The organism is Pseudomonas sp. S3_E10, from assembly GCF_054667615.1.
This window is the reverse complement of record NZ_CP162743.1, coordinates 2397850-2455520: the sequence shown is the minus strand read 5'-3', so window position 1 is coordinate 2455520 and position 57671 is coordinate 2397850. Positions and strand designations below refer to the sequence as shown.

Genomic DNA, 57671 nt, shown 5'->3' with positions numbered 1-57671 from the left:
AGCACCGCCGGCATCACTGCCGAACAGACTTGGTCCGACTACCTGGCCCAGCGAAAGGCGATCACCAAGGACCTGGCGGCGCCGCGTGTTCTGGTCGTGCCGCAACTGCACGGCAATGACCTGGGCGTGTTGGCTGGGCGTCTGGCCAATGCTGCGGTCAGCATCGCTGACAGTCCCATGCGTGTGGCCAGCGGCGCCGTTTTGGGCTTGGGCAGCGTGCCCAAGGACAAAGACGGCGTGCCGCTGCCATCGGCCATCCGCGCGGAGCTTGATAAAGCCCGTTTCTCGGTCTCGCAGACCTACCCCGACTACCCGGGCGTGTTCTGGGGCGACGGCAACATGCTCGATGCGCCGGCGAGCGACTTCCAAGTGGTCGAGTACCTGCGTTTGGCCGACAAGGCCGCTCGCCAGGTGCGCCCGCTCTTGATCCTGCGCGTTGCCGATCGGCGTTTGAACAACACGCCCAACAGCATGGCGGCTGCCATCAGCGCCTTCATGAAGCCGCTGCGCGTGATGGCCAAGTCCACGACCTTCGCCGGCCAGGTGTTCCCGGGCGAGATCGAGTCCCCGAAAGACGGCGACATCCAGCTGGTGTGGCACACCAAAACCAAGGTTGAGGTGTACATCAAGATCAAGCCCCTCAATTGCCCGAAAGACCTCACGGCGAACATCGCCCTGGACCTTTCCAACGACGATTCGGAGTAATCCCGTATGTCCCGTATTGGCGGTAAAAACTTCGACATCAACCTGGGCGACCTACAGATCCATGTCGAAAGCTGCACCCTGGATATCACCGACAACACTGCCGTGGCGCAATCCCGGGGCGTGCCCAACGGGCACGTCGACGGCGATGTGTCGTGCAGCGGTGAATTCGAATTCGACACCAGCAACTTCAACCTGCTGATCGAGGCCGCCCGCACTGCCGGCAGCTTTCGCCAGTTGGAGCCCTTCGACTCGGTGTTCTTTGCCAAGGCCGGCGATGAAGAGCTGCGTATCGAGGCCTTTGGCTGCAAGTTGAAGGTTTCCAGCCTGCTGAGCGTCGACCCGAAGGGCGGCGAGAAGTCCAAGCACAAGGTGCCGTTTGACGTCACCAGCCCGGACTTCATCCGCGTCAACGGCGTGCCGTACCTGGCTGCGGCCGAGATCGAGGGGCTGCGCTGATGGGCGATTGGCTCGACGACGCAAAGAAGATCGAGGAGTTGGAGCGCGAGCGGTCGATTCAGGCCCAGCTCGCCCGACCACGCCCTTCGGGGCCCAGCCTAATCGACTGCATGGACTGCGACTACGAAATACCTGCAGCGCGCCGAGCGTTGGAAGGTATTACCCGTTGCGTCCCGTGCCAAACCATTTTTGAGAAAGGGGTTCTGCGATGAGCGCGGATCAGGTCGCCCAGGACACTGCCATTGCTTTGGCCAAGGCGTCGCCCGCAATCGGTGTGGCCGCTACAGGTGTAACGGGAACCGTCGATTGGTCGGCGGTCGCTTACATGCTGACCGCGCTCTACATGGTGCTGCAGATCCTTCTGCTGGTTCCCAAGTATCGCCAGATGCTGCATGACTGGAAGGGCAAGTCGTGAACCTGCGTATCAAGATCGCCACCGGTGTCCTGGTGCTGGCCAGTGCGCCTTTGCTCGCCTTTCTGGGCAAGTGGGAAGGCGAGGGTGAGAACATCGTCTATGCGGATCGCTTGGCCCGTGGCCTGCCGACCGTGTGCAAGGGCATCACCCGTTACACCAGCCCGTATCCGCTGGTCGTCGGTGACTACTGGTCGCCGGCGCGCTGCGCCGAGGTGGAGCAGCTGGTGGTCGAGAAAGGCCAACTGGCCCTGGCTGACTGCCTGACCAATCCGGCGATCGGGCAGAAGACCTTCGACGCGCTGAGCAGCCATGGCCACAACTTTGGTACGGCCAGCACCTGCGCCAGTCGCGCGGTGGGCCTGATCAATGCCGGCCAGATCCCCGAAGGCTGCAAGGCACTCGCTTGGGGCCCCGACGGCAAGAGCCCGGTGTGGTCGTCGGTCACTGACGCCCAGGGCCGCAAGCGCTTTGTACCGGGCCTTCACGCTCGCCGGCGCGCCGAAGCGGCCATGTGCGCGGAGGGCTTGTGATGCTGCGCGAGATCCTGTTTCCCCTGGTGCTGTGCCTGGTGGCGTTTGTCGCCTTCGACATCCTGGAAGGGCAACGCGACACCGCCCGCCTGGAGCGTGACAACGCCCTGTTTGAAGTGGCGGGGTTGCGCGAAGCCGCCCGTATCAGCGGCGAGATGTTGGCCGACCGTGACGCGATCGATCTTAAACGAACCCTGGAGCTGGACCATGAACGCGCTTCAAACCTTGAGCTGCGCTGGGCTGTTGACGATGGCCGTCAGCGGCTGCGCATCAACGCCATCTGCAGCGCCGCCGGCACCGAAAAAGCCAGCGCCGGCGGCGTGGTTGATGCAAACACCGCCGAACTCGCAACAGACGCTCGACCGGATTATTTCACCCTCAGAGATCAACTCGCCCTCAGTAAGCAAATGATCTTGGGCCTGCAGGACTACGTACACCAGGTGTGCCTGCGCTGACCTGAAACACCCCTTAAACCAACCATCGAAACGGACACAAACATGAGCCAGATCCAATCCCGCGAAATCACCCTGGAAGTCGGCGACAAGGAATTCACCTTCACCCTGACGCCTCAGGACGTGACCAAGTACTTCAACGCCATGACCGCCAACAACAAGGTCGCGCCGTCCTTCAACCTGCTGAGCAGCACCGTGTTGCCTGCTGAAAAGGCCGTGCTGCGTGAACTGCTGGCCAACCCGGTGATGACCATGCAAGTCGCCGGCGCGCTGCTCGAGGAGTACGCACCTGACGTCGAGATCATCGTAAAAAAGCCCTTGAGCACGCTGACCGCCTGACCGAGGACGGCCTGGGCCAGTTGCTGGCCCTGACCAACCGTTGGCTACCTGGTGCCGAGCCCAGTATCGAAAACATGGGCACGGCCAAGTGGCTGGATGATGAATATTGGAAACGCATGGGCTTCGCCGTGGCAAACGGCATAGCCCATGCGTTGAACGGATAGGAACCACATGGCCGATCGTAGCGCCCGCCTGGACTTCATCCTGGCTCTGACCGACAAGGTCACCGCGCCCCTGGGCAAGGTGAAGATGGGCTTTTCCGAGCTGACCGAGCAAAGCGAAAAGAACATTAAGACCATGGGCATGGGTTTGGCCGGTGTGACGGGCGCTTTTGTCGGCATCAACGAATCACTGCAGCCCGCGCTGGAGATGAACCGCGCCCTGGGCGAGGTTAAATCCCTGGGTGTGGCCGAAGATGCGCTGACGGCTTTGAATCAGAAGGCCCTGGATTTCTCGGTGAACTATGGCGAGAACGCCCGGGATTTTGTCGCGTCGGCCTACAGCATCGAAGGCGCGATCAAGGGCCTGACGGGCAGCCAGCTGGCCACCTTCACCAACACCAGCAACCTGTTGGCCAAGGCCACCAAATCCGACGCCGAGACCATGGGCGCCTACGTGGGCACCATGTACAACCTGTTCAAGGGCCAGGCCGACGCCATGGGCAAAGGCGAATGGGTTGAAAAACTCGGCGGGCAGACCGCCCTGGCGGTGCAGCTGTTCCGCACCGACGGCGCCCAGCTCAAGGACGCTTTCAAGGAAGTGGGCTCGATCGCCACGGCCGCCGGCGTCGATATCGCCGAGCAGTTCGCGGTAATTGGCTCGCTGAGCAGCACCATGGAAGGCGGCGACGCCGGCGGGCGCTACAAGGCGTTCTTCGAAAACCTGGGCGCCGCGTCCGAGAAAATGGGCGTGAAGTTCACCGACTCCAACGGCAAAGCGCTGCCCATGCTGCAGATCATGGACAAGCTGCAGGGCAAGCTGGGGGATCTTACCAGCGCGTCGGCCAGCGCCAAGCTGATGGAGGCGTTTGGCGGAGAGGGCGCCCAGGTGATCAGCTCCCTGGCCAAGGACACCGACCGCCTGCGCAACGGTATGGACAAGCTCGGCAAGGTTCGCGGCCTGGAAGATGCGCAGAACATGGCCATGGCCATGGTTGATCCGTGGCAGCAATTCGCGGCGGCGGTCGAGGCGCTGCGCATTGCCTTCGGTCAGGCGCTGATCCCGATCCTGACGCCGCTGATGGCCAAGCTATCCGGTATCGCCGGCACCATGACCCGCTGGACGCAGATGTTCCCCAACATCACCCGGGTGATAGGCATTGTCACGCTGACGATCTTGGCGCTGATTGCGGCCATGTCCCTGCTGACCTTCGCTGTCGGCGCCGGTCGCATGGTCTGGCTGGCCATGGTCACCGTCTGGAAAGTGGTGCAGCTGATGGGGTTGCGCACCGCTGCCGTGTTCGTGCTGCAGAAGCTGATCATGCTGACCTATATCACTGTGGTGTACGGCCTGACGGCCGCCCTCGGCGTGGTTCGCGGCGTGATGCTGATGTGGCAGGGCGCGATCTGGTTGGTCAACGCGGCGCTGCTGGCCAATCCGGTCGCCTGGATTGTGATCGGCGTCCTGGCGCTGGTCGCGGCGGTGATCGCGGCCGTTGTTTACTGGGACGAATGGACGGCAGCGCTGATGAACAGCGAGGCGTTCAAGTGGGTCAGCGACCAACTGACCGCGCTGTCGGAGTGGTTCGCCTCAATGGGCGGCTGGTCCGGGATGGCTAAGGCCGCCTGGGACGGCATCGTCGCGATCTTCCATACGGCGATCAACGGCCTGATCGAGATGCTCAACAAGATCCCCGGCGTCGACATTGAAACCCGCTTTGGTGCCATGCCCGAGGTGCCCGGTACGGATATCGGCGTCAACACCATGGACCACGCGGCAGTGGCGCAGCGCGCCCAGCAGACCATCAATGCGGCCATTCCAAGCCTGTCGCCGGCGCGGCCCAACGCGGTGCCCCAGGGCGGGCTGCTGACCAGCATCCAGAACAACAGCAGTAGCCAGAACAAGGGCACGCACGTGGAAAACATGAACATCCACACCGCCAAGCCCATGACCCCGCTGGAGCTGGAAAACATGATGGCCATGTCGGTGGGCGGATGAGCGAGTACATCGATCTGCTGATTGCCGGCAATGACCTGGTGCTGGACCCGTCGCGTCAGCCGCTGCTGATTGATGACCGGGCCAGCATCGCCCAGGACATCGCCCACATGATCCGCGACAGCGGCTTGCTGGTCACCCTGGTGGCCGAGCGCGATCGGCTCAAGCAACGCGACTGTATCCAGCAACTGGAGCTGCTGGTGGAGGCCGACGAACGCCTGGTACCGGGCACCGCACTTATCACCCAGCTGCAGCCAGGCCAGTACCTGGTCACGGCGACAACCCTGAAATTCGGCAATATCGAGGTGGCTTTGTGAGTGACGTAGATTTCAAGCAGGCGCTGGCCGACGCCGGCATTCCCACGACCGAGGCAGGGCTCCTGCAGGCGTGGGAAAAGGAAGTGGCCGCCCAGGGCAGCAAACTGAGCAACACCAGCGCGTATTCGCCGTTCTGGCGCGTGGTGCGCGCCCTGGTGACCAAGCCGGTCCTGTGGATCCTGGATTTTTTCGTGGCCACGGTGCTGCCGAACTTTTTCGTCAAGACTGCTGCAGATGCCTGGCTCGATATGCTGGCTTGGGCGGTCAACGTCGAACGCAAGGGCGCGACCAAAGCCAAGGGCTTTTTGCTGTTCACCCGTGAAGCCCCCGGCGGCGCACTGGAAGTACCCGCCGGAACACTGGTGCAGTCCGCATCAATCAACGGCCATATCTACCAGGTGGTGACCACCGCCGTGGGTATCTTCGCCGATGGCCTGATGCAGTTGCAGATCCCGGTCGAGGCGGTCGACACCGGCGCCGGTTTCAACCTGGCCCCGGGTTACTACGCGATCCTGCCGGTTCCGGTACCGGGCATTGCCCAGGTGGTGAACAGCGACGGTTGGTTGACCACACCAGGTGCAGATCCCGAGCCCAACGACGAACTGCGTTTGCGCACCCGAAACCAGTTTTCGGCGGTCAATCAGTGGCACACCGACGCGGTGTACCGCGCCATGATCTCGGCCTTCCCAGGCGTGCGCCCTGATGGCGTGTACTTTGAACACGGCGCGCCACGTGGTCCGGGCAGTGCCAATGCCTACGTGCTGTTCGAAGCGGACGTGCCGGCGGCGACGTACCTGGCGCAAATCAACGCGCATATTCGCGACCAGGGCAACCATGGCCACGGCGACGATTTGCTGGTGATGGTCATTCCTGAAACCCAGCACGCCGTGAAGTTGGAGATCTGGCCGCGTTCGACGCTGACCACCGAACAGCGCGAAACGCTCAAGGACAACGCGGCGCTGTTCGTGCGTGCCGCGTTCCGTGAAAGCACCGCCACGGACTTCCAGCCGACGCTGACCTACCCCCAGTCGCGGTTTTCATTCAGCCGCCTGGGCGAAGAACTCCACCAGCAGTTCGCCGGCATCGAGTCATTGCGCTTTGCCACGGCCGACATCATCAGCGAGCTGAACATTCCCCGTATCCAGACCCTGGAGGTGGTGCTGCATGATTAAGATCGATCTGCCGTTCTGGCTTGATGGCACCGAGCTGGCCAAGCTCAAAGCGGCCGCCCAGTCGTGGTGGGAGCGCGTCGAGGGCTGGTTGCGTTGGCCGCTGCTGCAGATGGACGCGGACACCTGCCATATCACCGTACTGGACCTGCTGGCCTGGCAGCGCGATATCACCCGCTTCAAGGGCGAACCCGAGGGCTTGTATCGCCTGCGGGTCAAGTTCGCCTTCATCAACGCCGTGGACGCCGGCAGCACCGCCGGTATGAAACGCATCCTGGAGCGCCTGGGCGTCGGCTACGTCGAGATCGAGGAGCGCCAGGCCGGTCGCGACTGGGACGTGGTGCTGCTGCGTTTCTCTGACTCCCAGCTGTCGCAGAACCCCGAGCTGCTGCGCGTGCTGATCCAGCAATACGGCCGCACCTGCCGGCGTTATGACTTTTCCACCATTACACCGGTACCGATGCAAATCGCCCTGGTCCACTTTCACGACGATCAGCAAACGCTGGTCGCCAGCCTTTAGGAGCCCTCATGGGAGCCGTTATTACCCTTGCAGGTGAAAGCCTGATCGCGCAAAAACAAGCCGCCAACGCGGGTCTGAAAGTCAGTCGATTCATTTTTGCCAACGTGCCCGGGTTGAACCCCGCCGCACCCGTGGACCGCGCCGCGCCCAAGCCTGTCGCGGGGCAGATCGTCTACACGCACCAGATCCCGGCCGAGCATGCCGGCTACGTAAACCCCAATCAGGTGGTGTACAGCGCGCAGATCGGCTCTGACGTTGGTGACTGGGACTTCAACTGGATCGGACTGGAGACCATCGACGGTGTGCTGTTTGCGGTGGCGTATGTGCCCGTACAGCAAAAGCGCCGCAATATCCCGCCCCAGCAGATCGGCAATAACCTGACACGCAACTTCCTGGTGGTGTTCGATGGTGCGCAGTCGTTGACCGGGATCACGATCGACGCCAAGACCTGGCAGCACGATTTCACCGTACGTCTGGCCGGCATTGATGAGCGCGCCCGTAAAGCCAATCGGGACCTGTACGGGCGCCGTGCGTGTTTGAACACTGGTCTGCAATTGGAGAAGGTGGGGAATAGCTATCAACTCAAGCCTGGCGTTGCCTACGTTGAGGGGCTACGCGTAGAACTTACGGCACCAATGCCGGTTCCGGCTCCCACCAGTTTTCCCATGTACCTCTGGCTCGATGTCAGCTTGCAACGGCAACTTAGCGATGTGGCTGTAACGCTGAAGACGGCCCATATGTTTCCCAGCCGACCGGATTATGTAGACGGCAACGGCATCACTCACTACTCCGTTCTCGCGGCCGAGTTTCAGGACGCCAATACCCTGATTGATCGTCGTTTTACGGTCGAAACAAGTGGCGCCCTGGTCATGGACTTTGCCCTGAGAACGGGCGACTACGCGAGCTTGCGCGCCCGTGCGACCACCAAAGACGACGTGGGCTTGGGGAACGTCCCGAACGCCATCAGTGATGACCAGGACTCCAACAGCAGTGTGATCCTGGCCACGACCAAAGCAGTGAAGGCCGCGACCGCGCTGATCTGGACGGGCATCGCCAACATCGTGTCAGGCGCTACCGTAGTCGGAAAGTCTGCTAAGTGGGCAATCGCCCGCAAGATCACACTGGGCGGCGCGATGACGGGCAACGTCACGCTTGATGGCTCAGCCGATGTAACGCTGACGGTCGCAGCAATTCAAGCCACTGAAGCTGTCGCCGGTGGTGCGAAAGTGGCGACTCAGACCCAAACCAATGAGGGCGCTGACGATACGGCCTATATCACCCCGAAGAAGTTGCGCTGGGGCTTTGCCATCAGCTTGGCCGTCAATGGCTACATTGCCTTCCCAAGTTGGTTGGGTGGCTTAGTCATTCAGTGGGGGAACGCATTCATCAGTGTCAACGGGACGAACTACCTGTTCCCGATTGCTTTCCCGACCGCCGCTTTCGTTCTCAATTTCAGCACCGGTGAAAACTCCACCAGTTCGGTCGAGGTGATGAACATTACCCCTGGTTCGCTAACCAGAACGGGGTTTACCGGTAACGCGACCACAGCAGCCAACTATCACTACATTGCGATCGGCAACTGAGGACACGGCACATGAACAGCTATTTTTACAGTCCTTCGCTTCATACTTTTTTGATAGCGGGACTCCATAAGAACCGTCCCGCTGACTGCGTTCCGCTCAGTGATGCGGAGCATACGGCGCTGATGATGCACCAGTCCCAGGGACTCGAAATTACGTTCGATCGCGAGCTGATGAAGCCTGTTTCTCGCGAATTAGCGCCGCCCACGGAAACTGAGCGTTTGACGGCGATGCACTTGGAGAAAACAGCCCAGGTCAATTTGGCGTGCGAAGCGGCAATCACGGGTGGTTTTTGGTCGTCAGCCCTGGGTGAGCCGTTCCAATACGCCAGTCAGTTAGACGATCAGTTGAACCTCACCGGTGTGATTCAGACGGGCATGGACAGCCTCTATGCCTGCCGTGATCAATTGGGTACCAAGCTGTTCCGTCCGCACACGGCGGAGCAGTTGCGCCATGTAGGCAGCGATTTCAGCGGTTTCAAGCAGCAGCTGCTGCAGAAGGCAAACGGGCTCAAGCAAGCACTTGACCAGGCACTGGCGGATAGCGATCTGGCCAGCCTGCAGTTGGTTTCCTGGGAGGACGCGCAGTGACGTCCTGGGCGCCAGTGACCATGCGCTGGCCAGAGCAGTCCACACAGTGGATGGGGCAACTGTCAGCGGCCCAGGACCTGGCCAGCGGCGAGCTGGCCAACACTGCGAAACGCCTGGCGGATTTGGACGGCATGACCAGTACCAACCCGGGGCCTGTAGGCGATGCGGCCCAGGGCGCGATCGAGGCTGGCCGCGCAGCATTGGCCGGACAGATGGGCGAAGCGCCGGCGTGTCTGGCCGTGACACCGTTTCAAAGCGGGATAGGGCAAGGGCGGGGCCACCAGCGGTTTCTGTCTGCGCCGAACTTGCTGCAGCAGCTGGCCGCCAAACTGGTCGACGCCAGCGACAACGGCCGGCCGGGTGGACCTCAGTACGCGCTGTCGCTGATGTTCCTGGGCACGCGCCTGGATCAATTCGCCGAGACCTTGGCGCGTTTCAATGCGCTGCTGCCAATTCCTGACCTGGTGCGTGCTGAACGTCGGGCGCGCAACCTGTCGCGGCTGGAGACTGAGAAGTGGGAGATCCCCAGCGCTGGGCCTTTGCCGCGTTGGTCTGCGCTGCCCCTGGAGCGCTGCACGCTGGTCAAAGCGGCCAAGCAATCCATGGCCGGCCAGATCGCCGTCCTGGAGAGCTACGCGGCAGACAGCTCGCCCATGGGGGACCTGGCGGCATTGGCCGGCCGCAAGGCTGCGCAGCAGCAGGACCGCAACAAACAGCTTAACGACCTGAAAGCCTTGCTGGCCGGCGGGAATGCCGATCACAACATGCGCGCGCGCATCCTGGGGCCAGGCGATAACAACGAGCTGCGCCGTGCGTTGCTGCAAGGTGACGCACCAGGTCATGAGTGGGTGCTGTGCGCCGGCGTGCTGTTGGTGGGTTCGCTGGACGGTTTGAGCTTTGTTCGGGAGCTGGTGGGCCTATGACGCTATTACTCGACGGCCAACAGATCCTGGGCAAACACCTGAAGATCACGGCCAACCTGCGTATCGAGAGCGACGATCTGTCGGGGCAGACCAGCAACAGCCAGACCGCGCACAAAGGCTTTAAGCCCAAAACCCTGACGGTCGCCCTGATGATTCCGTTTGTTGACCAGGTGCAGCTGCGCAACCTTATGCGCTTGGCCGAGGCCACGGCCGGCGGTGGCCAGCTCAAGATGTACCGCATCGTCAACGACACCGCCGCCGCGTTCGGCATTCGTGAAGTGCAGTTCTCTGATGGAGTGAGCGCCCGGGAAGACGACTCGCTGAACGCCTGGCTGGTGCAGTTCACCCTGTCAGAGAAACTGTCCAACCCTGAGCGGGTGGAGAACCGCCGCGCCGGCAACGGCGTCACGTCGCAATCCGGCCCGGGTACGGCAGTCGACGGCGCGGCTGGTGGTAACGGCACCGGCGCGCCTGGGGAACTGAGCGGCTTTGAACGGACTTTGAAAAAGGTTGACGACTGGCTGGGCCCCACCCCATGAAGCTGCATAAGGTACTGACGATTGGCGGCGCGCCTTATCCGCTGATCAAGGACGAAGTCCGGCTGGAGATCAAAAGCCCCGGCCGGGCGACTTTCACCATCCAGGCCGGCGCGCCGGTCAAAGGCCTGGTGACGCTCGATGTCGGCTACAACGACAGCCCGTTGCAGCGCCATTTCATTGGCTTTGTTGAGCGCTCGACCCCGGTCAACAGCGTGCAGCAGATCCTGGTCTGCCGCGAACTGGCGGCGATCCTGTCGCAGCCTATGCCGTTGAACCTACGCCACGTCGACCTGGAGGGCGTGCTGGCCGAGGTCAGCGGCAAGACCGGCCTGCGCTTTCGCGTGCCTGACAAGGCCTACGCCAAGGTCAAAGCCCCGTTTTTCTACTGCCTGGCTGCTGGCTACCTAGCGATGGATAGCCTGGCCAGCGTATTCAGCATCCCCGACTTTATCTGGCAGCAGCAGGGCGATGGTGAAGTGTTTGTGGGCAGTTGGGCCGACAGTTTCTTCGGGATCCGCCCGCCGCTGCAGCTGCCGGTCGAACTGTTCGACGGCTATCAGGGCAACCAGAGCGCAATGATCGCGGCCCTTCCGGGACTACGACCAGGTGCAACCATCAACCAGGGCGAGAGGATCACCAGCGTGACCCTTGCCGGCAATCAAATGGCGATCAAATGGACGACGCAATCCGTCGCAGCGTAGAGCGGCAATTCCCCGAACTCACCGGCGGCTATCACTTGCCACGCTTTGGCCGAGTGGTGGCCGTGCCCGATGCGCCGGCCGCACCTGGTCTGTGCGACGACTTCCGGCCGCGCTTCGGCGTCGACGTAGAAGTGCTGCTGCCTGACGGTGAGCCAGATCCCGCGCTGCCGATCCTGACCGGCCTGCCGCTGCCTGCACCGATGGGTGGGCAAGAGGCGGGCATGTTCGGCTTTCCGGAAGAGGGCACCACCGTGGTGGTCAGCTTTGCCTACGGCCTGCCGCATAAGCCCTTTATCACGCAGATCCTGCCGCACGGCCTGAGCCTGCCCCGTGTGCCGAAGGGTGACCAGGTGTGGCAGCACAGCGAAGCCTGCCAGCAGCGCGTCGACGCCGATGGCAACTGGCTGCGCCAAACCGACGGCAAGATCCTGGACAAGGCGATCGAGCGGGAAGTGGAGGCAATGCAGAACACGGAGAGCTTCCAGAGCCACACCAGGACGGTGGACGATCATTCAACCGAGTCAGTGGGTGGGATCAAGAAGATCGAAGCGCTGGGGGCGCTAAAGCTGCTGTCGGGCGGATCCGCGAGCCTGGCGGCGGTGGATGATCTGCACCAGGCAACCGGGCGCGACTTGAACCTAGTGGTGGGGCAGAAGTTCAACGCTATGGTTGGTGGCGATATGCATGAGAAAATTCAGGGGCTTCGCAAAAGTATGGCGGGTTCAAGTCAGCAGATGCAGGCACCAAAGAGTTGGATCGGATCTGGAAACGTGAACCTGTTTAAAGTGGTGTGCGACACGCTTGACCTTCTGCAGGAGATGAATACGCAGCTTGCCGCGCACACTCATGGGACAACGCCGGTACCGAACAACGCCACAGCTTTTAGTAGCGAGGCAGCTCGGGCAGGAGTATTAGCTGCTGCGCTCAAAGTAGTAACGCTTTAAAAGTACCAACGAACACCTGCGATAATTAGCAGTGTCAAACCGATAAGCGCCCCGTAAAACAAAGGGCGGCCGATCCAGGGGTGAGTGAGAGCCATCACTCCTATACTGGTTTTCGGCTTGTTGACGTCCCAGTCAGACTCAATAATTTCCCCTTTTTCAATGAAGGGCTTCCAATATGTTTCTATGTGGTTGTTTTTATTCTCAAAAAAATCACTGTGACCGTAGTCAAAGTATCGGTCTCTTATATGAGGGCTTTGAAATCCTTTGCGCCCGGAACTTCCATATCCGAAACTTGTGAAAGTAGCCATGACTGGGTAAAAGTCTCGAGTCCCTACGTCATTGATTATAGAGTTTGGTTGCATGCCGCGAGTGTAATGTCCCCAGTTATAGTTAGTAGGGACAATACTGCCGCATAATATAATTCGTTCGAGTCGGATGTCAGGGCACTTCGGTAAAATCTGACTCAGTATATAGCTGCCAAAACTGTGAGCGATGACCATTAATTTTGCCATTGGCTCCATCGCTCGAGCATCGCGAAAATCTTGCATTATCTTATTTATAGGTGTGCTTCTGACAGGAGAGGCAAGTTGCAAGGGCGAAACGAAGTTGTAACCTAGAGGAGTTACATTAGTGTTTTTCAACTTACCTATTTCTGTCTTGACGTGCTGATGCCATGCGCCATCAGTTTGAATGCCATGTATGCATAAAACAACAACAGCGTCTGGGCTATCTTGAACTCCCGAGATTTTGGCATCGAGCATGCCGTCGAAAAGCTCTAGATGCTCCTCAGGGATTTCCTGCCGTATTAGTTTTAGCTGACTAATTCTTTTTTCTGGAATAGTATTTTGCCAGGTTTCTTCAAGTAGCTTAAAAACTCTAACCGCATTCATTAGTCACCAATACGTATGAGGACTCAATATTGTCGTATGAAACCTCAACATCTATGTCGCGTACAGGATCTCTCACGACTGCAGGTAAGTCGGCGTACGAGGGAAACGTCAGGCCGCTTCCAGAAGGAAAGCGAACTAAAATTTGCCTCCGGAAAATTCTCCCCTCAATCAAAATTGAAGTAAGTCTTGCGAGACGCGATGAGCTACCGGCTTGCATAATTTCAAACATTCTGGACGGATCTAATCTTATTCTAAGGACAGCATCACCCCTCCGGGATTCAAAATCACCCAGATATTCTTCCATCCTACGTAGTGCCTCCGCATCTTGCGGATGGCTACTAATTAAGGGCGATAACTTTTCCGCGAACATAAGAGTATTCCTCTGCGGAGCATGCGACAGGTATAGCAAACTCGTTAACATCGCCACTGATCACTAGGTGAATTTCACGCTGGGGATCGGTATTAGGTATCTTAACGTATACGTTCGTTCCCGTCACATGGCCGTCACCGGCTAGGAAGCTGTCAAGTGCTGCCATTGACCCATCATCAGACGAAAGGTTGTCGTCTTGAGACGACGAAGAGATCTGCATGACGGCACCGAGATCATTCTTCGCTGTTGAGTTGCTATAGCGAATCTCGTTAGCAAGTTTGGCCCGATCTGTCTGTATCTTTGTTTTCGCGTTATTAAGTGAAATCCAAGTGAATCCGTCATGGGGTATAAAAAAGCGAATTTTCGAAAGGAGTTCTTTAACTAAATTTGTATATTTTGTTTGTGTGTCCTGAGAAGCAATTCGCAACTCAAGCAAACCTTCGTGATTTAACGTTGCAATGTTAACGACACGTTTTTCAGTGAAACTATAGTTTTTAGTGATAACGCCGGCAGCACGATCAATGACTTCGGAATTAAAAGTTCTAATCATCCGCTTCTCGACGATTTTTATCGTGAGACTAACCGGAATTTTGGCCGGATCTGGTTGGAGTAGTCGAATGTCTACAATTGTTGCTTGATCGGGCAGTTCCAGGTCCAAAGGTGTCTCTAAGAGACCCTCTACTCCCTGTTCCTGTGCGATTTTTCGGATTCTTGCGGGGGACAGCAACCCCTGTGCACGATCTTCGGTGCACTGGTAGAGAAAGGTGTGCTGTCGGCCATACTCCTCAACTTTTTGGAGAAGCTCTCGAAATTCGATGATTGTGAATTTTTGCTGATGAAGGGCTGGCAATATTCGCTTGTCGTATAGCTCATCCCAGTTCGCTGCAGATACAGGAACCCCTTTGCTTTTCAGGAAATCCCGTACGGTCTGTTGATTGGTCGCCTGTTTAATAAGGCTAAAAATCACCACTGAAAGTTTTTTATCGGCCTCGCTTAGCACTACTATTCCCCCATCTTTTTGGCAAATTTTACTGCGCACATTGGTGCGAGGCCGATGGTGGTTAGCTTGGGATTTTTTGCGTCCTGGCTACCTTTTTCGTTCCGTCGTTCCCTGATGGCATTTTTCCCTATCCCGTGCTGCGGCACAACACAAATCAACACGAACCAACTCAATGTGGCACTGCGTAATCGTTTGGGTTGTAAAAGCCACTGTAGACGTCAGGCACCCACGCTGGTGCTTGGTTTCTCGAATTGACGCCGTACCCACAGTAGCAATGGGATAAAAGACGGCAGCTTAGGAAAAAACTAAAGGAAAAAGCACTTATCCCCCTCCCGCCGACGGGGTTTGCGTCCTTTTTTTGTGCAAAGTCGGATGTAGTGTAAACAAACCCGCAGTCGAGGCGGGCCGGGGGGCTCTGCGGGCGATTGGCAATTTCACCGATTGCAAAATTTTGAAGACAAATGCAGCGCGGTTGCACAGCCGTGCATCAAGTCGGCACGAGCGGTCGCTGCGGGAGCCCCCGGTTTCATTGGGTGAAAAGTTTGAAAGCGTTGGAATGTAGCGGTTTTTGAAAATGTGAACGGTCTTTGGCGGGAGGGCGATGAGAATGGGCAATGGTGAAAATCGACGCGCAACCCCAGCAATTTGCTGAGGACGATAGATTTGGTGGCTTTCACAAATTCGGCAGGCATCAATTAATGCTAATGCGACCCTCGGGCTCTCAGACGTGCCAGTCCTTGCTTTATATGGCCAGCGTTTTCACTGATCGTATCGAGGGCTCCGCGGACGTTCTGACCCAACTCGGGCGCCGATTGCGACTCGATCCGCAAGGTCAACTCCATAACCGCTGCTTCCAACGCCAACTGGTTTTCATACAGCCTTTCAAGTACGTCTGGTAAAGAGTATTCGTCCGACATGACCCGATTCCGTTTGTGAAATCCGTAGCATAGACAATTCCGATTTTATGATCTTGGACCTGCTATGACTCCTGCAGCAAAAGCGCCTTTCAATTGAGGTGTATTCTCAGGCGTAGGGTATGCATTTCAAAAAGAGTAATAAAAGCAATACGCGGTCGGAGGCGGGCTGGAGGCCACGGCTTTACTGGAGTTTGGGTATCACATTGAAAGGTAATATGAGGTGATATGAAAGGTAATATTTTGACCAAACCCCCGGTTTCATTGGGTTTCGTCCCTTAGGAATATCACCTTATAAAAGAGTAATACTATTACTTCTATATCACTTGAATATCACCTTTTCCGAATATCGTTCAAAGCCTTGTGCCGCGTGGCCTACAGCTCGATTCGGAAAACGATATCACCTTTATCACTCTTTTTTGTGGAAGTAGATTTCAGAAATCATCCTTGAGATGCTCGTGCTCTACCTTGAGCGACGCGAGCCGGCAGAACGAACAGAAACTGAGCCAAGGCGAGTGTGAACTCGATAGATTTGCGGGCATCAGCCTCATCTGGCATGGGGGCTTCTTCGTCTGCATGCCGCTGATCATTTGCATCGAGCCTGACTTCATGGGCCCACTCTGCCATCTCTGCCGTAATGAGGTGTTCAGTAGCTGCTTTACCAATACGTGTATAAAGACTGCCTTCTTTAAGGCCCTTATCTTTTAACATCGCGTCGACGGCCGAAGCGGCAAGCATCACAGCACCTGATGGAGCTGCGATGCTATTAATAGCCTGTTGCAGAAAAGTTCTGGCTCGTTGGGGTATTGAGTCATGGACGGTCTGGGGGACAGGCCAAACCTCAAGAACATCGCTCATAGACCCATCGCGTCTGTCGAAAACGTCAGCGGTTGCCATGGTGACTCCGCCGCACACAGAGCACGTGTACATGTACCAATTACGCACGTTTTTTTGGCGATCATCAGCAGTAGTGATTGAGGTTCCGTAATTCAGCGACGGCTGAGCGATGTTGCAGTGCGGGCAACGAGGTAAAGGCAACGAATTTCCTTGCTTCATTTTCCGCTCCGAGTTGGCCGTACGTCCCCATGCCACCAGCCGTTGTTACGTGACTTGTTACGTGCGGGACAAAAAACAAAGGCCTGCATCGCTGCAAGCCTTTGTTTTTAAATGGTGCCGGCACCAGGAGTCGAACCCGGGACCTACTGATTACAAGTCAGTTGCTCTACCAACTGAGCTATACCGGCGTGTTAGGGCGACGATTATAGCGACTGCCAAGGTTCTGTAAACCCCTGAAAACTGACTATTTTTGCGAAAACCCAAGTTTTCGCAAATCTCCCCGCATTTCCCTACGTCCCTCGCGAAAAATCAACGCTCGTGCAGGGCCTCTGCGCGCGATTTGATGATGGGTTTGAGCAGGTAGCTCAAGATGCTTTTCTTGCCGGTGATGATGTCCACAGACGCCACCATGCCCGGGATGATCAGCAGTGGCTTCTCGTCGGTGCCCAGGTGGCTGCGGTCGGTGCGCAGTTTGATGATGTAGAAGGTGTTTTTCTTCTCTTCGTCCATCACGGTGTCGGCGCCGATGGTTTCGAGTTTGCCTTTGAGGCCGCCGTAGATGGTGTAGTCGTAGGCGGTGAATTTGATCATCGCTTCTTGGCCGGGGTGCAGGAAGGCGATGTCTTGCGGGCGGATTTTTGCTTCCACCAGCAGGGTGTCGTCCAGCGGGACGACTTCGGCCATGTCGCTGCCGGGCTGGATCACGCCGCCGACGGTGTTGACCAGCATCTGTTTGACGATGCCGCGCACGGGGGAGGTGACCATGGTGCGGCTGACGCGGTCTTCCAGGCCTTTGGAGGTCGCTTGGGCCTTGCTCAGGTTGGTGCGGGCTTCGTTCAACTGGGCGAGGGCTTCGCTGCGAAACTTGCCGCGGGTTTCATCGATTTTGCGCTGCACTTCGTTGATGGCGGCCTGGGCGCGGGGGATGGCCAGGGTGGTGCCGTCGAGCATGCCGCGGGTTTCTACTTCGGAGCGCTTGAGGCGCAGCACTTCCACCGGCGAGATCGCGCCTTGTTTGACCAAGGGTTCGGACATGCCGATTTCCTGGCGCAGCAGGTTCAGGCTGTTGCGGTATTGCTCCTGCTTGGAGCTGAATTCACGCGCCTCTTGCTGGCGTTGCAGCAGTTGTTGTTGCAGCCCGCCAATTTCGTCCGCCAGTTGCTGGCGGCGGCTCAGGTACAGCGATTCTTCGTTCGAGGCCTGGTTGGGCACGGCTTTGCGCGCGTCCTCGGTGATGTTCAGCGGCCGATTTTCGATCTCTGCGCTAAGGCGCTCCACGCGCAGTTCCATGGCCACGCGGTCGGCTTCGGTTTCGCCGACGTTGGAGGCAAAGCGCGTGTCGTCCAGGCGCACCAGTGGCGCGCCGGCTTCGACGATCTGCCCTTCGTGCACGTAGATCTGAGCGACGATGCCGCCTTCCAGGTTCTGGATCTTCTGGATGCGCGACGACGGGATCGCCTTGCCGTCGCCCTTGGTGACTTCATCGATAATCGCAAAGTGTGCCCACAGCAACAGGAACACGAAGAAGCCGATCACGCCCCAGATGGTCAGGCGCACGATGCGCGGGGCATCGTCGATCAGGGCCTTTTCGACCTCGGGCAATGGCTGGTCATCGAGCGAATCGCTGCCCTTGAAATAGCGGAAGATCACGTCCTTCCAACGGCCTGAACCGGACTTAAGCAACACTGATCTGCCCCTTTTTCAGCGCTTCCATGACGGCCGCTTTTGGACCGTCTGCGAGGATCTGGCCACGGTCGATCACCAGCAGGCGATCGACCAGGCTCAGCAGCGAAGCACGGTGGGTGACGAGAATCACCGTCTTGTTTTCGATAACCGACTGCAAGCGTTGCTTCAGGCGTTCTTCACCGGTGTTGTCCATGGCGCTGGTGGGTTCGTCCAGCAGCAGAATCGGTGGGTTCAGCAGCAGCGCGCGGGCCAGGGCAACGTTCTGGCGCTGGCCGCCGGAAAGGTTTTGCCCGCGCTCGCCCACTTGCAGTTCGTAACCTTGCGGATGCAGCCTGGCAAATTCATGCACGCCGGCCAGCTCCGCGGCCTGCAGCACCATTTCATCATCCACATAGCGTGCACCGGACACGAGGTTGTCGCGCAAGGTGCCGGCCAGCAATTGGATGTCCTGGGCCACGTAGCCGATGTTATGCCGCAATTCGCTGACGTCGATTTGGCGGATGTCTACGCCGTCCACCAGCAACGAGCCGGAGTCGGGTTGATACAGGCCCACCAACAGCTTGGCCAGCGAGCTTTTGCCCGAGCCGCTGCGGCCGATGATGCCGATCTTCTCGCCAGGGCGAACCGTCAGGTTGATGCCGCGCAGCGCCAGGTTCTGTTGGTTCGGGTAGGTAAAGTCGACCTCGCGGAACGTCATCGCGCCTTGCAGCGTTTTACGGCTGAGGGGGCGCTCGTCGAAGTTGCGTTCCTGCGGCAGCTCCATCATCTGGTCCACCGACACCATCGTCACCTTGGCTTGCTGGTAGCGCGTCAGCAGGCCCGACAGTTGCGCCAGCGGGCCGAGTGCGCGGCCGCTGAGCATGTAGCACGCCACCAGGCCGCCCATGCTCAGGGCGCCATCGATGATCTGGTACACGCCGAAGATGATCATCGCCACGCCCGCCACTTGCTGGATCAGCAGCGTGATGTTCATCGCCAGGCCAGACAGAACCTTCACCCGCAATTCCAGCCGGCTGAGGGTGCCAATGGTTTGTTCCCACTGGTATTGGCGTTCGCTTTCGGCGTTGTTGACCTTCACCGCATCCAGCCCGGCGAGGGTTTCGATCAGGCTCGACTGGCGTTCGGCACTCAGGGCCATGGTGCGCTCAAGTGTCGCGGTCAGCGGTTTTTGCAGGAAATGGCCGATACCCAGCGCCAGCGGGAAGGCGACGATGGGGATCCACACCAAGTGGCCGCCGAGCAGCGCGATGACCGCGAGGATGATCAGGGTAAACGGCAAATCGATCAGGCTGGCGAGGGTCAGGGAGGTGAGGAAGTCGCGCATCCCCTGAAACTCGTGGATGTTCGAGGCATAGCTGCCCACGCGTGCCGGGCGCATTTTCATCGACATGCCCACGATGCGCTCGAACAGCGTCGCGGAAATGATCAGGTCGGTTTTCTTGCCTGCCAGGTCCAGGCACAGGCTGCGCATGCTCTTGAGCAACAGATCGAACAGGTAGGCGCCGCAAATACCGATGGCCAGCACCCACAAGGTGGCCGTGGCCTGGTTCGGTACTACGCGGTCATACACGTTCATCACAAACAAGGGCGCGGCCAAGGCGATCAGGTTGATCACCAGGCTGGCGGCGATGGCGTCGGCGTACAGCCAGCGCGAACGTTTGAGGGTGTCTTTGAACCACGAGCGGGCCCGCGGGATCAGCGTGCCGCTGGTGACGTCAAATTTATGTTGCGGTTGGGCGAAGAAAACCCGACCGCTGTAATCTTGACTCAGCGCTTCGCGGCTAACCTGGACTTCGCCACCGTCGCTTTCGCTGAGCAACAGGCGGGCGGTGTCACCCTCCCACGCCAACAGCACCGCGCTGCGTCCTTCCTTGAAAAGCAGCAACGCCGGCAATGCGATGGACGGGATCTGCTCCAGCTTGCGCTGCAGCAAACGGCCCTGCAAACCCGCCCGGGCTGCTGCGCGGGGCAGCAGGTCGGGGCTCAGGCGCTGGCCCGCCAGGGGCAGGCCGGTGGTCAGCATGGCCCGGCTGGCAGGCTTGTAATGCAGGGAGCAGAGCGTCAACAACCCGTCCAGCAAGGGGTCGTCATGCTGACTGCGCGGGTCATGGTTGAGCTGCGCCACACCTATTTCAGAATCCAAGCTGACTCTCTCTTAAACGGTTGAGTGGTTCACGCCGTCAAGAATCAGTTCATCCCTGGCAGGTTTACCTTCGTTTTGACTTCGTTCTGCACAACTGATGCCAGCGGCGCAACGACGCCCTGACTTCTCAGCAATTGGCCCATATCGGCCTTGATGCGGTACTGCGTATAGATGTGCAGGCTTTTGATCTGTGCCAGGCGCTGCTGAGCGGTGAACAGCTCGTTCTCGCTGTCGAGCAAGTCGAGCAGCGTGCGCTCGCCCAGGCTGAACTGCTGCTGGTACGAGGTGCGCACTTTGTTGCTGCGGTCTACGTATTGCTGTGCGATCGGCACCTGCTGGCTGGCGTTATTGTAGGCGTTCCACGCCAAACCGAGTTCTTCATTCAACTGACGCAGGGCGTTGTTGCGAATATCCAGCGCCTGGCTGGCCTGGGACGCCTTGGACTGCAGGCTGGCTTTGTCGCTGCCGCCGTTATACAGGTTGAACTGCATGTTCAGCATCGCGGAGTAACCATTGTCATGGCCTTCTTCGCCGCCGATGTTGTTGTTGGCTGAACGCTGCAGCACTGCATCAAAGCGCGGGTAGAAAGTCGATTTGGCGGCTTCGTACTGCTTCTCGGCAGCGGCGATATCCGACTCGGCAGAGCGCAATACCGGGCTGTCCGCAATCATCTGGCGGCGGGCTTCATCCAGGCTGGCCGGTAGCGCGGTCACAATGCCCAGTGGTTTTTCCAGCTGGTCGGGCTCTTTGCCAACCACGCTCAAAAAGTTGGTATTGGCATCCGCCAGGTTGGTCTGCTCGGTGATCAGGTTGTTTTGGGCCTGGGCCAGTCGGGCTTCGGCCTGGTCCATGTCCGCCATTCTTCCGACGCCACGGCTGGTGCGCAGTTGGATCTGGTCAAAAATACGTTCGTGGCTTTTCAGGTTGTCTTCTGCCAGTTGCACCATCTCGCGACGGGTCAAGACATCCAGATAAACCTGGGCAACCGTCAGTGCGGTGCGCTCGGACGTATTGAGCAGCGCATACCCACGGGAGTTGGCGGTGGCTTGTTGGCGACCGACTTCATTGACGGTGCCAAAGCCTTGGAACAGATTTTGCTGAAGACGGATCGACGACTCGCCACGGTTCAGTGTTTTCCAGTCGTGGCTGTTGCTGGCGGCACGCGTGGAGGTGTTGTCCGAGCTTTCACGGCCATAACCGCCCAGCAAGTCGACCTTAGGCAGGTAGCCGCCTTGGGCTTCCCTGACCTGATAGTCGGCGGCAATGCGCGCATTGATGGCCGCCTGGATTTCCGGGTGGTTCTCCACGGCGGCTTGCATCGCTTCGGGAAGGGTTTGGGCCTGGACAAAACTGGCGGCTAGAGCAAACGGCATGGCTTTAAAAAAGTGCAAACGCATTCTGATTTTTCCCGGGGATTGGTTGCCTGAAAAACCGCAACAAATTGGAATATGCATTGGAGTGGCAACTCGAAATGCCCGTTTTTCTTGGACGCCTGAAGGCGCAAACAGAAAGTCGCGAGGCCGCTTAAATATCAATGTGACATTACTGGGCAGATTGTTTAGGATGGCGCTCAATAGGTCAATACCTTGACGGGAAAGTAATTTTTCGCAAGAAACAACAGAAAATTGACGCCAATATATTTTTACACAAAATGCGTACTCCAACTATCTGAATCGGCAGCAGCGAGAGGGCCGGTCTCCTTGATGGATACCCCCGAACGGCAATACACGGAGAGTCTTTTATGAGCAGCGTTGCGGTCGTCAAAAGCATTGTCGGTCAAGTGTTCGCAGTTTCCCCGGAAGGGATTCGCCGCCTGCTCGTAGAAGGGGACCGCTTGGTCGCGGGTGAGCAGGTCGATACCGGCGCATCTGGCGCTGTCTCGCTGGAGCTGGCGGATGGCCGGGTCATCGACCTGGGCCGCGACACTCAGTGGAGCGCCAGCGCTCCTGACTCGTCCACCGACCTCAGCGCCGCTACCGCACAGGCCGCACCGTCCGTCGCCGAACTCCAGCAAGCCATCGCTGCCGGTGCCGACCCGACCCAAGTCCTTGAAGCCACGGCTGCCGGCCCGACCTCCGCCGGTGCCGACGGCGCCGTGGGCGGCGGCCACAGCTTTGTGGTACTGGAAGCCACCGCAGGGGTGGTTGACCCTACCATCGGCTACCCGACGACCGGTCTGAACGCCGCTGATGCCGTGGGCAATACCCTGACCGCCGCCGACAATAATGGCGTCGATCCACGTAACGTCACTATTACCCTGACCGCCACACCCACCATCACCGAAGCCGGTGGTGTGGTTGTTTATACGGTGTTTGTCACCCAGGCCCCGACCAGCGACCTGACCGTTACCTTGTCCAACGGCCTTGCAGTTGTGATCGCCGCCGGCCAGACCTCGGGCGTACTGAACGTCACGTTTGCCGGCAATGACACGCCCTACCTGGATGCCTCGTCGATCTCCGCCACCATCGCCGGCACCTCCGGCGGTGGCAACCTGATCATCACCACTGACCCGGCGCCGGCCGTTACCCAGATCAACGACACCATCGACACCACCACCGTCACGCTGACCGCGACCGCATCGGTGGATGAAGGCGGCAAGATCGTCTACACCGCGACCGTGACCAACGCGGCGCAGACAGACGTTGTTATCAAGCTGTCCAACGACCAGACCATTACCATCGAAGCGGGCAAAACCACCGGTACGGTCAGTATCGACACGCCCGCGAACCTGGCCGATGGCAAAGACCTGGTCGTCAGCGCCACCATTACCAGCGCCACCGGCGGCAATTACGAGAACCTGGCGATCAACCCGCAAGCGGCCACCTCTACCGTGGTTGCCGTGGACGATCCTAGCGTTTTGCAGGCTGATACCAATACCATCGCCGAAGATGGCGTTGCGACCGGCAACGTGCTGAGCAACGACAGCGACATCGACAACGTCCTGGCCGTATCGACCTTCAGCGTGGGTGGCACTACATTCAACGCTGGCCAAACCGCCGTTATTGCCGGCGTGGGTTCCATCACCATTGGGGCTGATGGCGCGTACACCTTTACTCCGGTTAAAGACTTCAATGGTGAAGTGCCGCAAATCGGCTACACCACCAATACCGGTTCCAGCAGCACGCTGAATGTGAACGTCGACGCAGTTGATGATGCCAGCGTTCTGAAAGCCGACACCGGCAGTGCGTTGGAAGATACCGTTGCCACCGGCAATGTGCTGACCAATGACGTCGACGTTGATAACGCACTGACCGTCGCCACTTTCAACGTCAACGGCACCACTTACACCGCCGGTCAAACCGCAATCATCGCGGGCGTTGGCTCTATCACCATCGGTGCCGACGGCGCCTACGCCTTCACTCCGGTCAAAGACTTCAATGGTGATGTGCCGCAAATCGGCTACACCACCAACACCGGTTCCAGCAGCACGCTGGATGTGAAGATTGATGCGGTTGACGACGCGAGCGTCTTGAAAGCCGACACCGGCAGCGCGTTGGAAGATACCGTTGCCACCGGCAACGTGCTGAGCAATGACAGTGACATTGATAGTGTATTGAGCGTTGCCACCTTCAACGTCGACGGCACTACCTACACTGCCGGTCAAACCGCGATCATCGCGGGTGTTGGCAGCATCACCATCGGTGCCGATGGCGCGTACGCCTTCACCCCGGTCAAAGACTTCAACGGCGATGTGCCGCAAATCGGCTACACCACTAACACGGGCTCCAGCAGCACGCTGGACGTGAAAATCGAAGCCGTTGACGACGCGAGCGAACTCAAAGCTGACACCGGTAGCGCCTTGGAAGACACCGTTGCCACGGGCAACGTGCTGACCAATGACGTCGATGTTGATAACACCCTGACTGTCACGAGCTTCAACGTCGGTGGTACCACCTACACCGCCGGCCAAACCGCAATCATCGCGGGTATTGGCAGCATCACCATCGGCACCGACGGCGCATACGCCTTCACCCCGGTCAAAGACTTCAACGGCGATGTGCCGCAAATCGGCTACACCACTAACACGGGCTCCAGCAGCACGCTGGACGTGAAAATCGAGGCCGTTGACGACGCTAGCGAACTCAAAGCTGACACCGGCAGTGCCTTGGAAGACACCGTTGCCACCGGCAATGTGCTGACCAATGACGTTGATGTCGATAACACGCTGACTGTCACGAGCTTCAACGTCGGTGGTACCACCTACACCGCCGGCCAAACCGCAATCATCGCGGGCATTGGCAGCATCACCATCGCCACCGATGGCGCGTACGCCTTCACCCCGGTCAAAGACTTCAACGGCGATGTGCCGCAAATCGGCTACACCACTAACACGGGCTCCAGCAGCACGCTGGACGTGAAAATCGAAGCCGTTGACGACGCGAGCGAACTCAAAGCTGACACCGGTAGCGCCTTGGAAGACACCGTTGCCACGGGCAACGTGCTGACCAATGACGTCGATGTTGATAACACCCTGACTGTCACGAGCTTCAACGTCGGTGGTACCACCTACACCGCCGGCCAAACCGCAATCATCGCGGGTATTGGCAGCATCACCATCGGCACCGATGGCGCATACGCCTTCACTCCGGTTAAAGACTTCAACGGCGATGTCCCGCAAATCGGCTACACCACGAACACCGGTTCCAGCAGCACGCTGGATGTGAAGATTGATGCGGTTGATGACGCCAGCGAACTCAAAGCCGACACCGGCAGTGCCTTGGAAGACACCGTTGCCACTGGCAACGTGCTGACCAACGATGTCGACGTTGATAACACCCTGACTGTCACGAGCTTCAACGTCGGTGGTACCACCTACACCGCCGGCCAAACCGCGATCATCGCGGGCATTGGCAGCATCACCATCGGCACTGACGGCGCGTACGCCTTCACCCCAGTCAAAGACTTCAACGGCGACGTACCGCAAATCGGCTACACCACTAACACCGGTTCCAGCAGCACGCTGGACGTGAAGATTGATGCGGTTGATGACGCGAGCGAGCTGAAAGCCGACACCGGCAGCGCCTTGGAAGACACCGTTGCCACTGGCAACGTGCTGACCAACGATGTCGACGTTGATAACACCCTGACTGTCACGAGCTTCAACGTCGGTGGTACCACCTACACCGCCGGCCAAACCGCGATCATCGCGGGCATTGGCAGCATCACCATCGGCACTGACGGCGCGTACGCCTTCACCCCAGTCAAAGACTTCAACGGCGACGTACCGCAAATCGGCTACACCACTAACACCGGTTCCAGCAGCACGCTGGACGTGAAGATCGAAGCGGTTGATGACGCCAGCGTCTTGAAAGCCGACACCGGCAGTGCCTTGGAAGACACCGTTGCCACCGGCAATGTGCTGACCAATGACGTTGATGTCGATAACACGCTGACTGTCACGAGCTTCAACGTCGGTGGTACCACCTACACCGCCGGCCAAACCGCAATCATCGCGGGCATTGGCAGCATCACCATCGCCACCGATGGCGCGTACGCCTTCACCCCGGTCAAAGACTTCAACGGCGATGTGCCGCAAATCGGCTACACCACTAACACGGGCTCCAGCAGCACGCTGGACGTGAAAATCGAAGCCGTTGACGACGCGAGCGAGCTGAAAGCCGACACCGGCAACGCCTTGGAAGACACCGTCGCCACCGGCAATGTGCTGACCAATGACGTTGACGTCGATAACGCCCTGACCGTCGCGACCTTCAACGTCAACGGCACCACTTACACCGCCGGCCAAACCGCAATTATCGCGGGCATCGGCAGCATCACCATCGGCACCGACGGCGCGTACGCCTTCACGCCGGTCAAAGACTTCAACGGCGACGTACCGCAAATCGGCTACACCACCAACACCGGCTCTAGCAGCACGCTGGATGTGAAGATTGATGCGGTTGATGACGCGAGCGTCTTGAAAGCCGATACCGGTAGCGCGTTGGAAGACACCGTTGCCACCGGCAATGTGCTGACCAATGACGTCGACGTTGATAACACGCTGACTGTCACGAGCTTCAACGTCGGTGGTACCACCTACACCGCCGGTCAAACCGCCGTTATCGCGGGCATTGGTTCTATCACCATCGGTACTGATGGCGCGTACGCCTTCACGCCGGTCAAAGACTTCAACGGTGATGTACCGCAAATCGGCTACACCACCAACACCGGCTCTAGCAGCACGCTGGATGTGAAGATTGATGCGGTTGATGACGCGAGCGAGCTGAAAGCCGACACCGGCAACGCCTTGGAAGACACCGTCGCCACCGGCAATGTGCTGACCAATGACGTTGACGTCGATAACGCCCTGACCGTCGCGACCTTCAACGTCAACGGCACCACTTACACCGCCGGCCAAACCGCAATTATCGCGGGCATCGGCAGCATCACCATCGGCACCGACGGCGCGTACGCCTTCACGCCGGTCAAAGACTTCAACGGCGACGTACCGCAAATCGGCTACACCACCAACACCGGCTCTAGCAGCACGCTGGATGTGAAGATTGATGCGGTTGATGACGCGAGCGTCTTGAAAGCCGATACCGGTAGCGCGTTGGAAGACACCGTTGCCACCGGCAATGTGCTGACCAATGACGTCGACGTTGATAACACGCTGACTGTCACGAGCTTCAACGTCGGTGGTACCACCTACACCGCCGGTCAAACCGCCGTTATCGCGGGCATTGGTTCTATCACCATCGGTACTGATGGCGCGTACGCCTTCACGCCGGTCAAAGACTTCAACGGTGATGTACCGCAAATCGGCTACACCACCAACACCGGCTCTAGCAGCACGCTGGATGTGAAGATTGATGCGGTTGATGACGCGAGCGAGCTGAAAGCCGACACCGGCAGCGCCTTGGAAGACACCGTTGCCACGGGCAACGTGCTGACCAACGATGTCGATGTCGACAACACCCTGACTGTCACAAGCTTCAACGTCGGTGGCACCACCTACACCGCCGGCCAAACCGCGATCATCGCGGGCATTGGCAGCATCACCATCGGCACCGACGGCGCCTACGCCTTCACCCCGGTCAAAGACTTCAACGGCGATGTACCGCAAATCGGCTACACCACGAACACCGGTTCCAGCAGCACGCTGGACGTGAAAATCGAAGCCGTTGACGACGCGAGCGAACTCAAAGCTGACACCGGCAGTGCCTTGGAAGACACCGTCGCCACCGGCAACGTGCTGACCAACGATGTCGATGTCGACAACACGCTGACGGTCACAAGCTTCCACGTCGGTGGTACCACCTACACCGCCGGCCAAACCGCAATCATCGCGGGCATTGGCAGCATCACCATCGGTACTGATGGCGCGTACGCCTTCACCCCAGTCAAAGACTTCAACGGCGACGTACCGCAAGTCGGCTACACCACCAACACCGGCTCCAGCAGCACGCTGAACGTGAATATTGAAGCGGTCAATGACGCCCCGGTACTCGGCAACGCTTCGACCAACGCCTTCGGCGACACTTACATCGAAGGCAAGCCGGGCGGCTACGTCGCGGCGAACCTGACTATCAGCGATGTCGACAACGACACGCTGCAAAGCGCCAAAGTCACGCTGGCCAACCCGCTGGCCGATGACGTCCTGATCGCAGATGCCAGCAACGCCAAAATCACGGTCAGCTATGACAAAGACACCGGGGTGCTGACCCTGTCCGGTGAAGCCACGAAGGCCGAATACCAGGAAGTCCTGCGTTCGGTGCACTTTGCCAGCGAAAGCCAGAACCCGGTCGCTACCGACCGCACCCTGACCATCACCGTGAACGATGGCCAACTGAACTCGGCGCCTGTGACCTCCGTGGTGAAAGTGGTTCCGGTCAACGATCCGCCTGAGGTCGCGTTCGACAGCACCACGTTTGCCGAGCAAGCCGACGCGGGTGCACTGGTTAAAAACCTGAGCATCAGCGATGTAGACAATTCCACCTACAGCAAAGTGGTGGTCACCGTTGACCACCTGGCGTCCGGTGATTTGCTCAGCAGCGCCGATGTGCTCAAGGCCCTGGCCGTTGCCGGTATCACCATCGCCCAAACCGGCAGTGCCGCCGATGGCAGCATCGTCTACACCCTCACCAGTGATTCGCCAGCCGGCAGCAGCGCGGCCGACTTCATCAAAGTGGTCGAGGCGATCACCTTCCAGAGCCCAGGCAACAACCCGGTCGGTACGGATCGCAGCGTCACCATCGCCGTCACCGATATCGGCGGGGGCAACCTTGACCGTGAGCCTGCGCTAACCGGCAGCGCCACCGGCAAGGTCACCATCGACCTGTTCAACGATGCACCGACAGCGGCGGCTACCCCTGCCGGCGCCGATGAAGACCACGCGGCCACCATCGTACTGAGCGGTGCCGATGTGGACGGTACTGTCGCCAATTTCGTCATTACCACCTTGCCGGAAAACGGCAAGCTGTACAGCGACGCAACCCTGACAACCGAACTCAAAATCGGTGATGCAGTGCCGGCAGGCGCTGATGGCAAGGCATCGGTGTACTTCTCGCCGACCAGCGACTGGAGCGGCAACACCTCGCTCACCTTCACCGCGGTCGACAATGGCGGTAAAGCCAGTGGCCAAACCACAGCCGCCATCACCATCGCCCCAGTGACCGACGCCCCGCACCTGGGCCTGCTCGGTGGCGGCGTTGTGAGCTCGATCAACTTCGACGGCGCCGCCCTCAACGGTTCGTGGGGCACGGTGGCGGTCGGCGACGCCAATAACGCCGCCGGCACAACGGCGACCACCCCCTGGTTGACCGGTAACAGCGACGGCAAAGTCGAAATCGGCCAAAGTGGCGTCTACGGCGTAGACACCCCAGGCAACAGCCAAGTCATCGAACTTGAGAAAAACGCCGGCGACGACGCCAGCCTGTACACCCTCATCAAGGCCGAATCCGGCACGGCGTACAGCATCAGTGTCGACTACTCGCCGCGTGCGGGCGCCGAGAACAATTCGGTGATCGATGTGTTCTGGGGCGGCGTCAAAGTCGGCACCCTGGATGCAACCACCGTTGGCATGAAGACCTACACCTTCGTCGTGCCTGTCACCGTCGACGGTGATGCCAAACTCGAATTCAAAGCCCCTACCAGCAATTCGCTTGGCGGTGTACTGGATAACATCAGCGTCACTCAGGTACTGAACACTGGCCTGGAAGACCACGCGATCAAGCTGTCCGCGATTGACGCCTACGCCACCGACAAAGATGGCTCCGAGACGCTCAAACTGGAGATCAGCGGTATACCGGACGGTGCGACTCTTACCGATGGCGCGGGCCACACCTTCACCGCGACCGCTGGCAGCCAAAGCATCGATATCAGCGACTGGAACAAGGCCACACTGGTCTTCAACCCGGCGCCAAACGCCAACGGCCTGGTAAACCTCACCGTGACCGCCACCGCGCAAGATGGCGATGCAGCACCCAAGTCCGAGTCAATTACGCTGCCGATCAAAGTGATTGCGGTCGACGATCCGAGCGTATTGGGCGCGGATACGGGCAGTTCGTTGGAAGACCAGGTTGCCACCGGCAATGTGCTGACCAACGACAGTGACGTCGACAGCGTGTTGAGCGTTGCCAGCTTCAACGTGGGCGGTACTACCTACACTGCGGGCCAAACTGCGGTTATTGCTGGCGTGGGTTCTATCACCATCGGTGTCGATGGCGCGTACGCCTTTACTCCGGTTAAAGACTTTAATGGTGATGTGCCGCAAATTGGGTACACCACCAACACCGGATCGAGCAGCACGCTGGATGTGAAGATTGACGCGGTTGATGACGCGAGCGTCTTGAAAGCCGATACCGGCAGTGCGTTGGAAGACCACGTTGCCACGGGCAATGTGCTGACCAACGATGTCGATGTCGACAACACCCTGACTGTCACGAGCTTCAACGTCGGTGGTACCACCTACACCGCCGGCCAAACCGCGATCATCGCGGGCATTGGTTCTATCACCATCGGCACCGACGGCGCATACGCCTTCACTCCGGTTAACGACTTCAACGGCGATGTACCGCAAATCGGCTACACCACCAACACCGGTTCCAGCAGCACGCTGAATGTGAACATCGTGGCGGTTGACGACGCGAGCGTCCTGAAAGCCGACACCGGCAGTGCCTTGGAAGACACCGTTGCCACTGGCAATGTGCTGACCAATGACGTCGATGTCGACAACACCCTGACGGTCACAAGCTTCAACGTTGGTGGCACCACCTACACAGCCGGCCAAACCGCAATCATCGCGGGCATTGGCAGCATCACCATCGGCACCAATGGCGCCTACGCCTTCACCCCAGTCAAAGACTTCAACGGCGATGTACCGCAAATCGGCTACACCACCAACACCGGTTCCAGCAGCACGCTGAACGTGAACATCGTGGCGGTTGACGACGCGAGCGTCCTGAAAGCTGACACCGGCAGCGCCTTGGAAGACCACGTTGCCACGGGCAATGTGCTGACCAACGACGTTGATGTCGACAACACCCTGACTGTCACAAGCTTCAATGTGGGTGGTACTAACTACACAGCCGGTCAAACCGCGATCATCGCGGGCGTTGGTTCTATCACCATCGGCACCAACGGTGCGTACGCCTTCACCCCGGTCAAAGACTTCAACGGCGATGTACCGCAAATCGGCTACACCACCAACACCGGTTCCAGCAGCACGCTGGACGTGAAGATCGAAGCGGTTGATGACGCCAGCGTCTTGAAAGCCGACACCGGCAGTGCCTTGGAAGACACCGTTGCCACCGGCAATGTGCTGACCAACGACTTCGATGTGGACAGCGCATTGAGCGTTGCGACCTTCAACGTCAACGGCACCACCTACACCGCCGGCCAAACCGCGATCATCGCGGGCATTGGCAGCATCACCATCGGCACCGACGGCGCGTACGCCTTCACGCCGGTCAAAGACTTCAACGGCGATGTACCTCAAATCGGCTACACCACGAACACCGGTTCCAGCAGCACGCTGGATGTGAAGATTGATGCGGTTGATGACGCGAGCGAGCTGAAAGCCGACACCGGCAGTGCCTTGGAAGACACCGTTGCCACCGGCAACGTCCTGACCAACGACGTCGATGTTGATAACGCCCTGACTGTCACGAGCTTCAACGTCGGTGGTACCACCTACACCGCTGGTCAAACCGCGATCATCGCGGGCGTTGGTTCTATCACCATCGGCACCGACGGCGCCTATGCGTTCACTCCGGTCAAAGACTTCAACGGCGATGTACCTCAAATCGGCTACACCACCAACACCGGTTCCAGCAGCACGCTGGACGTGAAGATCGAAGCGGTTGATGACGCCAGCGTCTTGAAAGCCGACACCGGCAGTGCCTTGGAAGACACCGTTGCCACCGGCAATGTGCTGACCAACGATGTCGATGTCGACAACACCCTGACTGTCACGAGCTTCAACGTCGGTGGTACCACCTACACCGCCGGCCAAACCGCGATCATCGCGGGCATCGGCTCTATCACCATCGGCACCGACGGCGCCTATGCGTTCACCCCGGTTAAAGACTTCAACGGCGACGTGCCGCAAATCGGCTACACCACGAACACCGGTTCCAGCAGCACGCTGGATGTGAAGATTGAAGCGGTTGACGACGCGAGCGTCTTGAAAGCCGACACCGGCAGCGCGTTGGAAGATACCGTTGCCACCGGCAACGTGCTGAGCAATGACAGTGACATTGATAGTGTATTGAGCGTTGCCACCTTCAACGTCAACGGCGCTACCTACACTGCCGGTCAAACCGCCGTTATCGCGGGCATTGGCAGCATCACCATCGGCACCGACGGCGCCTACGCCTTCACCCCAGTCAAAGATTTCAATGGTGACGTACCGCAAATCGGGTACACAACCAACACCGGCTCTAGCAGCACGCTGGACGTGAAGATCGAAGCTGTTGACGACGCGAGCGTCCTGAAAGCTGACACCGGCAGCGCCTTGGAAGACCACGTTGCCACGGGCAATGTGCTGACCAATGACGTTGATGTCGACAACACCCTGACTGTCACAAGCTTCAATGTGGGTGGTACTAACTACACAGCCGGTCAAACCGCGATCATCGCGGGCATTGGTTCTATCACCATCGCTACTGATGGCGCGTACGCCTTCACCCCGGTTAAAGACTTCAACGGCGATGTACCGCAAATCGGCTACACCACCAACACCGGTTCCAGCAGCACGCTGGACGTGAAAATCGAAGCCGTTGACGACGCGAGCGTTCTGAAAGCTGACACCGGCAGCGCCTTGGAGGACCACGTTGCCACTGGCAATGTGCTGACCAATGACGTCGATGTCGACAACACCCTGACGGTCACAAGCTTCAACGTTGGTGGCACCACCTACACCGCCGGCCAAACCGCAATCATCGCGGGCATTGGCAGCATCACCATCGGCACCAATGGCGCCTACGCCTTCACCCCAGTCAAAGACTTCAACGGCGATGTACCGCAAATCGGCTACACCACCAACACCGGTTCCAGCAGCACGCTGAATGTGAGCATCGTGGCGGTTGACGACGCGAGCGTCCTGAAAGCCGACACCGGCAGTGCCTTGGAAGACACCGTCGCCACAGGCAATGTGCTGACCAACGACTTCGATGTGGACAGCGCATTGAGCGTTGCGACCTTCAACGTCAACGGCACCACCTACACCGCCGGCCAAACCGCGATCATCGCGGGCATTGGCAGCATCACCATCGGCACCAATGGCGCCTACGCCTTCACTCCGGTCAAAGACTTCAACGGCGATGTGCCGCAAGTCGGCTACACCACCAACACCGGTTCCAGCAGCACGCTGGACGTGAACATCGTGGCGGTTGACGACGCGAGCGTCCTGAAAGCCGACACCGGCAGTGCCTTGGAAGACCACGTTGCCACGGGCAATGTGCTGACCAACGACGTTGATGTCGACAACACCCTGACTGTCACAAGCTTCAACGTCGGTGGCACCACCTACACCGCCGGCCAAACCGCGATCATCGCGGGCGTTGGTTCTATCACCATCGGCACCAACGGTGCGTACGCCTTCACCCCGGTCAAAGACTTCAACGGCGATGTACCGCAAATCGGCTACACCACCAACACCGGTTCCAGCAGCACGCTGAATGTGAACATCGTGGCGGTTGACGACGCGAGCGTCCTGAAAGCCGACACCGGCAGTGCCTTGGAAGACACCGTTGCCACCGGCAATGTGCTGACCAACGACTTCGATGTGGACAGCGCATTGAGCGTTGCGACCTTCAACGTCAACGGCACTACCTACACCGCCGGTCAAACCGCGGTCATCGCGGGCGTGGGCAGCATCACCATCGGCACCAACGGTGCGTACGCCTTCACGCCGGTCAAAGACTTCAACGGCGATGTGCCGCAAGTCGGCTACACCACCAACACCGGTTCCAGCAGCACGCTGAACGTGAACATCGTGGCGGTCAACGACGCGCCGACTGCAACCAATGGCTACGTCGACAGCAAGGAAGACACGTCGGTCGAGCTGACCTGGTCCACCTTTGGCGTCAAGGATGTGGACTCCGCGAACCCGAAAGTGGTGTTTACCAGCCTGCCGGCCGGTTCCATCGAGTACAAAGTCAACGGCCAGTGGGTCGCGCTGACCTCGTCGGATCTGAAAACCGATACTTCAGCCGGCAAGGCATTCAGCCAATCTGACTTCGATAACCACAACGTGCGCTACACCCCGGCGGCCAACGAGTCGGGTGACAACAGCTTCGGCGGCACCAGCGTGGGTAACAAGCAGGGCGATTACACCGAGCTGAAGTTCCAGGCTACCGACGGCAGCGCCTACAGCGACACCAAAACCATCACGGTGGACATCCACCCGGTAACGGATGTGCCGGTTGTGGTCGTGCCCCCATTCGCCGCAGTGCCGACAGGGTTGGTCATTCAAACCTGGACCGGTGGCACGCTCGCTAAAGACCTGGGCACTAACGGTAATGGTGTTGCCCAGTCCAGCGACCTGATCAAGGTGATCGACGCTAAGACCGCCGCCAGCGCAGTCTCGACTGCGGTCATCAACAATGTCAGCAACGGCAGTGTGGCGGAGGGCACGGCGACTAAAGTCTCTGGCCTGATCTACCTGGAAGCCGGCAAAAGCTACACCTTCACCGGTACGGCCGACGACAGCCTGGCGATCACCGTGGGCGGCAAGTTGGTCGCTTCCGAAACCTGGAGCAAGGGCAGTGCGATTACCGGGACGGCCTATACGCCGACCGAGTCGGGTTACTACACCCTCGACATCTACCACTACAACCAGGCGGGCGGCGGCAACTACGACGTCAATGTGTCGATCAACAACGGCCCGTCGATGTCGCTGGGCAACAGCGGTGTGCAGACCTATACCAGTGTGGAAGCGTTGAAAGCCGCCGGCGCGGTGCTGGGCGATAGCCATGTGGTCAATGGCGAAGGCTATTACACCGGCTACGTCTACAACCGTGGGCTGGAAGACACCGCCATCAAGGTCGCTCCGATTACCACCACGTTTGTCGACAACGACGGCTCGGAATCCCACAAGGTGGAAATCAGCGGCTTGCCCAAAGGTACCGTGATTACCGATGGCACCACGGGCCACAGCTACACCTCCACCGGTACCGCCGCGCTCTACGATGTCAGCGACTGGAACCTGAAAACCCTGAAGGTTACGCCGCTCAAGGACTCGACCGCCAGCTTCGATATCACCGTGAAAGCGACGGCCAAAGAGTTGAGCACCGGGGTCGAAGAGGTGACGACCGGTAAAGTGAGCATCGTGGTCACCCCAGTCAACGACGCACCGACCCTGGACCTCAGCACCGCGGATGGTGCTGTCGCCACCGGCTACAACGCCTCGTACACCGAGCGCAGCAACACCGGTGTTTCGATTACCGGCAGCGTGGCCATCGCTGACGTCGACAGCACCCAGATGCAAAGTGCGACCATCACCCTGAAAAACGCCAGTGCGGGTGATCAGCTCGGCTCCAGCCTGGTGACGGTAGGGGGCACCTACAAAGGCATTACCCTGACCAGCGTCGGTACGGACGTCAGCGGCAAGATCGTGCTGACCCTGTCGGGTGCGGCGGATGCGGCTACCTACAAGACGCTGCTTGAGTCGTTCCAGTACTCCAGCACCAGCAAGTACCCGGCGATCGGCGATCGCACCATTGATGTCTCCGTGACGGACAACGAGGGTGGCAACAGCCTGAGTTCGTCTGTGGCGACAACGACCATCACGGTCAAGTCCCAGGTCTACAACACTGTCGCCGAAGGCGGCGCGGCGGCGGACACCATCGATCTGGGCACAAGCTCAGCCAACAACATTGTGGTGGGCGACAAAGGGGGTATCACTACGCCGGGTTCCAACTACAACATCGCGTTTGTTGTGGATACCTCGGGCAGTATCGGGTCGTCGGCGATGAACTCGATCAAGGGCCAGCTCTCGAGCATTTTCGACACCCTGATCGCTAACGCGAAGATGACGGGCTCGGGTGTAGTGAAGGTGTTGCTGGTCGACTTCGACACCAAGGTCGAGTCGCTGGTGTCGGTCAACCTGGCGGACCAGGCTGCCGCCAAGGCTGCCCTGCAGGCCGTGTTGAATAACATGGCTTCCAACCCGAACGACATGACCAACTACGAAGACGCCTTCAATGCGGCAACGGCCTGGTTCAAGAGCGCTGACGCCACCAGCAACACCGGTGCGAAAAACCTGACGTATTTCATTACCGACGGCGAGCCGAATGTCTACAACGTGAAGTACGACAGCATCAGCCTGGGCTCAACCAGCTACTGGTGGGGCAATAACGTCAGCTTCGACAACAAGGTCAACAGCAGCACCTATACCCTGGGCCAGACCACTGCGCTCACCGCAACCGTCTACGACCAGACACGGGTCATCGTGGACACTGACGGCAAGGTCTACTCGTATGACTCGTCCGGCACCCGGATCTTCCAAGGTTACGTCGTGTCCGACGGCCATGGTGGTTTCGACGTGGCGGGGGCTGCCAGCAATAGTCGCTATGACTATGCGTTGGACAACGCCAAGGCGGCTTACACCGCGCTGACCACCTCGGTGGCCGGCGGGGTTGAAGTGCAGGCCATCGGCCTGGGCAGCAGCGTCGACAAAGACATGCTGCAAAAGTACTTCGATACTGACAAGACGGTCAGCACGATCGATACCGCGAAGCTGGCCGACACCATCACCGGCCACACCGCCGACACTGGTGCGGACAAGGTTTCCGGTGGTTCGGGCAATGACATCCTGTTCGGTGACCTGATCAGCTACAACGGCCAGGAAGGCAACGCCGCACTCAAGGCGTTCGCTGCCGAGAAGCTGTCCACCACGGTCGATCACATCGATGACCGTACACTGCATCAGTTCGTCACCGAGCATGTGCAGGACATCGGTGCATTGGCCAGCGCGTCGAATATCTACGGTACCAAGGATGGCGGCGACACCCTGATCGGCAACGCCGGCGATGACATCCTGTTCGGCCAGGGCGGTAACGACAACCTCTCCGGTGGTGCAGGCAACGACATCCTGGTGGGCGGCAAGGGCAATGACACCCTGACCGGCGGCGCGGGTGCGGATACCTTCGTGTGGCTCAAAGGCGATACCGGCAGCGACACGGTCACCGACTTCAAGCACAGCGAAGGCGACAAGCTGGACCTGTCCGATTTGCTGCAAGGCAATAACGACACCAACCTGTCCAGCTACTTGAAGTTGACCACCGACGCATCCGGCAACTCGACGTTGAGCGTGAGCAGCAGCGGCTCGTTCACCGCCCAGGGCGGTACGGCCGATGTCACGATCAAGATCGATGGCGCCAATTGGGGCTCCGGCAGCACCGCGATCAATAACCTGATCGCCGGTGGCGACCTGACCGTCAAGCATCACGACTGATCACCCGGCAGCGCCAATCTTCAAGGATTGGCGCTGCATGGGCATCAGCGTCGGGAAAATCTGTGTAATCTCTGCGAGGGCACCTGCTTGGGGCCTGCAGGGATTTTTTTATTGGGAGAACGTTAATGTTCTACGTGCAACGCGATCAACAGAACGCTTTGGTTCGCGTCGAGGCGGATGCCTTCGCCGGGGCCACCGAGACACTGGAGGCCGACCATCACGAGATTCTGGCGTGGTTTGCCGATGATGCGGTGGACAACAGCCTCAAGCATCTCAGGCAAAGCGACCTTGAGATGATCCGCGTACTTGATGACTTGATCCAGGTGCTGATCACCAAGAACGTGATGAGCATCACTGACTTGCCGCCGGCGGCACAGGCTAAGTTTTTGGAGCGTACCAAGGCGAGGGCGACATTGGGCGGCTTGAGCGAGCTGATCAATGACGATGAAACCGGCTTGATCTGACGCTGCGCACCTCCTTCACGGGTTGACCGTCAAGGAGGCGTGAGCGGTCAGTGCGTCACTTCCAAGGCGCCGGCTCACCGACCAGTTGGCCTTGCACGCCTTCAATACCCATCTCGCGGATCACCCGCAATTCACCCTCGGTTTCCACCCGCTCGGCAATCAACGGCAGATCAATGCTGTGGGCGGCGCGCTGGATCGCCTCGATAAAAAAGCGTTTGTGGCTTTCCTGATCAATGGCACGGATGTAGCTGCCGTCGACCTTCAGGTACGCCAGGCCCAGGTTCGCCAGGTTGCCGATCATGCTGAAACGCCCGCCGAAACGTTGCAGGCCCAGGCTGTAGCCCAGGCTGCGCATGCGTCGGGTGAGGCGCTCCAATTGGGTTTGTTCGGGCACTTGCTCTTCGCCGATTTCCAGCGTCAGGCGCGGCCCCAGTGCGGGGTGTTGGGCCAGGCGTTCGAACACCCGCTCCAACGCTTGCGGGTCGTTCAAGGTGGCGGCCGAGAGGTTCAACGCCACCGATTGGTTGTGTTGCGTGAGGTGTTTGATCACCAGGTCGAGCATCAGTTGATCGAGCCGCGCCGTCCAGCCGAAGCGCTCCAGCCAGGGCAGAAAATGGCCTGCCGCAATGGTCTGGTCCTGACTGTCGAGCAGGCGTGAAAGTACCTTGTAGTGCAGCACTTGCTGGGTGTCACGGCTGCTGACCACCGGTTGGAAAAACAAGCGGAAGCGACCCTGGTTCAGGGCGTTGTCGAGCAAGGTGTGCCAGTTGTGCGGGTCATCGCTGACGGTGCCGGGCGCCTGGCGTTCCAGGCAGACCCAGGTGGGGCCGCTGCCGGCTTCAGCCTGGGCCAGCGCTTGGTCGGCCAGCATCAACAGGTCGGCTGAGGCATCGCCAGGGTTGTACGGCGCCAGCCCGATATAAGCCACGGCCGACATGTCGGTGGCTCCCGTTTCGTGCAGGCTTTGCAGGGTGCTTTCCAGATCCTGGGCCAGTTGCAGCGCTTCATCACGTACCAGGCCCGGGGCAAGGACCGCGAACTCGCCGCCACGGCTGCGGGTAATCAGGTTTTGAGTTTCCGGGTATTTGGCGCAGGTGCGCACCAGTTGCTGGCTGACGGCTTGCAGCAGTTGGTCGGTGCGTTGCCCGCCAAGACGTTGGTTGAGGCCGCTCAAGTCATTGACCCGCAATATCAGCAGGTAACCTGAACTGGGCTCCTCCAGGTTGCTGACGCGAGACTGCAGTTGCATCTCGAAATAGCGACGGTTCGCCAGGCCCGTCAGGCTGTCTTGGTAAGACTCCACACGCAGTTTCTCGCTACGCTCGGTCTGCTCATGGAACAGCGCCTTGAGCTTCTCCACCATCTGGTTCATGGCCTGCACCACCCGCCGCAGCTCCGGGGTGCGAGGCAGGTCGGGCAAGCTCAGGAACTCGCGACGGGCGATGGCGTGCGACTGCTCGACCATATAGTCCAGCGGCTTCAGTTGACGGCGCAGCAACAGCGCGCCCAATACCGCGCTCACGGCGCCGCACACCAACAACCAGCCCAGGCTGCCCAGCGCGCTCTGCCACAGCTTGGCCAGTGCAAACATCGGGTGGCTGACCACTTCAACCCGTGCCGCCTGCTGCCAGCCACGACTGACGATGGCATCGCCACCGGCCGGCGCCAGGCCGATCATCTTCACGAACCAGGCGGGCACGCCGCTGGCATCCGGTTCGGCGGCCCGCTCCACCAGCACCTGGTTATTGCTCAGGTCTATCACACGGATGCTCGCGTAGTAGCCACTGTCAAAGATCGAACTGACCATCAGCTCGGTCATCGCCGGGTCATCAATGTTCGGGGTCAGCGACAGCGCCAGTGCGGTGGCCGCGTCCTGGGCATGGGAGCGCAGTTGGTTGACGTACTGTGTACGCGAGCTTTCCAGGCTGACCATGAAGCTACCGCTGAACGCGACCACCAGGAACACGCAGATAGCGATCAGCAATTGTTTGAACAGTGACATCGTAGCTCCTGTTAATTATCCGAACTGGCCGGAAACCCTTCAGCGGTCATTTTTTTCAAGACTTCCTGCCAGCGTGACAGGCGCTTGGTGTCACCGACTTTTTTGTTGCCCGCCGCGCCGGTCAGCCACAACCCTTCGCCGTTGAACGCATAAACGGGCAGCAGGTCGGTGCGTTGGCTGGCCGGCAGGATGGGGTCCATCAGGCTGTCCAGCACCAAGGGCATGGCTTCGGGGCTTGCATAATACGTCAGCACCATATGCGCACGGTTCTGGCGCAAGGCCTTGACGTAGGTGATGCGCAGCTTTTCGGCCGGCACACCCAAGTGCCGCAGGCTGAAGTATTTGGCGATGGCATAGTCTTCACAATCGCCAGCGCCTTTCCAGAGGGATTGAATGGGGGTGGCCCAATAATCCACTTCGTGCCACAGGTCGATGTCTTCCTCGTAGCGCAACTGGCGGTTGAAGAACAGGTTGACCACTTTGAGCTGCTCGCTCTCGCTGACCTGCTTTTGTGTCGACAGCAATTGTTGCCAGGCATCGATACGCTGGCGGCCGGGGCCGAGTGCCCCATACAGTGTTTCGGCGCGACGGCTGATCTGGCTGAAATCCCAGTCCGCGAGCAAGTCGCCGAGCAGGCCGCCACCCAGCAATACAGTGATGGCGAAACCGTACAGAATTCGCGGAAGTTTAAAGCGTATCGCCACTGCGATTACCAGAGCTTGCAGCATTGAAGATGGGGCAATGGTGCGGTGATAGCGGCTAAAAAACAATGGCACGATGAAATCATCGGTGCTTGAAGGCATCAAGGGTGCGTCAGTAAATTGGCCAATTTCCGCTCGTCTGAAAGGGTTGTGGCTATTTCATCAAAATAATGACACTCGTCCCCCGCTGTCACAGAATGTATCCCATCGGCGCTTACAAAAAGACTTGCGGTAAAGCCTTGTTTTACCGACTTCTCAGGTCTTTATCGGGCGCCGTGAAGGAGGCCCGGCCATGAGTCGCACCGATGACCTGTTTGCCTTGCCCGGTAAGCGCGTCGCCCGTGATCCCAGGGGCAAAAAACCGCGCGTGCATTTTTTTGGCACTCTGCCATTCGATGATGGCACCCGTGTAAACCAAAAAGAGGGCCAGCGCTTTGGCGCGCAGCCGTCCTACGTCAATGACACACCCCACAACCCTCAACCCATTGCGCTGCGCCCGACCGTGGTGGCGTTGATATCCGTCAATGGTGGCGTTGGCCGCAGTACCCTCGCCACGGCGTTGAGCAGCGGCTTGCGGCGCATGGGTAAGTCGGTAGTGGCATTGGACCTGGACCCCCAGAACGCCTTGCGCCAACACTTTGGAGTCGACCATGAGCGCGCCGGCGTGGGCGGCGGCAGCCTGCTCAAGACACCCTGGGCGACCCTCCTGCAGGCGGGGTTCTCCGGTTGCCAAGTGCTGCCTTTTGGCGATACCGATACCCCGCAGAAAGAAAACCTGCAGCGCTGGCTCGCGCGTGAGCCGCAATGGCTGGTGCGGCACCTGTCGGCATTGGCGTTGAGCGAAGCGCATACGGTGATCATCGATACACCCGCTGGCAACAACGTTTACCTTCATCAAGCACTGAGCGTGGCCGACATCGTGCTGGTCGTCGCCCAGCCCAATGCGGCGTGCCTCGGCACGTTGGATCAACTGGACGCGCTGTTGGCCCCCCATCTTGAGCGAGAGCCCGCACCTCGATGTCACTTTGTGATCAATCAGCTGGATGAGCACTCGACGTTCAACCTGGGAATGCTCGATGCCTTCAAGTTGCGCCGCAGTGAATACCCCTTGGCGGTCGTGCATCGCGACCCGGTGTTCAGCGAAGCCCTGGCCTTTGCGACGGACCCGCTCGATAGCAAGGCGCCAAGCCCTGCGCGTGACGATATCGGCGACCTTTGCCGGTTATTGGTCACCCGCAAAAGCACCGCGTAAGCGCGGTTTATAAGCGTAACGCCGGATGCTTATACACAATTGGTTGGTGAGGGGCTCATGGCTCAGCCGTTTTGTGGAGCCGTTCTCATCCCGCTGCAACTGCCTGTTTTACGTGCGTTTTATGAGATGAACAAAAAATGAACAAAGTGGGTTTTGGCCGTTAGCGCAGGTGGCTACAGGCTCCGTAAAGAATTCATCAACAGAGTTATCCACAGGTTGGCATGCGACAATTTTGCCCTTTAATCGCGCTCGGCAAGCACCATCAAGTTGCGCGGCGTCAATGCCGGATCGCAGAAGCTGCCTACCTCAACCCTGTAGCCGCGTTCGCGCAGAAACAGTGCCCGATCCAGTACCAGCCACAGCTCCAGCGGGCGCCGAAACAGCCCACGCAGCAATTCCAGGTTTCTGACTTCGGCGAGGCGCCGCCAGCCATCGGCCTCCACCGCGGCCCACTGCTGTTTCCCTGTGGATAACCCTTTGAGGTCGGCCAATGCCTGGCAGTAATCGGCAAAGGGCTTGGCCAGCCAACTGGCGGGCAGCGAAGGGGTGGGCAGGTACTCATCGCAGCCGCGTATCTGGCGTTGCAACTGATCGAACGCGAGGCGGCGGGCCATCGACGTGTCGCGTTGCTGGCGCACGCGTTTGCCTGCGGTGACGGTTTCGCTGAGGGGCAGCCCGAGGTCGTCGATCGACAGTCGCAGGGTTGAGGCACGGCCTGCTGCGCAAAGTGGCTGGTAGGTGGGTGTATTGATGCGGTTATAGCAGCAGGGTGCCACTGCCAGTTGCTTGCAGCCGGCGGCGCTGGCCAGTTGTAACAGGCGCACGTGCAGGTCGCCGCAGGCGTGCAGGGCAACTGGCGTGTGCTCCGCGTTGAGCACCACGTGCGCCATCACATCTTGCAGGCGATGGGTAACGGTCAGTCGATGGTGGTCGCTCAAGGCTTGGCCGGCCGCGATCAAGGCCGGGTCATGTTCCAGGCAGGTCAGTTGCTGGCCGGTGCACAGCAGTCGCCGGCCAAGGTGGCCTTTGCCGGCGCACCAGTCCAGCCAGTGGGTCGGCGTTTGCGCAAAATGCAGGGCCGCGCCGAAGGCTTCGATCTGTTGCCATTTGCGGCCCGGTACGTCGACGCTCAGGCGATGCGCGGCGGGTGGCAGGGGCTGCGCCGGTAACTTATCCACAGCGCTGAGGCGCACGGCCTCGGCGGCCAATGCAGCGAAAGGCGCGGGCGCGGGCACTTCATGAGGGTGGTTGTGGCTGGTTTCGGCATCGGCCAAGGTGCGTTGGCGCAACCATTGGGCGAGTTCGGGCAGTTCGCTTTCCCAAGGCAACCGTTGATGCGTAAAGGGCCGTGGTCGCCACAGCTCTTGATGCTCGGTCAGGAACGCATCCAGCGCTCTGAAGTGTGTTTCAACGTCCCTGGCAGGCATCGACGCGCAGCCAGCGTTCCAGCAGTTTGAAGCCTTGTACCAACAGGTAGGAGATCAAGAGATAGAACACGCCGGCAGTGAAGAACATTTCCACGGTCAGGTAATTGCGCGCAATGATCGTGCGGGCCATGCCGGTCAGTTCCAGCAAGGTCACGGTGCTCGCCAGCGAGCTGGCCTTGAGCATCAGGATCACTTCGTTGCTGTAGGCCGGCAACCCGATGCGGGCGGCGCGGGGCAGGATGATATAGAACAGCGTCTTGGGCCGGGACATGCCCAGGGCGCGAGCCGCTTCGATTTCTCCAGGCGGGATGGCCTGGATGGCGCCGCGCAGGATCTCGGCGATATAAGCGGCCGTGTGCAGGGTCATGGTGGCGGTGGCACACCAGAACGGGTCGCGCAGGTACTTCCACATGAAGCTGGAGCGGATGCTGTCGAATTGGGCCAGGCCGTAGTAGACCAGGAACAACTGCACCAGCAGCGGCGTACCGCGGAAGAAAAAGATGTAGGCATAAGGCAGCGAGCGCACGTACCAGCGCTTGGAAGAGCGCGCGATACCCAGCGGGATGGCCAGGATAAGGCCGAGAACCACGGCGATGCCGACCAGCTCAAGGGTCAGCACGGCGCCCTGGATAAACTTCGGCAGCCACTTAAGGATGACTTCCCATTCCATTACGTCGTCCTCACGAAGCCGCGTGCGGCGCGGTTTTCCAGCAAGTGCATCGCCACCATCGACAAGGATGTGAGGCCCAGGTAGATGAGCGCGGCGACCATGTAGAAGGTGAACGGCTGTTTGGTGACGGTGACGGCGATTTGCGCATGGCGCATGATTTCTTCCAGGCCGATGACCGTGACCAGCGCGGTGTCCTTCATCAGGATCAGGAACAGGTTGCCCAGCCCCGGCAGGGCGATACGCCACATCTGCGGCATGATCAGCCGGGTGAAAATGCGCGACTTCGACAGGCCCAACGCCACGCCGGCTTCTCGGTGGCCTTTGGGGATCGAGATGATCGCACCGCGTAGCACTTCTGTGGCGTAGGCGCCGAAACACAGGCCCAGCGCGATCACGCCAGCGGCGAAGGCGCTGAGCGACAAGTCGGGAATGCCGAGCCATTCACCCAGCCCGCGCATGGCGTTGATGGTGCCGAAGTAAATCAGCAACACCCACAACAGCTCCGGCACGCCGCGAACGATGGTCGAATAAGTACCGCCCAGCCATTGCAGCGGCTTGTACGGCGAAGTCTTGGCCAAGGCACCGGCAAGGCCCAGTAGCAACCCCAGGCACAGGGCCGTGAGCGCCAGTTTGACGGTCATCAGCGCGCCGGCGGCAAGCGCGGGGCCGAATCCGTAAAGATCGAGATTCATGGTGTTTTCATATCGCGGCAGGCATTGCATAAAGCCGGCGCGCTCAAGGGAGCGCGCCGGTCAGGTCGCTCAGATCATTCGATGCTGAACGGGAAGTACTTGTCGTTGATCTTCTTATAGGTGCCGTCTGCCTTGATCTCTGCCAGGGCTTTGTTCAGGCGCTCGCGCAGCGGGTCGCCCTTGCGTACGGCGATACCGATCTTGTCGCTCTCTACAACCGGGTCGCCCTTGAACTCGTAGGCGGAACCGTCTTTGCTCTTGAGCCATTCGTATTGCACGTACTTGTCGGCGAGGATGCCGTCGAGGCGGCCAGAAGTCAGGTCCAGGTAGGCGTTTTCCTGGGTGTCGTACAGTTTGGCTTCGGTGTCCGGCAGCTTGTCTTCCAGGTAGCTACCGGCCAGGGTCGCGCGCTGTGCACCGATGACTTTGCCCTTGAGGTAGCCGGCGTCGGTCTTGAAGTCGGCAGTGGCTTTAGGCGCGATGAACTGCAGCTTGTTGGAGTAGTACGGGTCGGTAAAGTCAACGGCCTGCTTGCGTTCATCGGTGATCGACAGCGAAGACACCAGAAAGTCGAACTTCTTGGCATTCAGGGCCGGGATGATGCCGTCCCAGTCGGAGACATACACTTCGCACTTCTCGACTTTCATTTTGGCGCACAGGGCGTCGCCGATGTCTTTGTCGAAGCCCACGACGTTGCCGCTGGCGTCTTTATTGTTGAAGGGCGGGTAGGCCGCTTCGATCCCCATTTTCAAGGTTTCTGCCATGGCCGTGGCGCTGAACGCCATCGAGACGGCCGCAGCCAGAAGGAATTTTTTATAGTTCTGCATGCATGTTGCTCCGTTAGCGGTTGCTGGACATGAATTGTTTGCAGCGCGCCGAAAGCGGGTTTTCAAACACCTGCTGTGGCGATCCTTGCTCTTCGATCAGGCCCTGGTGCAGAAACACCACTTCACTGGAGACCTGACGGGCGAAGCCCATTTCGTGGGTGACCAGCAGCATGGTGCGGCCTTCCTCGGCCAGCGCGCGGATCACATTAAGTACTTCCTGAACCATTTCCGGGTCAAGGGCGGAAGTGGGCTCGTCGAACAGGATGACCTTGGGTTGCATGGCCAGGGTGCGCGCGATGGCTGCCCGTTGCTGCTGGCCACCGGACAATTGCGCCGGGTAGGCGTGGCGCTTGTCGGCGATACCGACCTTGTCCAGCAAGGCTTCGGCCACTTCTATTGCCTCGGCCTTACTCTGGCCGAGCACACGGCGGGGCGCCTCGATGATGTTGTCGAGGATGCTCATGTGCGGCCACAGGTTAAAATTCTGAAACACAAAACCGATTTCGCTGCGCAGGCGATTGATCTGCCTGCCATCGGCGGCCATCAGCTCGCCGTTCTTCGCGGCCTTGAGCTTGAGTGCCTCGCCGGCCACCAGGATTTCGCCCTGGTGCGGGTTTTCCAGCAGATTGATGCAGCGCAGGAATGTGGACTTGCCGGAACCGGAGGAACCCAGGATCGAGATCACATCGCCGTCGCGAGCGGTGAGCGAGATACCTTTGAGTACCTCCAGCTCACCATAGCGTTTATGCAAGTTGCGGATTTCAAGCGCGGGCGTGGCCTCGGCCATGTGCGTACCTCTTGTGTTCATTGCGATCTGCGCTGTTGGGGGCCTTCCTGGCGAGGCGCCAAGCTAGCATAGCGTTTGGATGACACCAACAGCGGCGCGGACGGTAAACAGACGGTGTGCGGCAGGTTGTCGCATCGGCACAGCAGGGTGTCGCGCCATCAACAACCGAACAACCGTTTGAACCTGAAAAGCCGCAGGCTTCGCGTAAAAAAGGGCGCGATGGTGCCAGCTTTGGCCGGGTGTTGGAAGGGTTAAACGGGCAAACGGTCGCCCTGGGCTCTTTTATGGGGCGTCACGCGCTTGCTGTGTGTGGTTTTGGTGCGCGTGTGCACGTTGAATGTGGGTCGCACGGTAACGCTATAGCGAAATGCCATTGTTCTCAATGACTTGCGATGACTGTTGAAATCTCTTGCAGCCCGCGCCAATGGGGGCTTTGTAACATTTTGGCGCAAATCTTGCGTAAAAAATAAAGAACGCCCTGTTGGTTTCTTTTCACGAGGAGGAGTCCAGGCCGGGCGGACCGTTTTCGCAATTCCTCGCAAAGGTGTGTCAATGAGTAGTACGCAAAGCTCCAATGACCTCGAACAGGGGCTCAAACCGCGTCACGTCACCATGCTGTCGATTGCCGGCGTTATTGGCGCCGGCCTGTTTGTCGGCTCCGGCCACGCGATTGCCGCCGCCGGCCCCGCCGTACTGCTGGCCTATGCCGCTGCGGGTACGCTGGTGGTCTTGGTCATGCGCATGCTGGCCGAAATGGCCGTGGCGTCACCGGATACCGGTTCGTTCTCCACCTATGCCGACCGTGCGATCGGTCATTGGGCCGGGTTCACCATTGGTTGGCTGTACTGGTGGTTCTGGGTGCTGGTGATTCCGTTGGAAGCCAACGCCGCCGCCACCATCCTGCATGCCTGGTTCCCCGATGTGGCCATCTGGGCCTTTACCTTGGTCATCACGTTGTTGCTGACGGTGACCAATTTGTTCAGCGTGAAGAACTATGGCGAGTTCGAGTTCTGGTTTGCGTTGATCAAGGTCGTAGCGATCGTGGGTTTTGTGATCCTCGGCCTGGCGGCGATTTTCGGCTTCCTGCCTACCAGCCAGGTCAGCGGCGTGTCGCACTTGTTCGATACGCAAGGCTTTATGCCTAACGGCATGGGCGCGGTATTGGCGGCCATCCTCACCACTATGTTCTCGTTCATGGGCACCGAGATCGTCACCATTGCAGCGGCTGAGTCGAAAAACCCAGGCCAGCAAATTACCAAGGCCACCAACTCGGTGATCTGGCGGATTGGCTTGTTCTATCTGCTGTCGATCTTCATCGTCGTATCCCTAGTGCCGTGGAACGATCCGACCCTGGCGGCGGTGGGTTCGTACCAGACCGTGCTGGAGCGCATGGGTATCCCGAATGCCAAGCTGATCGTCGACCTGGTGGTGTTGGTTGCCGTGACCAGTTGCCTGAACTCGGCGCTGTACACCGCTTCGCGCATGCTGTTTTCCCTGGGGCGACGCGGTGATGCACCGGCGGTGTCCAAGCGCACCAATAAAAGCGGCACGCCTTACTGGGCGGTGATGTTGTCCACCGGCGCGGCATTCCTGGCGGTGTTCGCCAACTACGTGGCACCGGCGGCGGTGTTCGAGTTCCTGCTGGCCAGCTCCGGTGCCATCGCGTTGCTGGTGTACCTGGTGATCGCGGTGTCGCAACTGCGCATGCGCCAGAAACGCATGGCGGCGGGCGAGAAGATCGTCTTCAAGATGTGGCTGTTCCCTGGCCTGACCTACGCGGTGATGGTGTTTATCGTGGGGACGCTGACCATCATGCTGTTCCAGGAGGCGCACCGGGTCGAGATCATCGCGACCGGGATTTTGAGCGTGCTGGTGGTGATGGCGGGGCTGTTCGTATCGAGCCGTCGCAAGGCACAGCGAGCGGGTGCCGCGGTACTTAGCTGAATGCATGCGGTCACGTGTGGGAGGGGGCAAGCCTCTTCCCACATTTTGTTTGGTGTCAGTCTTGGGAAGTCACCAGCGCCTGGGACGCCGCCACGTAGTCCGCCTGGAACGCTGGCGATTCAATCCACGCCAGGGCGGCCGCTTCATCATCGCTGTCTGTGGCCCACTGCCGATACTCGATCAGCGCCGCCAGAATAAAGTCGGTGGCTTCTTCTTCGCCTTCCTGCTCCAGCACCAGCGCCAACAGCGGGTGGCTCAGGAACGCGGCGCACAGCGCCTGCTGGCTGTTCTGGCCGGCGTCGCGCATCTGCACGAACAACTCGGTCAAATCCACCGACTCAAGGTCGATGCGGCTGTCGTCGCCCTCGAATGCATCCGGCTTGGCCGCGACGGCGCGTTGGGTGCGGTTTTGCTTGGCCTTGGTCTTTGCCCGCTGGGCACGTTTTTGCTGCTTGTTCGGCGAGGCCATGGGCTTACGTCCTGTGTTTAAGGATCTGGGTGGCGTATTGAAGCGCAGGTCGGAGCAAATCCCAAGGGCTTGCGGGTGTGTTTCGTCTCGTGGCCTCTGCGGGTTATTGCTCGACCACCGCTCGGTAGGCACATAAGCTCACGCTTTTGCGACACGCCAGAGCCTCACTCATGACCCGCGACGCCCTCGAACACCACCAGATCCCCCTCTATTTCGTCACCGTCCTCCTGGCTGCCGTCTTTGGCCTGCTCGCGCCTTCATGGGCTCACAGTCTCAACGAATGGATCACGCCCGCCATCGCGATACTGATGTACGCGATGTTCCTGCAAATTCCCTTTCTGGACCTGCGTGCAGGCTTGAGCAACAAGCGCTTCCTGTCGGCGTTGTTGCTGGCCAATTTCATTTTGGTGCCGCTGCTGGTGTGGGCATTGACCCGTGGCCTGGTAGAGCGTCCGGCGCTGTTGGTGGGGGCGTTGCTGGTGTTGCTGACGCCGTGCATCGACTACGTGGTGGTGTTCACCCACATCGGCAAGGGCGATTCGCGGTTGATGTTGGCGGCCACGCCGGTGCTGTTGTTGCTGCAGTTGGCGTTGTTGCCGGTGTACCTGGGGGTGATGCTGGGGGCGCAGTCCGAAGGGGTGGTGGTGGCAGGGCCGTTTGTGCAGGCGTTTGTGGGGTTGATCGTGCTGCCTATGATTCTGGCGGTGTTGACGGCGTCCGTGGCGCGGCGCTCTTCGGTCGTCAGCGCTTGGAGCGGTGCATGGGCCTGGCTGCCGGTGCCGGCCATGGCGTTGGTGCTGTTCGTGGTGATCGGTTCGCAGATCACCTCGGTGGTGCGGGATATCGAGCTGTTGGTGCCGGTGATTCCGGTCTACCTGGGCTTTGCGCTGCTGGCGCCGTGGATGGGAGTTCTGGCTTCGCGGCTGTGTGCATTGCCTGCGATCACGGCGCGTGCGGTGACGTTCAGCGCGTCGACGCGTAATTCCCTGGTGGTATTACCCCTGGCGCTGGCCCTGCCCGAAGACGTACGCGGGCTGGCGGCCACGGCGGTAATCCTGCAGACCTTGATCGAATTGGTTGCCGAGTTGATCTACGTTCGCCTCGTTCCTGCCGTGGTGTGGCCTGCAAATCGATAATCGCGTGAATGTTGGGGTTTGTTCAGGCGCTATTCAGGGGTGCCCTCGGCACCATGAGTCGGCGCTTCCCACCTGACAGGTCTACCGATGGATCACCGCAACCGTTTTCGCCTGGAGTCCCTGGGCATCTTTATGTTTGCCTTGCTGCTGTTCACCTGGGGCATCTGGGACCAACAGCCCCAGGGGTTCGATGGGCGTTGGGCGCTGTTCCTGCAAGAAATGTTTCGCCATGGCGCAAGTTTTTTCCCCTCGACCTACGGCCAGCCCTACGCGGATTACCCTGGCACCGCGACCTTCTTCAGCTTTGTATTTGCCCGCTGGTTCGGCGCGCCCAATCATCTGGCGAACGTATTGCCCACCGCCCTGGCGTCCGCCGGCGTCATTGCCCTGATCTATCGCTTGTTGGCCCCGTCGAATCGGCAGTGGGCGCTGCTCAGCGTGCTGCTGACCTTGCTGACGACGCAACTGCTGGAGAAGTCGCGCTCGGTGTGCCTGGACCAGATGGTGGCTTTGCTCTGTGTCGGCAGCTTTTACCTGCTGCACAGTGGCGAACGCTTGGGCTCGCGGCTAAGGCAGTTGATGGTGTTCCCGCTGTTCATCCTTGGGTTTGCCGTGCGCGGGCCATTGGGGTTGATCGAGGTCTGTGGCGTGGTGTGTGTGTATTGGGCGCTGGGCAAGCCGGGGGAGCGCGTCAGGCAGGTGCTGGCCCACGGCATCGTCGGCCTGGTATTGCTGGCGCTCTGTTGGTGGCTGCTGGTGAAGCTGGCGCGTATCAGCGGTGGCGACGCCTTTGCCGACGAAGTGTTCAGGATGCAAGTGGCTGGGCGGCTGGATGAAAGCGGCGAGCCGTTCTACTTCTACTTTCAGTTGAGTCTGTATCGCTATTTCCCCGTGGTGCCGCTGGCGTTGGCCACGTTGGTTGCGTTGCGTCATCGCTGGTCTGTGCGACACGTCGATGCCGAGGTGCAGTTGGTGGCAAGGCTTGGCGCCTGTGGCTTGATGATCTTGCTCGGTTTGTCGGTGCCGCACTTCAAACGTGCTTATTACATCCTGCCCATGGTTCCAATGTTTGCCGCTGTCGCCGCCTATGGGCTGCTTCGGGCGCAAGGCGCGTTCGTGGGTGTGCGCCGCTGCTATGAAGGCCTTGTCGTGGCGCTACCGGCGTTATGCGTGATCGTGGTTTTTGTGTGCCGGCATGGGTGGCAGAAGCACGGTTACTGGCCTGATGTTTCGTTGCTGATGTTGGTGGGAGCGCTGGTGGTACTGCAAGGGGCGGTGCTGATCGCCTGGCGCCGGGCCGGGCGATTGGTGTGGCTCAGCTTGATCGCATTAACGGCGCAATGGCTGCTGCTGGTGAGTGTGGTGGAGCCGGCCAAGGATCTGCAGTTCGACACCCGCGTGTTTGTTGGCCAGGTGGAGGCGTTGCGTAAGGCACAACCGGGCCCCTTGGTGTTTATCAACCTCGGTCGCGATACCTGGGCGGTGCGCTACATGATGAACCTGGACCACGACGAGCAGCCGGTGTTTATCGGCGGCAATCAGTTGGACCGATTGGAAGCCGTGCCCCGACCGGCGTGGGTGCTTGTGGCGCGCAAGGAGACTGCGCTGTTGAAGGGCACACCGTTGGAGTATCTGACGCCGGCGTTCAATGGGCGATTGAATGACAACCCATTGCTGGTGTTTCGGCTGGAGTAAGTAAGAGGGTGCGTTAACCGCGCGGCAAGCGAATTCACTGCCGCGCAGCCGCCGTGCGCGGATAAGTTAAATCCCAGGCAACAAAAAACCCGCACTAGGCGGGTTTCTTGTGTGTTTCAGATGACGTTTGCACCACCTGAAACTAATGAGTGGTGCCCAGAGACGGAATCGAACCGCCGACACGGGGATTTTCAATCCCCTGCTCTACCGACTGAGCTATCTGGGCAACGGGGCGCATTAAACGGGTTTTTCAGGGGGTCGTCAAGCAAGTTTTCAAAAAATATTTAATTATTACCGTCGCTTACGTGCCGACCCCGGTTTTTGCTCAATTATTGAGCAGGTGGCACGTAACCTTCGGCCTGGGCGTATTCCTCGCCGGAAAAGAACTTATCCATTTCGCCCGCCAGGTATTTACGGTCTTCGGCGTTCATCATGTTCAGGCGTTTTTCGTTGATCAGCAGGGTCTGGTGTTTCAACCAGTCACCCCAGGCTTTGGCCGAGACGTGGTCGTAAATGTCCTGGCCCTTGGCGCCTGGGTACGGCGGGCGTTCCAGGGCTGGCAGTTTTTCTTTGTACTTGCGGCACATTACGGTGCGGGTCATGACGAAACTCCTGCGTTCAATACGTCGGCCGCGCGCTTCAGCAGTTTTTTCACCGGGGCGGCAAGGCCCAGGCGCGGCGGGGTGGCGAGGTTATACCAGAGCCAGTCGGCCTCGGCCACGTGGTGGGCGGTTTCCTCGACCCGCACCAGCCAGGGTTCGATGGCCAGTTGGAAATGGCTGAAGGTGTGAACCAGCCCCGGCAGTTCCAGATGCTTGCCCAGTTCGAGCGCATGCTGGTTGGCCAGGTGTTCGAGATCGTGCAGGTCGTCCAGCTCCGGCAAACTCCACAAACCGCCCCACAGGCCTGTGGACGGGCGACGATAAAGCAGGATCTCGCCCTCGGCATTGGCCAGCATCGGCATCAATGTGCGCTTCTGCGGGACGGTCTTGCGCGGCTTGGGGATCGGGTAGCGCGTCTCCAGGCCGAGCATATGCGCTTCGCAGCCTTTTTCCAGCGGGCACAGCAGGCAACTGGGTTTGCTGCGGGTGCAGAGCGTGGCGCCCATGTCCATCATCGCCTGGGTGTAGGCGTTGACGCGATCATGGGGCGTGAAGCGTTCTGCGGTGGCCCACAGCTGTTTGGCCACCTTGGGCTCGCCCGGGTAACCCTCTTGAGCGGTAAAGCGTGCCAGCACGCGCTTGACGTTGCCGTCGAGGATCGGTGCGCGCAGGCCCATGCTCAGGCTGGCGATCGCGCCGGCGGTGGACAAGCCGATGCCGGGTAATTCGGTGAGCTTTTCTACATCGCGGGGAAACTCGCCGCCGTACTCGGCCACGATTATTTTTGCGGTCTTGTGCAGGTTGCGCGCCCGGGTGTAGTAACCCAGGCCGGTCCACAGGTGCAGCACTTCGTCTTCCGGCGCGGCGGCCAGGGCTTGGACCGTTGGCAGCGAGGCCATGAAACGGTCGAAGTAATTGAGTACGGTGCTGACCTGGGTCTGTTGCAGCATGATCTCCGACACCCACACCCGGTACGGTGTGATGCCCTGTTGCCAGGGCAAGTCGTGGCGACCGTGGCGGTCGTACCAGTCCAGCACCGCCGTTGAAAACTGCTCGTTTCTCATCGTTTGAACAGGCCTTTCAAAGCATCTTTGAGCTGTGGGTTGACCTTGTCGAGCTTCTCTTCCAGCTTGTCGCTGAGCTTGTTGCCGGCCGCCTTGATCGCGACCTGGCTCAAGCCGTCCTTATCCAGGCGGCAGGCCTTGGCGCCCAGTTCCAGCGGGCCACGGCAGCGCAGCGGCACTTCGATGTCGCGGAAGTTGGCGCCCACCTCGCAGGCCGGGTCGGGCACTTCGCGCTGATCGCCTTCGACGATGATGCCGACGCGGTAGTCCATGCCCAGCACGCGCAGGTCGACGTCGCCGTTGCCGTTGACCGCCAGGCCAGGGATGCGCACTTTCAAGTCGGGGTTGTTGGCCACGCCGTTACGGAAAGTCAGGTTGCCCTTCAGCTCCTGGAACGGCGTGTCTTTGCCGCGCTGTTCGCCGCTCAGGGTCTTGCGGTTGAGCATGGCGATGCCGGTGCACAGTTGCTGTTCAAGGTTGGCGTTGAGCAGCACGCCGTTGTTGATCACAACACTGGCGCTGCCGTTGAGGCTGTCGATCAGGGCCTTCTGGCTATTGCCACGGCCAGTGAGGCTGCTGTCGAGCGTGACCTGGCCTTTCACCGGCGGCGTTTGCCCCTGGGCTTGCAGGATGCGTTCGACCGGTACTTGCTTGATCCGGCTTTGCAGCGCCAACACCGGCACGTCCTGGCGCACATCGAGGGTGCCGTTGGCCTGGAAGGTGCCGTTGTAGAGGCCTCCGCTGAGGGTGTCGAGCTTGAGCTGGCCATCGATGCCGGAGGCTTTGAGCACGGCGTCCTGGATCGGCAGTTTGCTCAGGGTCAGTTGGCCGAAGGCCAGGTCGGCGTCTACGTCCAGCTTGCGCAGGTGCGCCAGAGGCAGCAGTTTGTCGGTGCTCCAGGCGCCTTTGGTCGGTGCCTCCGGCAGCGGTGTAGTGCCGCCGGCTGCCATGGCGCCGGCTTCGCTGTTCTGCACTTCGGCCTGGCGCGCGGCAGTTGCGCCCTTGGCGGATTCGGACTTGGCCGGCAGGTAGTTGTCGGCGTTGAACGTATCGCCCTTGAGCTGCACGCGCAGCGCCTGCTTGGCGAAATCGTCCACGGCGATGCGGCCGGTGAAGGTGCTGCCGTCGAGTTTCAGGTTCAGGTCTTCCAGGGCCAGGCTGGTGGGCGTGCCCTTGAGGCGGCTGACCAGTTCTACCTTGCTCAGGCTGCCCTCGGCCATCGCCGGCAACGGGCTGCCGACGCTGTCGAGGAACTTGGCCAGGTCGAACTGGGCAATGGACAGGGCGCCGCTGAGCTGCGGGGTTTTGTCCAGGTCGTTGACCTTCAGTTCGCCCAGCGCGCGCAGCTGGTTGGCCGAGAATTTCATGTTGGTCCATTCGGCGATATTGGCCGCCTGGTCCACCAGCAATTGACCCTGGGTGGAGAAGGTCACGGTCTTGCCTTGCAACGGTTCGCCGGTGGCTTCGCCGCTGATGCGCATGTCTTCGAACTGGTAGCGCTTGAGCGCACGCTCGATGCGCAGGTTGCCGTTAAGCTCGGTCTTGACGCGCATCACCGGCTGGTTGCTGCCGAAGAACGCGGTGAGTTTCACCGGAATGCTCGCGCCTTCATGCACGGCGCCGGCGCTCAGTTGGATGCTTTCGGCGCTGAACTGCTTGCCGGTCTGCTCGTCGTTGTATTCGATGCGAGCGTTGTTGACGGTCAGGCTGTCGATGTCCAGGCGGATAGGCTGTGCGGGTTTTTCGGGTTTGGTTTCAGCCGCCGGTTCCGCCGGGGCGGGGGCGGGCGCGCCGGCCGTTGCGGCGGGCACGTTCTTGCCGATGTCTTCCCAGTTGCCATGGCCTTGCTTGTCGCGGTTCAGGCGCAGGTTCAGGCCTTCGACACGCACGTCGCTCATCTGCACTTCGCGGCGCAGCAGTGGCAGCACACGCACCGAAAGGCCAAGCATTTGCAGGTCTGCAAAAGGTTGGGTCGGGGCGGTCAGGGTGGCCACGCTGGCTTCGTGCAGTTCAAGGCCGAGCCAGGGGAACAGGCTCCAACCGATATCGCCATTGAGCGTCAGCTCGATGTGGGCCTTGTCGCGGGCAATCTGGCGAATCTCTTCTTTGTAGTCGTTGGGATCGAAAAGGTGGGTCAGGGCAAAGCCAAGAGCCACAATGATCAGCAACAGCCCGAGAAGTACCAGACCCAGGATTTTGCCGAACGCTTTCATGGGCGAGTCCTTGTATGTCGATTTCAAAATTTAGCCGCAGAGTATAACGCCCGACGGCCTGCATCAGTTCACCGATCGTTACATTGTATCCACGGCGGCCAGAACGGGAATTTGACGTCAATAAAAGCGAAATTTCCGATAAAAGTGATATCACTTTGGTTTTTCTGACGCTAATCTTTGCGCGTTCGTCCGCCTTCTGCGACCTATCGTCGCGCCAAAATGGAGCTTCACTCAACAAAAACGGCCACGCTTTGCGTGCAAGGCCGAGGGAGAGAGCGCCTGACGGACAACGACTAATAACTGGGGGAAACACCAATGAGCACTAGCACCGCGGCGGGTCACACCGCCGAGCAGCCTGCGTTCCTGTCCAAGGAGCGCATTATCGCCAAGCCCGGGTTCAACCGCTGGCTGGTTCCACCGGCCGCCCTGGCCATCCACCTCTGCATCGGCATGGCCTACGGTTTCTCGGTGTTCTGGCTGCCGCTGTCCAAGGCGCTGGGCATCACCAAGCCGTTGGCCTGCGCGCCGGACATGAGCTTTATCGCCCAAGTCTTCTCGTCCCAATGCGACTGGCCCATCTCCATGCTGGGCTGGATCTACACCCTGTTCTTCATCTTCCTGGGCTGCTCGGCGGCGATCTGGGGCGGCTGGCTGGAACATGCCGGGCCGCGTAAGGCCGGTGTGGTATCGGCCCTGTGCTGGTGCGGTGGCCTGCTGATCTCGGCGCTGGGTATCTATACCCACCAGATCTGGCTGATGTGGATCGGTTCCGGCGTGATCGGCGGTATCGGCCTGGGCCTGGGTTATATCTCGCCCGTATCGACTTTGATCAAGTGGTTCCCGGACAAGCGCGGCATGGCCACCGGCATGGCGATCATGGGCTTTGGCGGCGGCGCTATGGTGGGCGCGCCCCTGGCGGCTGCGCTGATGGGCCACTTCGCATCGCCGAGCGGCGTGGGCGTGTGGCAGAGCTTCCTGGTGATGGCCGCGATTTACTTCGTGTTCATGATCGGCGGCGCACTGTCCTACCGCGTGCCGCCGACCGGCTGGAAGCCTGAGGGCTGGACCGCGCCGGCGAAAAAAGCCAGCAACGCGATGATCACTCACCGTCACGTGCATGTGAACGTGGCATGGAAAACCCCGCAATTCCGCTTGGTATGGCTGGTGTTGTGCCTGAACGTATCGGCCGGTATCGGCATCCTCGGCATGGCTTCGCCGCTGTTGCAGGAAGTGTTCGGCGGCAAGTTGCTGGGTGTGGATGTGCCGTTCGGCCAACTGGACGCCGGGCAACTTGCGTCCATTGCCGCCATCGCGGCGGGTTTCACCGGCCTGCTGAGCCTGTTCAACATCGGTGGCCGGTTCTTCTGGGCGTCGTTCTCCGACTACCTGGGGCGCAAAAACACCTACTTCGTGTTCTTCGCTCTGGGCTTTGCCCTGTACGCGCTGATCCCGAACCTGGGGCACCTGGGCAACGTGGCGCTGTTCGTGGCGGCGTTCTGCATCATCCTGTCGATGTACGGCGGTGGTTTTGCGACCGTTCCGGCCTACCTGGCGGACCTGTTCGGTACGCAGATGGTGGGTGCGATCCACGGCCGCCTGCTGACCGCATGGGCAGCGGCGGGCGTACTGGGCCCGGTATTGGTGAACTACCTGCGTGAATATCAATTGAGCATTGGCGTTGAACGCGCCGCGGCCTATGACATCACTTTGTACATCCTCGCCGGCTTGCTGGTGCTGGGCTTTATCTGCAACCTGCTGGTGCGCCCGGTGGCCGACAAGTACTTCATGACCGATGCCGAGTTGGCCGCCGAACAGGCGCTGGGCCATGACAAAGGCGCTGACGCCACCACCGTGCTGGAGTGGAAAGCCTCTGCCGGCAGCAAGCCGGTGGCGATTGCCGCCTGGCTGGTAGTGGGTATTCCGTTGGCGTGGGGTGTGTGGGTGACCCTGCAGAAGACGGCGGTACTGTTCCACTAACACTGCAAAACCCTTGTGGGAGGGGGCTTGCTCCCGATGACGGTGGCTCAGCCGCATAGTTGCTGGCTGATCTACCGCTATCGGGAGCAAGCCCCCTTTCACATTGAAGGTGCGAAGTTTTCATAAGTCGGTCCCACATGTACACACATGTCTATCCCCGACACTCCATCAGTCTTATCCCCTTCGATGTTTCTGTTTAGCGCCCGCGCCCCTATAATGGCTGCCTTTTTCGCCCAATGATTTTGCGGAGCTGGTGATGGCCGAACGTAAGGCGTCCGTCGAGCGCGACACTCTGGAAACCCAGATCAAAGCCTCGATCAACCTGGATGGCACCGGAAAGGCCCGATTTGATATCGGTGTACCTTTTCTTGAGCACATGCTGGACCAGATCGCCCGTCACGGGCTGATCGACCTGGATATCGTCAGCAAGGGCGACCTGCATATCGACGACCACCA

Annotated in this window: 44 protein-coding genes and 2 tRNA genes (2 of these 46 only partly in view); 26 read left to right on the top strand and 20 right to left on the bottom strand. The window is 59.6% G+C overall.

What is annotated here, in order from left to right; translation table 11 throughout:
• The 18 genes in view from AB4N98_RS11035 to AB4N98_RS10950 are tightly spaced (at most 42 nt apart) and all read left to right on the top strand, a layout consistent with a single transcriptional unit that may run on beyond the window.
• On the top strand, positions 1-705 hold the 3' portion of the coding sequence (locus AB4N98_RS11035) for a DUF2586 domain-containing protein (RefSeq protein ID WP_460149436.1). 411 nt of this gene lie to the left of the window's left edge; the window shows 705 of its 1116 coding nt (coding positions 412-1116); its start codon lies beyond the left edge, outside the window; its stop codon occupies positions 703-705.
• 6 nt (positions 706-711) lie between these two features.
• The gene (locus tag AB4N98_RS11030) at positions 712-1161 is read left to right on the top strand and encodes a phage protein (RefSeq protein ID WP_065909421.1); all 450 of its coding nucleotides are present in this window, start codon (positions 712-714) and stop codon (positions 1159-1161) included.
• Positions 1161-1373, top strand: coding sequence for a TraR/DksA C4-type zinc finger protein (locus AB4N98_RS11025; RefSeq protein ID WP_217855663.1), 213 nt, complete (start codon positions 1161-1163; stop codon positions 1371-1373). The genes AB4N98_RS11030 and AB4N98_RS11025 overlap by 1 nt, the downstream gene beginning before the upstream one ends.
• Positions 1370-1576 carry a hypothetical protein gene (locus AB4N98_RS11020; protein WP_217855665.1) on the top strand — a complete coding sequence of 69 codons (207 nt, stop codon included), beginning with the start codon at positions 1370-1372 and terminating at the stop codon, positions 1574-1576. Before AB4N98_RS11025 ends, AB4N98_RS11020 begins: the two co-directional genes overlap by 4 nt.
• The gene (locus tag AB4N98_RS11015) at positions 1573-2106 is read left to right on the top strand and encodes a lysozyme (RefSeq protein ID WP_460149435.1); all 534 of its coding nucleotides are present in this window, start codon (positions 1573-1575) and stop codon (positions 2104-2106) included. The genes AB4N98_RS11020 and AB4N98_RS11015 overlap by 4 nt, the downstream gene beginning before the upstream one ends.
• Positions 2106-2561, top strand: a complete 456-nt coding sequence (locus AB4N98_RS11010) for a lysis system i-spanin subunit Rz (protein ID WP_460149434.1) — start codon at positions 2106-2108, stop codon at positions 2559-2561. The genes AB4N98_RS11015 and AB4N98_RS11010 overlap by 1 nt, the downstream gene beginning before the upstream one ends.
• A gap of 42 nt (positions 2562-2603) precedes the next feature.
• Positions 2604-2897: a putative phage tail assembly chaperone gene (locus AB4N98_RS11005; protein WP_460149433.1), complete on the top strand. Its 294-nt coding sequence runs from the start codon at positions 2604-2606 to the stop codon at positions 2895-2897.
• A gap of 20 nt (positions 2898-2917) precedes the next feature.
• Positions 2918-3061 carry a DUF6890 family protein gene (locus tag AB4N98_RS11000; RefSeq protein WP_460149432.1) on the top strand — a complete coding sequence of 48 codons (144 nt, stop codon included), beginning with the start codon at positions 2918-2920 and terminating at the stop codon, positions 3059-3061.
• Positions 3062-3068: 7 nt separating this feature from the next.
• Positions 3069-5054: a phage tail tape measure protein gene (locus tag AB4N98_RS10995; RefSeq protein WP_460149431.1), complete on the top strand. Its 1986-nt coding sequence runs from the start codon at positions 3069-3071 to the stop codon at positions 5052-5054.
• A complete protein-coding gene (locus tag AB4N98_RS10990; protein WP_068932250.1) occupies positions 5051-5368 on the top strand; it encodes a DUF2590 family protein in 318 nt (105 codons plus the stop codon). The genes AB4N98_RS10995 and AB4N98_RS10990 overlap by 4 nt, the downstream gene beginning before the upstream one ends.
• On the top strand, positions 5365-6540 hold the full coding sequence (locus AB4N98_RS10985; protein ID WP_368949202.1) for a baseplate J/gp47 family protein: 1176 nt from the start codon (positions 5365-5367) through the stop codon (positions 6538-6540). The genes AB4N98_RS10990 and AB4N98_RS10985 overlap by 4 nt, the downstream gene beginning before the upstream one ends.
• Positions 6533-7057 carry a phage tail protein gene (locus tag AB4N98_RS10980; RefSeq protein WP_368949201.1) on the top strand — a complete coding sequence of 175 codons (525 nt, stop codon included), beginning with the start codon at positions 6533-6535 and terminating at the stop codon, positions 7055-7057. Before AB4N98_RS10985 ends, AB4N98_RS10980 begins: the two co-directional genes overlap by 8 nt.
• An 8-nt stretch (positions 7058-7065) precedes the next feature.
• Entirely contained in the window at positions 7066-8640 is a 1575-nt protein-coding gene (locus AB4N98_RS10975) for a phage tail protein (RefSeq protein ID WP_460149428.1), read from the top strand.
• An 11-nt stretch (positions 8641-8651) separates the two neighbouring features.
• The gene (locus AB4N98_RS10970) at positions 8652-9227 is read left to right on the top strand and encodes a DUF4376 domain-containing protein (RefSeq protein WP_460149427.1); all 576 of its coding nucleotides are present in this window, start codon (positions 8652-8654) and stop codon (positions 9225-9227) included.
• 20 nt (positions 9228-9247) lie between these two features.
• Positions 9248-10150 (top strand): hypothetical protein, encoded by a 903-nt coding sequence (locus AB4N98_RS10965; protein WP_460149541.1) that lies wholly within the window; start codon positions 9248-9250, stop codon positions 10148-10150.
• The gene (locus AB4N98_RS10960; RefSeq protein ID WP_460149426.1) at positions 10147-10689 is read left to right on the top strand and encodes a baseplate complex protein; all 543 of its coding nucleotides are present in this window, start codon (positions 10147-10149) and stop codon (positions 10687-10689) included. Before AB4N98_RS10965 ends, AB4N98_RS10960 begins: the two co-directional genes overlap by 4 nt.
• Positions 10686-11390 (top strand): hypothetical protein, encoded by a 705-nt coding sequence (locus tag AB4N98_RS10955; protein WP_460149425.1) that lies wholly within the window; start codon positions 10686-10688, stop codon positions 11388-11390. The genes AB4N98_RS10960 and AB4N98_RS10955 overlap by 4 nt, the downstream gene beginning before the upstream one ends.
• Complete coding sequence (locus AB4N98_RS10950) at positions 11363-12334, top strand: hypothetical protein (RefSeq protein WP_460149424.1); 972 nt, start codon at positions 11363-11365, stop codon at positions 12332-12334. Before AB4N98_RS10955 ends, AB4N98_RS10950 begins: the two co-directional genes overlap by 28 nt.
• Here the strand turns inward: AB4N98_RS10950 and AB4N98_RS10945 are convergent.
• The 8 genes from AB4N98_RS10945 to AB4N98_RS10910 all read right to left on the bottom strand — a co-directional run bounded on the left by AB4N98_RS10945 (position 12331) and on the right by AB4N98_RS10910 (position 21790).
• Positions 12331-13224 carry a hypothetical protein gene (locus AB4N98_RS10945; protein ID WP_460149423.1) on the bottom strand — a complete coding sequence of 298 codons (894 nt, stop codon included), beginning with the start codon at positions 13222-13224 and terminating at the stop codon, positions 12331-12333. The two genes, AB4N98_RS10950 and AB4N98_RS10945, sit on opposite strands and share 4 nt — an antisense overlap.
• A 338-nt stretch (positions 13225-13562) precedes the next feature.
• Entirely contained in the window at positions 13563-14633 is a 1071-nt protein-coding gene (locus AB4N98_RS10940; RefSeq protein WP_460149422.1) for a hypothetical protein, read from the bottom strand.
• A gap of 662 nt (positions 14634-15295) precedes the next feature.
• Positions 15296-15511, bottom strand: a complete 216-nt coding sequence (locus AB4N98_RS10935; RefSeq protein WP_460149421.1) for a hypothetical protein — start codon at positions 15509-15511, stop codon at positions 15296-15298.
• A 438-nt stretch (positions 15512-15949) separates the two neighbouring features.
• Positions 15950-16564 carry a DUF4145 domain-containing protein gene (locus AB4N98_RS10930; RefSeq protein WP_460149420.1) on the bottom strand — a complete coding sequence of 205 codons (615 nt, stop codon included), beginning with the start codon at positions 16562-16564 and terminating at the stop codon, positions 15950-15952.
• A 112-nt stretch (positions 16565-16676) separates the two neighbouring features.
• Positions 16677-16752, bottom strand: a tRNA-Thr gene (locus tag AB4N98_RS10925).
• A gap of 121 nt (positions 16753-16873) precedes the next feature.
• Positions 16874-18250 (bottom strand): HlyD family type I secretion periplasmic adaptor subunit, encoded by a 1377-nt coding sequence (locus tag AB4N98_RS10920; protein ID WP_026067116.1) that lies wholly within the window; start codon positions 18248-18250, stop codon positions 16874-16876.
• A complete protein-coding gene (locus tag AB4N98_RS10915; RefSeq protein ID WP_017526005.1) occupies positions 18240-20393 on the bottom strand; it encodes a type I secretion system permease/ATPase in 2154 nt (717 codons plus the stop codon). Before AB4N98_RS10915 ends, AB4N98_RS10920 begins: the two co-directional genes overlap by 11 nt.
• A 44-nt stretch (positions 20394-20437) precedes the next feature.
• Positions 20438-21790 carry a TolC family outer membrane protein gene (locus tag AB4N98_RS10910; RefSeq protein WP_135196903.1) on the bottom strand — a complete coding sequence of 451 codons (1353 nt, stop codon included), beginning with the start codon at positions 21788-21790 and terminating at the stop codon, positions 20438-20440.
• 344 nt (positions 21791-22134) lie between these two features.
• Between AB4N98_RS10910 and AB4N98_RS10905 the strand changes: the two genes are divergently transcribed.
• Positions 22135-37293, top strand: coding sequence for a retention module-containing protein (locus AB4N98_RS10905; protein WP_460149419.1), 15159 nt, complete (start codon positions 22135-22137; stop codon positions 37291-37293).
• Between the two features lie 125 nt (positions 37294-37418).
• Entirely contained in the window at positions 37419-37757 is a 339-nt protein-coding gene (locus AB4N98_RS10900; protein WP_065879524.1) for a tryptophan synthase subunit beta, read from the top strand.
• 55 nt (positions 37758-37812) lie between these two features.
• On the opposite strand, the gene lapD is transcribed toward AB4N98_RS10900, so the two are convergent.
• Positions 37813-39759 (bottom strand): cyclic di-GMP receptor LapD, encoded by a 1947-nt coding sequence (gene lapD, locus AB4N98_RS10895; protein WP_017529574.1) that lies wholly within the window; start codon positions 39757-39759, stop codon positions 37813-37815.
• An 11-nt stretch (positions 39760-39770) separates the two neighbouring features.
• Positions 39771-40487 carry a cysteine protease LapG gene (gene lapG, locus AB4N98_RS10890; protein WP_460149540.1) on the bottom strand — a complete coding sequence of 239 codons (717 nt, stop codon included), beginning with the start codon at positions 40485-40487 and terminating at the stop codon, positions 39771-39773.
• A 265-nt stretch (positions 40488-40752) separates the two neighbouring features.
• On the opposite strand from lapG, the gene bcsQ reads away from it, so the two are divergent.
• The gene (gene bcsQ, locus AB4N98_RS10885) at positions 40753-41712 is read left to right on the top strand and encodes a cellulose biosynthesis protein BcsQ (RefSeq protein WP_017529572.1); all 960 of its coding nucleotides are present in this window, start codon (positions 40753-40755) and stop codon (positions 41710-41712) included.
• A gap of 239 nt (positions 41713-41951) precedes the next feature.
• Here the strand turns inward: bcsQ and AB4N98_RS10880 are convergent, their stop codons facing one another.
• From AB4N98_RS10880 to AB4N98_RS10860, 5 genes are all read right to left on the bottom strand, one after another.
• Positions 41952-43139, bottom strand: a complete 1188-nt coding sequence (locus tag AB4N98_RS10880; RefSeq protein ID WP_368949812.1) for a methyltransferase — start codon at positions 43137-43139, stop codon at positions 41952-41954.
• The gene (locus tag AB4N98_RS10875) at positions 43120-43809 is read right to left on the bottom strand and encodes an ABC transporter permease (protein WP_017529570.1); all 690 of its coding nucleotides are present in this window, start codon (positions 43807-43809) and stop codon (positions 43120-43122) included. Before AB4N98_RS10875 ends, AB4N98_RS10880 begins: the two co-directional genes overlap by 20 nt.
• The gene (locus AB4N98_RS10870) at positions 43809-44501 is read right to left on the bottom strand and encodes an ABC transporter permease (protein ID WP_026067402.1); all 693 of its coding nucleotides are present in this window, start codon (positions 44499-44501) and stop codon (positions 43809-43811) included. The genes AB4N98_RS10875 and AB4N98_RS10870 overlap by 1 nt, the downstream gene beginning before the upstream one ends.
• Before the next feature lie 74 nt (positions 44502-44575).
• The gene (locus AB4N98_RS10865; RefSeq protein ID WP_017529568.1) at positions 44576-45328 is read right to left on the bottom strand and encodes an ABC transporter substrate-binding protein; all 753 of its coding nucleotides are present in this window, start codon (positions 45326-45328) and stop codon (positions 44576-44578) included.
• Between the two features lie 13 nt (positions 45329-45341).
• A complete protein-coding gene (locus AB4N98_RS10860) occupies positions 45342-46115 on the bottom strand; it encodes an ABC transporter ATP-binding protein (RefSeq protein WP_017529567.1) in 774 nt (257 codons plus the stop codon).
• A gap of 552 nt (positions 46116-46667) precedes the next feature.
• Between AB4N98_RS10860 and gabP the strand changes: the two genes are divergently transcribed.
• On the top strand, positions 46668-48059 hold the full coding sequence (gene gabP / locus AB4N98_RS10855; RefSeq protein ID WP_068936934.1) for a GABA permease: 1392 nt from the start codon (positions 46668-46670) through the stop codon (positions 48057-48059).
• Positions 48060-48114: 55 nt separating this feature from the next.
• Here the strand turns inward: gabP and AB4N98_RS10850 are convergent, their stop codons facing one another.
• The gene (locus tag AB4N98_RS10850) at positions 48115-48528 is read right to left on the bottom strand and encodes a hypothetical protein (RefSeq protein ID WP_065879521.1); all 414 of its coding nucleotides are present in this window, start codon (positions 48526-48528) and stop codon (positions 48115-48117) included.
• Positions 48529-48698: 170 nt separating this feature from the next.
• On the opposite strand from AB4N98_RS10850, the gene AB4N98_RS10845 reads away from it, so the two are divergent.
• Together AB4N98_RS10845 and AB4N98_RS10840 are read left to right on the top strand one after the other, a co-directional pair.
• Positions 48699-49664, top strand: coding sequence for an arsenic resistance protein (locus AB4N98_RS10845; RefSeq protein ID WP_068936936.1), 966 nt, complete (start codon positions 48699-48701; stop codon positions 49662-49664).
• Positions 49665-49751: 87 nt separating this feature from the next.
• Positions 49752-51359, top strand: a complete 1608-nt coding sequence (locus AB4N98_RS10840; RefSeq protein WP_460149418.1) for an ArnT family glycosyltransferase — start codon at positions 49752-49754, stop codon at positions 51357-51359.
• 150 nt (positions 51360-51509) lie between these two features.
• Here the strand turns inward: AB4N98_RS10840 and AB4N98_RS10835 are convergent.
• The 4 genes from AB4N98_RS10835 to AB4N98_RS10820 form a co-directional block, all read right to left on the bottom strand.
• Positions 51510-51585, bottom strand: a tRNA-Phe gene (locus AB4N98_RS10835).
• A gap of 103 nt (positions 51586-51688) precedes the next feature.
• Positions 51689-51961 carry an oxidative damage protection protein gene (locus AB4N98_RS10830; protein ID WP_065879518.1) on the bottom strand — a complete coding sequence of 91 codons (273 nt, stop codon included), beginning with the start codon at positions 51959-51961 and terminating at the stop codon, positions 51689-51691.
• A complete protein-coding gene (gene mutY / locus AB4N98_RS10825; protein ID WP_017529561.1) occupies positions 51958-53025 on the bottom strand; it encodes an A/G-specific adenine glycosylase in 1068 nt (355 codons plus the stop codon). Before mutY ends, AB4N98_RS10830 begins: the two co-directional genes overlap by 4 nt.
• Entirely contained in the window at positions 53022-55238 is a 2217-nt protein-coding gene (locus AB4N98_RS10820) for an AsmA family protein (RefSeq protein WP_068936940.1), read from the bottom strand. The genes mutY and AB4N98_RS10820 overlap by 4 nt, the downstream gene beginning before the upstream one ends.
• A gap of 315 nt (positions 55239-55553) precedes the next feature.
• Between AB4N98_RS10820 and AB4N98_RS10815 the strand changes: the two genes are divergently transcribed.
• Together AB4N98_RS10815 and hisB are read left to right on the top strand one after the other, a co-directional pair.
• A complete protein-coding gene (locus AB4N98_RS10815) occupies positions 55554-57215 on the top strand; it encodes an OFA family MFS transporter (RefSeq protein ID WP_065879516.1) in 1662 nt (553 codons plus the stop codon).
• A gap of 256 nt (positions 57216-57471) precedes the next feature.
• Positions 57472-57671: the 5' portion of an imidazoleglycerol-phosphate dehydratase HisB gene (hisB, locus tag AB4N98_RS10810; RefSeq protein WP_003218037.1), read on the top strand. It continues 394 nt past the right edge of the window; only the first 200 of its 594 coding nucleotides appear in the window; its start codon is at positions 57472-57474; its stop codon lies beyond the right edge, outside the window.

What these genes read in the sequence shown, in the direction of transcription:
- AB4N98_RS10815 (WP_065879516.1), top strand. Translation starts at nt 55,554, where the DNA reads ATGAGCACTAGCACCGCGGCGGGTCACACCGCCGAGCAGCCTGCGTTC.
- AB4N98_RS10935 (WP_460149421.1), bottom strand. Translation starts at nt 15,511, where the DNA reads ATGTCGGACGAATACTCTTTACCAGACGTACTTGAAAGGCTGTATGAA.
- mutY (WP_017529561.1), bottom strand. Translation starts at nt 53,025, where the DNA reads ATGAGAAACGAGCAGTTTTCAACGGCGGTGCTGGACTGGTACGACCGC.
- AB4N98_RS10960 (WP_460149426.1), top strand. Translation starts at nt 10,147, where the DNA reads ATGACGCTATTACTCGACGGCCAACAGATCCTGGGCAAACACCTGAAG.
- AB4N98_RS11020 (WP_217855665.1), top strand. Translation starts at nt 1,370, where the DNA reads ATGAGCGCGGATCAGGTCGCCCAGGACACTGCCATTGCTTTGGCCAAG.
- AB4N98_RS11030 (WP_065909421.1), top strand. Translation starts at nt 712, where the DNA reads ATGTCCCGTATTGGCGGTAAAAACTTCGACATCAACCTGGGCGACCTA.
- AB4N98_RS10870 (WP_026067402.1), bottom strand. Translation starts at nt 44,501, where the DNA reads ATGAATCTCGATCTTTACGGATTCGGCCCCGCGCTTGCCGCCGGCGCG.
- lapD (WP_017529574.1), bottom strand. Translation starts at nt 39,759, where the DNA reads ATGTCACTGTTCAAACAATTGCTGATCGCTATCTGCGTGTTCCTGGTG.
- AB4N98_RS10875 (WP_017529570.1), bottom strand. Translation starts at nt 43,809, where the DNA reads ATGGAATGGGAAGTCATCCTTAAGTGGCTGCCGAAGTTTATCCAGGGC.
- AB4N98_RS10880 (WP_368949812.1), bottom strand. Translation starts at nt 43,139, where the DNA reads ATGCCTGCCAGGGACGTTGAAACACACTTCAGAGCGCTGGATGCGTTC.
- AB4N98_RS10965 (WP_460149541.1), top strand. Translation starts at nt 9,248, where the DNA reads ATGCGCTGGCCAGAGCAGTCCACACAGTGGATGGGGCAACTGTCAGCG.
- AB4N98_RS10970 (WP_460149427.1), top strand. Translation starts at nt 8,652, where the DNA reads ATGAACAGCTATTTTTACAGTCCTTCGCTTCATACTTTTTTGATAGCG.
- lapG (WP_460149540.1), bottom strand. Translation starts at nt 40,487, where the DNA reads ATGCTGCAAGCTCTGGTAATCGCAGTGGCGATACGCTTTAAACTTCCG.
- AB4N98_RS10955 (WP_460149425.1), top strand. Translation starts at nt 10,686, where the DNA reads ATGAAGCTGCATAAGGTACTGACGATTGGCGGCGCGCCTTATCCGCTG.
- AB4N98_RS10990 (WP_068932250.1), top strand. Translation starts at nt 5,051, where the DNA reads ATGAGCGAGTACATCGATCTGCTGATTGCCGGCAATGACCTGGTGCTG.
- gabP (WP_068936934.1), top strand. Translation starts at nt 46,668, where the DNA reads ATGAGTAGTACGCAAAGCTCCAATGACCTCGAACAGGGGCTCAAACCG.
- AB4N98_RS10830 (WP_065879518.1), bottom strand. Translation starts at nt 51,961, where the DNA reads ATGACCCGCACCGTAATGTGCCGCAAGTACAAAGAAAAACTGCCAGCC.
- AB4N98_RS10865 (WP_017529568.1), bottom strand. Translation starts at nt 45,328, where the DNA reads ATGCAGAACTATAAAAAATTCCTTCTGGCTGCGGCCGTCTCGATGGCG.
- AB4N98_RS10900 (WP_065879524.1), top strand. Translation starts at nt 37,419, where the DNA reads ATGTTCTACGTGCAACGCGATCAACAGAACGCTTTGGTTCGCGTCGAG.
- AB4N98_RS10980 (WP_368949201.1), top strand. Translation starts at nt 6,533, where the DNA reads ATGATTAAGATCGATCTGCCGTTCTGGCTTGATGGCACCGAGCTGGCC.
- AB4N98_RS10975 (WP_460149428.1), top strand. Translation starts at nt 7,066, where the DNA reads ATGGGAGCCGTTATTACCCTTGCAGGTGAAAGCCTGATCGCGCAAAAA.
- AB4N98_RS10930 (WP_460149420.1), bottom strand. Translation starts at nt 16,564, where the DNA reads ATGAAGCAAGGAAATTCGTTGCCTTTACCTCGTTGCCCGCACTGCAAC.
- AB4N98_RS11025 (WP_217855663.1), top strand. Translation starts at nt 1,161, where the DNA reads ATGGGCGATTGGCTCGACGACGCAAAGAAGATCGAGGAGTTGGAGCGC.
- bcsQ (WP_017529572.1), top strand. Translation starts at nt 40,753, where the DNA reads ATGAGTCGCACCGATGACCTGTTTGCCTTGCCCGGTAAGCGCGTCGCC.
- AB4N98_RS10950 (WP_460149424.1), top strand. Translation starts at nt 11,363, where the DNA reads ATGGACGACGCAATCCGTCGCAGCGTAGAGCGGCAATTCCCCGAACTC.
- AB4N98_RS10995 (WP_460149431.1), top strand. Translation starts at nt 3,069, where the DNA reads ATGGCCGATCGTAGCGCCCGCCTGGACTTCATCCTGGCTCTGACCGAC.
- AB4N98_RS11010 (WP_460149434.1), top strand. Translation starts at nt 2,106, where the DNA reads ATGCTGCGCGAGATCCTGTTTCCCCTGGTGCTGTGCCTGGTGGCGTTT.
- AB4N98_RS10910 (WP_135196903.1), bottom strand. Translation starts at nt 21,790, where the DNA reads ATGCGTTTGCACTTTTTTAAAGCCATGCCGTTTGCTCTAGCCGCCAGT.
- AB4N98_RS10840 (WP_460149418.1), top strand. Translation starts at nt 49,752, where the DNA reads ATGGATCACCGCAACCGTTTTCGCCTGGAGTCCCTGGGCATCTTTATG.
- AB4N98_RS10860 (WP_017529567.1), bottom strand. Translation starts at nt 46,115, where the DNA reads ATGGCCGAGGCCACGCCCGCGCTTGAAATCCGCAACTTGCATAAACGC.
- AB4N98_RS10945 (WP_460149423.1), bottom strand. Translation starts at nt 13,224, where the DNA reads ATGAATGCGGTTAGAGTTTTTAAGCTACTTGAAGAAACCTGGCAAAAT.
- AB4N98_RS10905 (WP_460149419.1), top strand. Translation starts at nt 22,135, where the DNA reads ATGAGCAGCGTTGCGGTCGTCAAAAGCATTGTCGGTCAAGTGTTCGCA.
- AB4N98_RS10850 (WP_065879521.1), bottom strand. Translation starts at nt 48,528, where the DNA reads ATGGCCTCGCCGAACAAGCAGCAAAAACGTGCCCAGCGGGCAAAGACC.
- AB4N98_RS10820 (WP_068936940.1), bottom strand. Translation starts at nt 55,238, where the DNA reads ATGAAAGCGTTCGGCAAAATCCTGGGTCTGGTACTTCTCGGGCTGTTG.
- AB4N98_RS11005 (WP_460149433.1), top strand. Translation starts at nt 2,604, where the DNA reads ATGAGCCAGATCCAATCCCGCGAAATCACCCTGGAAGTCGGCGACAAG.
- AB4N98_RS10845 (WP_068936936.1), top strand. Translation starts at nt 48,699, where the DNA reads ATGACCCGCGACGCCCTCGAACACCACCAGATCCCCCTCTATTTCGTC.